General features: G+C 72.6%; 56 protein-coding genes (1 of these 56 running past the window's edge). 26 read left to right on the top strand and 30 right to left on the bottom strand.

Going from position 1 to position 55,898, the window contains the following annotated elements:
* On the top strand, positions 1-1,014 hold the 3' portion of the coding sequence (locus ACL02U_RS09145) for a PP2C family protein-serine/threonine phosphatase (protein ID WP_412790176.1). Its footprint begins 303 nt before the window's first position; the window shows 1,014 of its 1,317 coding nt (coding positions 304-1,317); its start codon lies off the left edge, out of view; its stop codon occupies positions 1,012-1,014.
* 109 nt (positions 1,015-1,123) lie between these two features.
* On the opposite strand, the gene ACL02U_RS09140 is transcribed toward ACL02U_RS09145, so the two are convergent.
* The 3 genes from ACL02U_RS09140 to ACL02U_RS09130 form a co-directional block, all read right to left on the bottom strand.
* Positions 1,124-1,465, bottom strand: a complete 342-nt coding sequence (locus ACL02U_RS09140; protein ID WP_412790252.1) for a DUF2516 family protein — start codon at positions 1,463-1,465, stop codon at positions 1,124-1,126.
* A gap of 96 nt (positions 1,466-1,561) precedes the next feature.
* Positions 1,562-2,170: a hypothetical protein gene (locus tag ACL02U_RS09135; RefSeq protein ID WP_412790175.1), complete on the bottom strand. Its 609-nt coding sequence runs from the start codon at positions 2,168-2,170 to the stop codon at positions 1,562-1,564.
* 79 nt (positions 2,171-2,249) lie between these two features.
* Positions 2,250-2,738: a helix-turn-helix domain-containing protein gene (locus ACL02U_RS09130; protein WP_412790174.1), complete on the bottom strand. Its 489-nt coding sequence runs from the start codon at positions 2,736-2,738 to the stop codon at positions 2,250-2,252.
* 388 nt (positions 2,739-3,126) lie between these two features.
* Between ACL02U_RS09130 and ACL02U_RS09125 the strand changes: the two genes are divergently transcribed.
* Complete coding sequence (locus ACL02U_RS09125) at positions 3,127-3,597, top strand: DIP1984 family protein (RefSeq protein ID WP_412790251.1); 471 nt, start codon at positions 3,127-3,129, stop codon at positions 3,595-3,597.
* 277 nt (positions 3,598-3,874) lie between these two features.
* Positions 3,875-4,288: a DUF5958 family protein gene (locus tag ACL02U_RS09120; protein ID WP_412790173.1), complete on the top strand. Its 414-nt coding sequence runs from the start codon at positions 3,875-3,877 to the stop codon at positions 4,286-4,288.
* A gap of 18 nt (positions 4,289-4,306) precedes the next feature.
* Here ACL02U_RS09120 and ACL02U_RS09115 read toward each other — a convergent pair whose 3' ends face one another.
* A complete protein-coding gene (locus tag ACL02U_RS09115) occupies positions 4,307-4,771 on the bottom strand; it encodes a DUF4240 domain-containing protein (protein ID WP_412790172.1) in 465 nt (154 codons plus the stop codon).
* 534 nt (positions 4,772-5,305) lie between these two features.
* Between ACL02U_RS09115 and ACL02U_RS09110 the strand changes: the two genes are divergently transcribed.
* Positions 5,306-7,027, top strand: a complete 1,722-nt coding sequence (locus ACL02U_RS09110; RefSeq protein ID WP_412790171.1) for a HEAT repeat domain-containing protein — start codon at positions 5,306-5,308, stop codon at positions 7,025-7,027.
* A gap of 111 nt (positions 7,028-7,138) precedes the next feature.
* Here the strand turns inward: ACL02U_RS09110 and ACL02U_RS09105 are convergent, their stop codons facing one another.
* Positions 7,139-7,654, bottom strand: a complete 516-nt coding sequence (locus ACL02U_RS09105) for a hypothetical protein (protein WP_412790170.1) — start codon at positions 7,652-7,654, stop codon at positions 7,139-7,141.
* Between the two features lie 33 nt (positions 7,655-7,687).
* Between ACL02U_RS09105 and ACL02U_RS09100 the strand changes: the two genes are divergently transcribed.
* The 3 genes from ACL02U_RS09100 (at position 7,688) to ACL02U_RS09090 (ending at position 9,979) form a co-directional block, all read left to right on the top strand.
* On the top strand, positions 7,688-8,209 hold the full coding sequence (locus ACL02U_RS09100; protein WP_412790169.1) for a hypothetical protein: 522 nt from the start codon (positions 7,688-7,690) through the stop codon (positions 8,207-8,209).
* A gap of 404 nt (positions 8,210-8,613) precedes the next feature.
* On the top strand, positions 8,614-9,498 hold the full coding sequence (locus ACL02U_RS09095) for an aminoglycoside phosphotransferase family protein (protein ID WP_412790168.1): 885 nt from the start codon (positions 8,614-8,616) through the stop codon (positions 9,496-9,498).
* 256 nt (positions 9,499-9,754) lie between these two features.
* Entirely contained in the window at positions 9,755-9,979 is a 225-nt protein-coding gene (locus ACL02U_RS09090) for a hypothetical protein (protein WP_412790167.1), read from the top strand.
* A 161-nt stretch (positions 9,980-10,140) separates the two neighbouring features.
* Here ACL02U_RS09090 and ACL02U_RS09085 read toward each other — a convergent pair whose 3' ends face one another.
* The gene (locus ACL02U_RS09085) at positions 10,141-11,259 is read right to left on the bottom strand and encodes an FAD-dependent oxidoreductase (RefSeq protein ID WP_412790166.1); all 1,119 of its coding nucleotides are present in this window, start codon (positions 11,257-11,259) and stop codon (positions 10,141-10,143) included.
* Positions 11,260-11,312: 53 nt separating this feature from the next.
* Between ACL02U_RS09085 and ACL02U_RS09080 the strand changes: the two genes are divergently transcribed.
* The 3 genes from ACL02U_RS09080 to ACL02U_RS09070 all read left to right on the top strand — a co-directional run bounded on the left by ACL02U_RS09080 (position 11,313) and on the right by ACL02U_RS09070 (position 14,048).
* Positions 11,313-12,005 (top strand): TetR/AcrR family transcriptional regulator, encoded by a 693-nt coding sequence (locus tag ACL02U_RS09080; protein WP_412790165.1) that lies wholly within the window; start codon positions 11,313-11,315, stop codon positions 12,003-12,005.
* 285 nt (positions 12,006-12,290) lie between these two features.
* Entirely contained in the window at positions 12,291-12,479 is a 189-nt protein-coding gene (locus ACL02U_RS09075) for a hypothetical protein (RefSeq protein ID WP_412790164.1), read from the top strand.
* Between the two features lie 486 nt (positions 12,480-12,965).
* On the top strand, positions 12,966-14,048 hold the full coding sequence (locus ACL02U_RS09070; RefSeq protein WP_412790163.1) for a MerR family transcriptional regulator: 1,083 nt from the start codon (positions 12,966-12,968) through the stop codon (positions 14,046-14,048).
* Positions 14,049-14,484: 436 nt separating this feature from the next.
* On the opposite strand, the gene ACL02U_RS09065 is transcribed toward ACL02U_RS09070, so the two are convergent.
* Positions 14,485-15,414 carry a helix-turn-helix transcriptional regulator gene (locus ACL02U_RS09065; RefSeq protein ID WP_412790162.1) on the bottom strand — a complete coding sequence of 310 codons (930 nt, stop codon included), beginning with the start codon at positions 15,412-15,414 and terminating at the stop codon, positions 14,485-14,487.
* A gap of 255 nt (positions 15,415-15,669) precedes the next feature.
* Positions 15,670-16,956, bottom strand: coding sequence for an MFS transporter (locus ACL02U_RS09060; protein ID WP_412790161.1), 1,287 nt, complete (start codon positions 16,954-16,956; stop codon positions 15,670-15,672).
* A gap of 234 nt (positions 16,957-17,190) precedes the next feature.
* Between ACL02U_RS09060 and ACL02U_RS09055 the strand changes: the two genes are divergently transcribed.
* The 3 genes from ACL02U_RS09055 (at position 17,191) to ACL02U_RS09045 (ending at position 19,271) form a co-directional block, all read left to right on the top strand.
* A complete protein-coding gene (locus ACL02U_RS09055; protein ID WP_412790160.1) occupies positions 17,191-17,532 on the top strand; it encodes a hypothetical protein in 342 nt (113 codons plus the stop codon).
* A gap of 174 nt (positions 17,533-17,706) precedes the next feature.
* Positions 17,707-18,300 (top strand): GNAT family N-acetyltransferase, encoded by a 594-nt coding sequence (locus ACL02U_RS09050; RefSeq protein ID WP_412790159.1) that lies wholly within the window; start codon positions 17,707-17,709, stop codon positions 18,298-18,300.
* Between the two features lie 113 nt (positions 18,301-18,413).
* A complete protein-coding gene (locus ACL02U_RS09045) occupies positions 18,414-19,271 on the top strand; it encodes an SMI1/KNR4 family protein (protein WP_412790158.1) in 858 nt (285 codons plus the stop codon).
* A gap of 309 nt (positions 19,272-19,580) precedes the next feature.
* Here ACL02U_RS09045 and ACL02U_RS09040 read toward each other — a convergent pair whose 3' ends face one another.
* The 3 genes from ACL02U_RS09040 to ACL02U_RS09030 all read right to left on the bottom strand — a co-directional run bounded on the left by ACL02U_RS09040 (position 19,581) and on the right by ACL02U_RS09030 (position 22,838).
* Positions 19,581-20,483, bottom strand: coding sequence for a GntR family transcriptional regulator (locus tag ACL02U_RS09040; protein WP_412790250.1), 903 nt, complete (start codon positions 20,481-20,483; stop codon positions 19,581-19,583).
* Between the two features lie 63 nt (positions 20,484-20,546).
* Complete coding sequence (locus tag ACL02U_RS09035) at positions 20,547-21,803, bottom strand: GNAT family N-acetyltransferase (protein WP_412790157.1); 1,257 nt, start codon at positions 21,801-21,803, stop codon at positions 20,547-20,549.
* A gap of 417 nt (positions 21,804-22,220) precedes the next feature.
* Positions 22,221-22,838 carry an aerial mycelium formation protein gene (locus ACL02U_RS09030; protein ID WP_412790156.1) on the bottom strand — a complete coding sequence of 206 codons (618 nt, stop codon included), beginning with the start codon at positions 22,836-22,838 and terminating at the stop codon, positions 22,221-22,223.
* 168 nt (positions 22,839-23,006) lie between these two features.
* Between ACL02U_RS09030 and dtd the strand changes: the two genes are divergently transcribed.
* Complete coding sequence (gene dtd / locus ACL02U_RS09025; protein ID WP_412790155.1) at positions 23,007-23,432, top strand: D-aminoacyl-tRNA deacylase; 426 nt, start codon at positions 23,007-23,009, stop codon at positions 23,430-23,432.
* 69 nt (positions 23,433-23,501) lie between these two features.
* On the opposite strand, the gene ACL02U_RS09020 is transcribed toward dtd, so the two are convergent.
* From ACL02U_RS09020 to ACL02U_RS08995, 6 genes are all read right to left on the bottom strand, one after another.
* On the bottom strand, positions 23,502-24,467 hold the full coding sequence (locus ACL02U_RS09020) for a YgfZ/GcvT domain-containing protein (RefSeq protein WP_412790154.1): 966 nt from the start codon (positions 24,465-24,467) through the stop codon (positions 23,502-23,504).
* 10 nt (positions 24,468-24,477) lie between these two features.
* Complete coding sequence (locus ACL02U_RS09015) at positions 24,478-24,915, bottom strand: Fur family transcriptional regulator (RefSeq protein ID WP_412790153.1); 438 nt, start codon at positions 24,913-24,915, stop codon at positions 24,478-24,480.
* 25 nt (positions 24,916-24,940) lie between these two features.
* Entirely contained in the window at positions 24,941-25,516 is a 576-nt protein-coding gene (locus ACL02U_RS09010) for an FABP family protein (RefSeq protein ID WP_412790152.1), read from the bottom strand.
* A 218-nt stretch (positions 25,517-25,734) separates the two neighbouring features.
* Positions 25,735-26,616 (bottom strand): hypothetical protein, encoded by an 882-nt coding sequence (locus ACL02U_RS09005; protein ID WP_412790249.1) that lies wholly within the window; start codon positions 26,614-26,616, stop codon positions 25,735-25,737.
* 305 nt (positions 26,617-26,921) lie between these two features.
* A complete protein-coding gene (locus ACL02U_RS09000) occupies positions 26,922-27,956 on the bottom strand; it encodes a hypothetical protein (RefSeq protein ID WP_412790151.1) in 1,035 nt (344 codons plus the stop codon).
* Positions 27,953-28,990, bottom strand: a complete 1,038-nt coding sequence (locus ACL02U_RS08995) for a hypothetical protein (RefSeq protein WP_412790150.1) — start codon at positions 28,988-28,990, stop codon at positions 27,953-27,955. The genes ACL02U_RS09000 and ACL02U_RS08995 overlap by 4 nt, the downstream gene beginning before the upstream one ends.
* A gap of 145 nt (positions 28,991-29,135) precedes the next feature.
* Between ACL02U_RS08995 and ACL02U_RS08990 the strand changes: the two genes are divergently transcribed.
* Entirely contained in the window at positions 29,136-29,498 is a 363-nt protein-coding gene (locus ACL02U_RS08990) for a DsrE family protein (RefSeq protein WP_412790149.1), read from the top strand.
* Between the two features lie 136 nt (positions 29,499-29,634).
* On the opposite strand, the gene ACL02U_RS08985 is transcribed toward ACL02U_RS08990, so the two are convergent.
* The 9 genes from ACL02U_RS08985 to ACL02U_RS08945 form a co-directional block, all read right to left on the bottom strand.
* Positions 29,635-29,895: a DUF3099 domain-containing protein gene (locus ACL02U_RS08985; protein ID WP_412790148.1), complete on the bottom strand. Its 261-nt coding sequence runs from the start codon at positions 29,893-29,895 to the stop codon at positions 29,635-29,637.
* A 112-nt stretch (positions 29,896-30,007) separates the two neighbouring features.
* Entirely contained in the window at positions 30,008-30,295 is a 288-nt protein-coding gene (locus ACL02U_RS08980; RefSeq protein WP_412790147.1) for a DUF1416 domain-containing protein, read from the bottom strand.
* Between the two features lie 50 nt (positions 30,296-30,345).
* Complete coding sequence (locus ACL02U_RS08975; protein WP_412790146.1) at positions 30,346-31,191, bottom strand: sulfurtransferase; 846 nt, start codon at positions 31,189-31,191, stop codon at positions 30,346-30,348.
* A gap of 121 nt (positions 31,192-31,312) precedes the next feature.
* Positions 31,313-31,393 carry an Ms5788A family Cys-rich leader peptide gene (locus tag ACL02U_RS08970; protein ID WP_351055874.1) on the bottom strand — a complete coding sequence of 27 codons (81 nt, stop codon included), beginning with the start codon at positions 31,391-31,393 and terminating at the stop codon, positions 31,313-31,315.
* A gap of 294 nt (positions 31,394-31,687) precedes the next feature.
* Positions 31,688-32,425 carry a DUF2993 domain-containing protein gene (locus ACL02U_RS08965; protein ID WP_412790145.1) on the bottom strand — a complete coding sequence of 246 codons (738 nt, stop codon included), beginning with the start codon at positions 32,423-32,425 and terminating at the stop codon, positions 31,688-31,690.
* A gap of 225 nt (positions 32,426-32,650) precedes the next feature.
* The gene (locus ACL02U_RS08960; protein ID WP_412790144.1) at positions 32,651-33,385 is read right to left on the bottom strand and encodes a D-Ala-D-Ala carboxypeptidase family metallohydrolase; all 735 of its coding nucleotides are present in this window, start codon (positions 33,383-33,385) and stop codon (positions 32,651-32,653) included.
* Between the two features lie 282 nt (positions 33,386-33,667).
* On the bottom strand, positions 33,668-35,344 hold the full coding sequence (locus tag ACL02U_RS08955) for a hypothetical protein (RefSeq protein ID WP_412790143.1): 1,677 nt from the start codon (positions 35,342-35,344) through the stop codon (positions 33,668-33,670).
* Positions 35,345-35,352: 8 nt separating this feature from the next.
* A complete protein-coding gene (locus ACL02U_RS08950) occupies positions 35,353-35,607 on the bottom strand; it encodes a MoaD/ThiS family protein (protein ID WP_412790142.1) in 255 nt (84 codons plus the stop codon).
* A 40-nt stretch (positions 35,608-35,647) separates the two neighbouring features.
* Entirely contained in the window at positions 35,648-36,700 is a 1,053-nt protein-coding gene (locus tag ACL02U_RS08945) for an alpha/beta hydrolase (protein WP_412790141.1), read from the bottom strand.
* A gap of 380 nt (positions 36,701-37,080) precedes the next feature.
* Between ACL02U_RS08945 and ACL02U_RS08940 the strand changes: the two genes are divergently transcribed.
* The 6 genes from ACL02U_RS08940 (at position 37,081) to ACL02U_RS08915 (ending at position 43,252) form a co-directional block, all read left to right on the top strand.
* On the top strand, positions 37,081-37,869 hold the full coding sequence (locus ACL02U_RS08940) for a response regulator transcription factor (protein ID WP_412790140.1): 789 nt from the start codon (positions 37,081-37,083) through the stop codon (positions 37,867-37,869).
* 108 nt (positions 37,870-37,977) lie between these two features.
* Positions 37,978-39,000 (top strand): LacI family DNA-binding transcriptional regulator, encoded by a 1,023-nt coding sequence (locus ACL02U_RS08935; protein WP_412790139.1) that lies wholly within the window; start codon positions 37,978-37,980, stop codon positions 38,998-39,000.
* Positions 39,001-39,142: 142 nt separating this feature from the next.
* Positions 39,143-40,405, top strand: a complete 1,263-nt coding sequence (locus ACL02U_RS08930; protein WP_412790138.1) for a trypsin-like peptidase domain-containing protein — start codon at positions 39,143-39,145, stop codon at positions 40,403-40,405.
* 33 nt (positions 40,406-40,438) lie between these two features.
* Complete coding sequence (locus tag ACL02U_RS08925) at positions 40,439-40,822, top strand: hypothetical protein (RefSeq protein WP_412790137.1); 384 nt, start codon at positions 40,439-40,441, stop codon at positions 40,820-40,822.
* Between the two features lie 145 nt (positions 40,823-40,967).
* Positions 40,968-41,702 (top strand): response regulator transcription factor, encoded by a 735-nt coding sequence (locus tag ACL02U_RS08920; protein WP_412790136.1) that lies wholly within the window; start codon positions 40,968-40,970, stop codon positions 41,700-41,702.
* Positions 41,699-43,252: an ATP-binding protein gene (locus ACL02U_RS08915; RefSeq protein WP_412790135.1), complete on the top strand. Its 1,554-nt coding sequence runs from the start codon at positions 41,699-41,701 to the stop codon at positions 43,250-43,252. The genes ACL02U_RS08920 and ACL02U_RS08915 overlap by 4 nt, the downstream gene beginning before the upstream one ends.
* 276 nt (positions 43,253-43,528) lie before the next feature.
* Here ACL02U_RS08915 and tgmC read toward each other — a convergent pair whose 3' ends face one another.
* From tgmC to ACL02U_RS08895, 4 genes are all read right to left on the bottom strand, one after another.
* Complete coding sequence (gene tgmC / locus ACL02U_RS08910) at positions 43,529-44,650, bottom strand: ATP-grasp peptide maturase system methyltransferase (RefSeq protein WP_412790134.1); 1,122 nt, start codon at positions 44,648-44,650, stop codon at positions 43,529-43,531.
* 290 nt (positions 44,651-44,940) lie between these two features.
* Positions 44,941-45,426 carry a recombinase family protein gene (locus ACL02U_RS08905; protein WP_412790133.1) on the bottom strand — a complete coding sequence of 162 codons (486 nt, stop codon included), beginning with the start codon at positions 45,424-45,426 and terminating at the stop codon, positions 44,941-44,943.
* Positions 45,427-45,520: 94 nt separating this feature from the next.
* Positions 45,521-46,732, bottom strand: a complete 1,212-nt coding sequence (locus tag ACL02U_RS08900) for a helix-turn-helix domain-containing protein (protein ID WP_412790248.1) — start codon at positions 46,730-46,732, stop codon at positions 45,521-45,523.
* A gap of 307 nt (positions 46,733-47,039) precedes the next feature.
* Positions 47,040-48,857: a bifunctional metallophosphatase/5'-nucleotidase gene (locus ACL02U_RS08895; RefSeq protein WP_412790132.1), complete on the bottom strand. Its 1,818-nt coding sequence runs from the start codon at positions 48,855-48,857 to the stop codon at positions 47,040-47,042.
* A gap of 185 nt (positions 48,858-49,042) precedes the next feature.
* Between ACL02U_RS08895 and mshD the strand changes: the two genes are divergently transcribed.
* The 5 genes from mshD (at position 49,043) to pstS (ending at position 55,878) form a co-directional block, all read left to right on the top strand.
* Positions 49,043-49,984 carry a mycothiol synthase gene (gene mshD, locus ACL02U_RS08890; protein WP_412790131.1) on the top strand — a complete coding sequence of 314 codons (942 nt, stop codon included), beginning with the start codon at positions 49,043-49,045 and terminating at the stop codon, positions 49,982-49,984.
* Positions 49,985-50,477: 493 nt separating this feature from the next.
* Positions 50,478-52,835 (top strand): RNA degradosome polyphosphate kinase, encoded by a 2,358-nt coding sequence (locus ACL02U_RS08885; protein WP_412790130.1) that lies wholly within the window; start codon positions 50,478-50,480, stop codon positions 52,833-52,835.
* A complete protein-coding gene (locus tag ACL02U_RS08880; RefSeq protein ID WP_412790129.1) occupies positions 52,816-53,892 on the top strand; it encodes a CHAD domain-containing protein in 1,077 nt (358 codons plus the stop codon). The genes ACL02U_RS08885 and ACL02U_RS08880 overlap by 20 nt, the downstream gene beginning before the upstream one ends.
* Before the next feature lie 200 nt (positions 53,893-54,092).
* The gene (locus ACL02U_RS08875) at positions 54,093-54,515 is read left to right on the top strand and encodes an NUDIX hydrolase (RefSeq protein WP_412790128.1); all 423 of its coding nucleotides are present in this window, start codon (positions 54,093-54,095) and stop codon (positions 54,513-54,515) included.
* Between the two features lie 223 nt (positions 54,516-54,738).
* On the top strand, positions 54,739-55,878 hold the full coding sequence (gene pstS / locus ACL02U_RS08870) for a phosphate ABC transporter substrate-binding protein PstS (RefSeq protein ID WP_412790127.1): 1,140 nt from the start codon (positions 54,739-54,741) through the stop codon (positions 55,876-55,878).
* Positions 55,879-55,898 lie beyond the last annotated feature (20 nt).

Genomic DNA, 55,898 nt, shown 5'->3' with positions numbered 1-55,898 from the left:
CTGTCCGCGTCCGGCCCGGCCGCCGGCGCCGCCGACTCCGGTGACGAGCTGGCCGTGCTCCGGCACGTGCTGCGGCTCGCACCCCGGCACGCCGTGCTCGCGCTCACCGCCTCCGGTGACGCCGAGCGCGGCGCCGAGGCCGTACGGGTGGGCGCCCAGGACTACCTGTTCCGGGACGAACTGGACGGGCGGCTGCTGAGCCGGGCGATCCGCTACGCGGTCGAGCGGAAACGTTCCGACACGGCCGAGCGGAAGCTCGCCGAGGGCAGGCTGCGCGCCCAGGAGAACCGGCGACTGGAGCGCGGTCTGCTGCCCACCCCCCTGCTGGACGGCTCCTCGCTGCGGTTCGCCGCCCGCTACCGGCCCGGCCGGTCCAGGGCCCTGCTCGGCGGCGACTTCTACGACACCGTCCGCACACCCGACGGCACCGTGCACGCGATGATCGGCGATGTGTGCGGGCACGGGCCGGACGAGGCCGCACTCGGCGTGGAGCTGCGCATCGCCTGGCGGGCGCTGACGCTGGCCGGCCTGTGCGGCGACGAGCTGCTCGGCACGCTGCAGCAGGTACTGGAGCACGAACGCGGCGACGACGAGATCTTCGCCACCCTCTGCACGGTCGACATCGCCCCCGACGGCCGCCGCGCCGGCCTGTGCCTGGCCGGCCACCCCGCCCCGCTGATCGCCCGGCCGGGCCGGCGGCCGCAACTGCTGCCCCACGACAACAACGGCCCCGCCCTCGGACTGCTGCCGGGCGCCCGCTGGCCGCGCACGCAGGTGGAGCTGGGCGCCCGGTGGAGCCTGATGCTCTACACCGACGGGCTGATCGAGGGCCGCGTCGGCGAGGGCCGGGAGCGGCTCGGCCAGGACGGCATGCTGGAGATGGTCGACCGGCAGCTCACGCAGGGGCTGCGCGGCGAGACGCTGCTGCAGGCCGCGGTGAGCGAGGTCCGGGAGATGAACGGCGGCGAGCTGACGGACGACGTGGCGGTGCTCCTGCTGGACCGGCTCGGCTGAACCCGCCGCAACGCCGGTCCGAAACCCCGCCGGAACGGGCGAGCGGGTCGGCCGAGCGGGTCGGCCGAGCGGGCCGGAAGCGGCCCTCCGCCCGCCGGGGGCGCAGCGGTCAGCGGCCGCCGTTCCAGGGACCGTACGGGCCGTCGCTGCTGGATCCGCGGCGGCCCCAGCCGCTGCCGCCGCTGACCTGCCGGAGCGCCGGGCGGACGTCGACGATGTAGACGATGCTCGCGATGACGCCGATGACGGGCAGGAACGAGAAGATCGAGAAGAAGAAGCTCACCGCGAGCGCCAGGGCGAGGACGATCAGCCAGAAGACCTTGTTCTGCTTGTCGGCCGCGCGGAACGCGTCCTCACGCCGGAACGCGGCGTCGAACAGCCCGAACGCGGCCAGGCCCATCAGAAGGATCTTCAAGAGCCCCAGGAACCCCGCGAAGCCCATCATCAGCATGCCGTCCACCGCCCGATCTCTCCGACTCCTGAGCTGCCACCGTACCCACTGAACGGACCGGACACCCGAAGAGTGCCCGGCCCGTCGCGCGCCTGCCTACTCGGCGGGCGGAGCGGTCTTCTTCGCGGTGCTCTTGCGCGCGGCCGGCGCCTTCTTGGCCGCGGGCTTCTTCGGGGCGGCCGCGGACCCGGTCCGCCCCGGCTTGGCCGCCGGCTCCTCCTCCGCCGCTGCCGGCTCGGCCTTCGGCTGGGCGTCCGGCTCTACGGCCACGGCGAGGTCCTCGATCTCCTCGGCCGCCTCGCCGCGCCAGGAGCGCACCGCCTGCTCGCCGTGCTCGGCGACCTTCTCGTAGGTCTCCCGGGCCTTCACCGCGTACTCGGCGGCGACGCCGACCCCGCGCAGCGCGAAGTCCTGGGCGCTCTCGCCGATCTTCTTCAGGTCGCCGTCGAGGTAGGCGACGAACTCGGTGACCCTGGTCTGGAAGGTCTCCTGCGCTTCCCTGGCACGGGTGGCGGCCCGCTCCTGGACCGCCTTCGGGTCGGTGCCGCGTACGGCCTCGAACCGGGCCGGGGCCTCCGTGCGCAACTGCTCCACGAGACCGGGCACCTTCCTGGCCTGCTGGTACGCGAGGTCGGCGGTGCCGGCGGCGAAGTAGAACGGAGTCGGGTCGCTGAGGGTCTTGCGCAGATCGTCGGTGATGGTCATGGTGATGGTCCTCCCGGGTCTCGTTTCTCGGATGAGGGTTGTGGTCGGTCCGCAGCCGACGGCCGGTCCCCTGGTCCGGTCAGCCGGCCGTCTGCTGCGGATCGCTGTCGTTCCCGCCGACCGTGCGGGTGCCCGCCGCGGCGCCGCTGCCGCCGCCGGCCACGCCGTCCGGTGCGGCACCGTCGCCGCCGTCCCGCGCGTCCGCCGCGCCACCGTCCCCGAAGCCGTTCTCCTTGCGGAACGAGTCGTACACCTGGAGCAGCACCTGCTTCTGCCGCTCGTTCAGAGCGGGATCGGCGAGGATGACCGCACGGGTCTCGATCTCCTCCCGGCCGCGCTCGGCCTCGAGGATGCCGGCGCGCACGTACAGGGTCTCCGCGGAGATGCTCAGCGCCTTGGCGACCTGCTGGAGCACCTCCGCGCTGGGCCTGCGCAGCCCGCGCTCGATCTGGCTCAGGTACGGGTTGGACACCCCGGCGGCATCGGCGAGCTGCCGCAGCGACAACTGCGCGTTGCGCCGCTGCTCGCGCAGGTACTCACCGAGGTTGCCGACGTTCAGCGATGCCATACCTCCACCATGCCGCAGCCCGCTAACTATTGCAAGCACCTGCTTGCAATAGTGCGCCGCCTGGTGTGACCGAGGTGTGACTGCTCTCGACAGTTGGTGTCCGTTCTCAGTAGATGTGGCGCGTCCCAGCGCTTCTGGCGAACGACTTGGCGGAGTCCTGGTGGAGTCCTGGCGAAGCTGGCCAGCCCGTTGTCCCGCCTCGCTGAAACCGGCGGATTCCCACTCATTCTCGTTCGCACTGTCGGGTTCTCTTTGCGTAGCGCTCTGAGCGGCTGTCCTCTCTCGTTCCAGCGGCTGGTCAGAGCCCCTGTGGATCAAAATCAAAGTGCGTATGAGCTGGTTCGCACTCGTATACTCGTGCGAGCTCATGGAGGGGGAGATGGAGACAGTGAAGCTTGCTGAGGCACTGGCAGAACGTGCGGAAGCGACGCGCCGTGTAGAACAGTTGCGAGCGCGCGTCGTCAGCAGTGCGCGGTACCAGGAGGGGGAGACGCCCGCCGAGGATGCCGCCCAGTTGCTGGCTGAGGCCGGTGAGGTGCTGAGCGCTCTGGAAACGTTGATCCGGCGGATCAACCGAACCAATGCCACCGTGGAGATGGGTTCGGACGGCACGCTCACCGATGCCCTCGCACGCCGGGATGTCCTGCGGTTGCGTCACTCCGTGGTCACCGCGGCGGCGGACGCGGCGGCGGGTAGCGGCGAGCGGGGATACGGCCGACAGCTTCGGTCCGAGCTGATGATGCTTTCCGCGCTTCCGGTGGCGGAACTGCGCGGTCAGGCGGATGTTCTCGCGCGGGAGATCCGCGAGGTCGATATACGGATCCAGCGTACGAACTGGGAGGCGCATCTGCTGGACTGAGTAGTCCAGCAGGCGGGGACGATGTGGAGCAGGTAGCAGCTTCGGAGGCGTGCACACACCGAGGGCCGGCGGTTTTCCAGCCCACTCCTGGCGCGTGAAGAGCAACGCGGGGGTTCGACTCCCCATCAACAGTGCAGCTCAGCACGGCGTACAGGTAAAGGTGCACATCGCACAGCACATCACCACGTGCAGATCCGAAGCCGTGAGGGCGGGTTCGGGGCTTTCCACATCGCAGCACCATGGACAACGGCGATCTGAGCGCAACGGGGGTGCACGAATGGCTGATCCGTACATCATCCTGAACGAGCTCGCCCAAGAGCTTCGGTCGATGTCACAGGGCATCGAGTGGTTCGAGGGCCTCTCGACTGAGGAGCAGTCCAACACCCTGCGCCTCCTGTCACATTTCTGCATTCAGGCCCGCGCCACCGCCGAGGACGGCCCGGAAAGTATCCGACGCGCCGGACTTCGCACCACGCACACACCGGCAGTTCTGATCACACTAGGGCGGATCGACCAGCAACTCGGAAAGATCGCCAGTCTCACCCCGCACGACGAGCGCCTCAAGTCATTCCGGCTACTGATCGCGGTGCTGGCCGTCGCCGACGAACGCCGACGAGAGCGCTTCTGCTTCGACGGTTGCGGCCACGCGTGGCATCGCCTGTCTGTCGACACCCCCGAAGCCTCGGCCTGATCCCTCGCGCTTTCGCGCCTACCGGACCAGTGGCCGGAGGGGAAACATCGCGCTCAGTCTCGGCAGTTTGCGCATCGCCTCGTCTTCGCATCGCACGTCCCACTGCTCGCCGCGCGGCCCTCGATTGCCGCCTACAGCGCCCTCCTCGGCTTCGACGGCTTCATAGAATGCGTCGCCGCAGTCGTCATCCGCGCGGGTGAGTAGTCCATACGCCTCCATGGCGACGTAGTCGAGAGACTCCCACTCCGGCCAGTCGTCGTTCCAGAGCTCCCGAGGGCGACCCACCAGGCACTGAACCTCTGGGGTGTCGGCCAGAGAGTCGGGATCGATCACTGCACGCACGAAGGCTTCCCGACCGATCCCCACCATCCACAGGCCGAAGTAGCAGAATCCGTCGTCCGAACACCAGCCGCCGAAGGCTGGTGACGACGCCGGACGACTACGACGCCCTACGGGATGAGTCCCACCAGAACTGAAAGACACCAGGCCACGGCCGTACCGTCCGACAGAACAAATGGGACCGTCTCAGCTCGCACTCAAGCAGGCGCAGCAGCGTCCAGATCCACTGGGCCGCCCGGCTTCCAACCCGTCCCAGCAGAACTGACAAGGCCCAGGTCAGAGACACCTCCTCGATCCAGATCTTTTGGGAACGGACAGTTGGCACTTCGCAGCCGTGGTCGGCACAGCGCGGCAGGCGTGAAGGTCGCTGCGGCCTCACTTGAGCTTCGTGGACAACACGGCGGTAGGGTCGCGCGCATGCGGGCGGGATTGGATGCGGTCGACTGGGCTGGACTGAAGCACAACTACGGGTCCGCCGAGGATGTACCCGATTTGCTCCGCCGATGCGCGGGTCCGGATCCGGACGATGCAGACGATGCCTCGTCCGAGCTGCTCAACCTGCTCTTCCATCAAGGCGGCTGGGTCTGTTCCGGCGCATCAGCCGCACTGCCCTTCGTACTGCGCCTGGCTGCGACACCACAGGTCCCGAGCCGCTGCGCGTTGCTGGAACTCGTGGCGATGCTGGCAGCGGAAGCCGGTCGAGTCGAAGCCCGGTTTCTTGATCCCGGCTGGGCACCAGCTTGGGAACAGGCCCTCCCCCAGTTGTTGGGCCTGCTCGGCGACCCAGAGCCGGAGATCCGGCGGGCCGCAGCCGACGTCCTCGGTGCCTGCGACAGCCCCGGTGAGCTGGTTCTGCCTGGGCTACTGCGGTGCTGGGAGGCCGAGGGCGATCTAGAAACTCGCCTTGAGCTGGTCCTTTCACTCGGCCAGGCGACCCTGCGCGCGCCAACCGGCGGACGTGGCACCGAGGTCGTCGGCCTGCTCCACGGTCTGCTCGGTGATCCACAGGCGCAGATACGTCTGGCAGCGGTGCACGCACTTGCCCCTACCGACCCTGGCCTGCCCGCCCGTCGGCTGGATCTCGTACTCGAATCGGTCCGGGACCCGAGCATCGAGCTGTGGCGCCACACCAGCTCGATACAAACCGGAGTACTGGGTGTCCACCATTGGACTGCGGGGCTGCTCACCGGCCCCTCCCCCGACTTCACGCTAGGCCTGCTGGCGGACCATCGCGACGACGAACAGCGGATCGCCGCCTTGGCCCAAGCCGGCAGGCTCCTGTCCCAGTGGAGCTCGCCGACCACTGCCCTCCTGCCACGTCTCGCGGCGCACCTGGACGATCCCGCCCCCGAAGCCCGATTCCGAGCGACCGAGCTGATGGCCTGCCTCGGCCCGGTGGCCACCGCCTACGCCGACGAGGTCGCCAACCTGCTCTCTGACACTGCTGCCCGCACCACACGCACACGGGAGACCGTCGGCGAGGCGGCTCTGTGGGCCCTGGCCCGCATGAACGATCCTCGCTGCCTGCCGGGCCTGATCGAACTGATCGCTGGCGCACGCTCCGGCTTCGCATCGGCTTCCGCCCACTACCCCGCCACCGACCTGCACCATGTCAGCCTCCCCGCGCTCGATGAGGTGCTGGGCTACCTCCCGGACCACGCCGAGCAACTCATTCCGTCGATCTGCGGCCGGCTCCACACCGCCGCCGACGACCGCGTACTCAACAGGCTCTGCGAGGTACTCGCGGACTGGGGGCCCACGGCAAAGGCAGCGGTTCCACAGCTCATCGGCCTGCTGGAGGACGACCGGACCTGGACTGCGGCGGCGAAGGCCCTGGCAGGAATCGGAAGGGCGGGGAACGGAGCACGAGACCTGCTCCTGTCCCGGACGCCTGCCGCAGGGCCACATACGGAACTCGCGGCTTGGGCGTACTGGAGAGTCGGCGGCGAACCGGAACCGGCCCTGGAAGCACTCGTCCGCGGCGCCGCCGAGCGAGGACGCCCCCATCCTGCCCTGCGCAAGCTGGCCGACCTCGGGCCGCATGCCGCCCCTTACGCGGACCGGCTCAGGGCGATGACCGCCGACAGCGACCCCTGGACTCGCGTGGAGGCGGCACACGCCCTGTGGGCTGCGACCGGCGATGCAGGGGCCGCTGTCCCCGTACTGACGACTGCCGTGCGGGATCTGGCTCAGGGCTCCTACCTGCCCGTCATGCTCCCCGCGCTGAACCACCTGGCCCGGCTCGGCCAGGCGGCCCGGCCCGCCGCCCTCCTCCTGCTCAACGTAGCCACACAGGACCAGCGGTTGCGTAGCAATGGCGGCTGGCGGGGCTTCGCCCAGGACGAGGACATCCGCACCGCCGTCGGCGAGCTACTCAGCGCGTCCGGTCTATCCGCGTGAGGCGGGTGGTCATGTCGGCGAGTTCCTGGACCTGCGCAGTGAAAGGCGCGATCTGGCGGATCTGGCTCGCAGGGATGTCTCCCAAGCAGTGAACGAGACCGTCGTTGGTCTTCAGCCCGAGCGCTGTCGCTGCGAACGTATAGGCGAGGCCGGGTGCCCCACCGGTATCGGCGACGTCGGTGTCGGTGCGAAAGCCGTCTCTGCGGGGACGTCCTCGTAGGGCGGCAGGCCCCGCCGCCTGAGTTCGGCATTGAGCGCCGCACCAACTTCACCCCATCCGTCCTCCGCGTCACCGAACCATTCCTCCGCGCCGACGCCCACCAGACAAACACCCATGTCGGGAAGGTATCGCGCGTATCTGACATCGATCAGTGAGCCGAAGGGCGCCCCGAGGGCCCGTGCCATCCGGGCGCCAGCCCGGTCGGCGAGGGCGAGACCCACCCGGGTCGACTCGCTCCCACAGTCCGGGCATGCCGCCCCGGCCGCCGTACTGCAGAGGTCGATGCGTATCGACTCGTAACTCACGTTGCGCGCATCAGGGAAAGCGAGCCAGAACCCGAGATTCGACAGCACCACCATGAGGGCGGCCGGGGCGGGCACCCAGCCCTGGCGTACGTTCGAACCCATGACGCGCACCCTGAGATCCCGGCTGGTGGCCCGGTGAGTGGCTGGTGGGTCTACCTGGAGGAGCGGACCCGCCGAGAGGTCGACGCCGACGTGCTGCGCGACCGCCGGCTGTCGGCGGTCAGATCCGTCTGGGAGGCGCTGCGCCCGCTGGGGGTTGGCCTGCACGAAGCCGAGCGGGTCGTCCACACGCGATACGAGGCCCTGGGCGACCGTGTGCAGCGCACGCCGCCTGATCCGCTGGACCTCCCCTCGCTCGCAGCCCGCGCCGCGGCGCTCCCAGGCCGTGTGGCAGCAGTGGAGGCGCTCTGGGACGGCGACACAGTGCACAACTGGTTCGTGCTCCTGGTCGCGGTGCTGGACGCCCCAGACGGGGAGGGCCACCTGGCGACCGTCTACCACCGATCCGACGGCCTTCCCCCTGGTGTTGCCGCCGCCGAGGCCGGCCGGACGCTGGCCTGCCACCTTCGCGTGCCCTTCCACTTCGCGTCTCCGGACGCCCCTGATGACGACGCCCCGCGTTGGAGGACGATCCAACGGTTGGCGGAAGGGCCGTGACCGGAGGGACGGGGCACGGCGACCCCGAGGAGGCCGGACGACATGGTGCCTCCCGTCATGAACATGGACTCTGGGCCGTGCCTCAGCGACCCGGAGGATCACGAGTTCTGCGACCTCGCCCGGACCTGACACCAGGCCTTAACCACCCCTGACACGTACGCCACCACCCCGGGTGGGCGGGCTGTGGCGTCCCGATCCGGGCGCCGATAGAGACCGGGATGCGGACGAGGGATGTCCTGGCCCGGACACTGTGGCCGCCACCACCGCCGCCGCACTCGGGGCCGCAGCCGGTGAGGGCCCCCTCCGCGGCCGGAGCCGGCCCGATGCAGGCAGGGGACGGAGAGCCGTCCCCTCCCGGAAATCGATGTCCCCGACGCCGGCCGCCTCGTTAGGGTCTCGGACCGATGATGCACGAGGATGAGATTCCGACCGACGCCGCGCTGGTGCGGCGACTGCTCACACACCAGTTCCCGCAATGGGCGGAGCTGCCCGTCAGCCCGGTGGACTCCGCAGGCACCGAGAACGCGATCTACCGGCTGGGTGACGAGTTGGCGGTCCGGTTGCCCCGGATGGCGGGCGCCGTCGGCCAAGTGGAGTTCGAGCGGGACTGCTTGCCGTGGCTGGCCGCGCTCCTGCCCACCGCCGTGCCCGAACCGGTGGCCGTCGGGCAGCCGGGACAGGGGTACCCCTTCCCGTGGGCGATCAACCGCTGGATCGACGGCTCGCACCCCACCACCGTGCCGGCCCGGGCCCCCGACGGCCACCGACTCGCGGGAGACCTCGGCGAGTTCGTCGCGGCGCTGCGCGGGGCCGACGCCACCGGGGCCCGCCCGGGCTACCGGAGCGTGCCGCTGCGCACCCGCGACGCCTCCGTACGGGAGTGGACCGCCAGGGCTGCGCACGACGTCGACGCCCCCGCTCTCCTCTCCGCCTGGGAACAGGCCCTCGATCAGCCGGAGTGGGACGGACCACCGATGTGGACCCACGGCGATCTCATCCCCGGCAACATCCTCGTCAACGGCGGTCGGCTCCACGCGGTGATCGACTTCGGCACTGCGGGCGTGGGCGACCCGGCCTGCGACGCCATCGCCGCCTGGACGCTGCTCAGCGCGGAGACCCGGAAGACCTTCCGCGCGGCAGCAGGATTCGACGACGCCGCCTGGGCCCGCGGACGGGGCTGGGCACTCACCTTCGTCAGCGGAATCGACTACTACCGCCGCACCAACCCCGCCATGGCCGAGTTGGGACGCCGCGCCGTCACCGAGGTCCTCGCGGAACCGGCCGGATGACACGCGCACCCGCGGTGAAGAGGAGTCTGCCGCACGGCCGGGGGACACCGGTCGGGTGGCACCCGACCCGGCCTGCCGCTCCGTCCGGGAGCCGGTGCAGCGGCCGGGGTTCCGGACCTCACCGTGCCGGTTGTCGGGTTCCGGACCTCACCGTGCCGGTTGTCGGGTTCCGGACCTGCGTTGTCCCGGTCGTCGGACGGGGGTCGGCGGTCACGGGACCGTCGGGGCGGATCGCGCCGTTTCCTACACTCGCGGGGTGAACAACTACACGTGCACCTACTGCGGCACCGTCGGCCTGATGGAGGGTTTCGTCGAGGACGCGGGTGAGAACTCGCGGGGCTACGCGCGCTGGATCGAGGGTGCCCTGGAGCGGGGGGTTTTCGGGGGTGCCAAGCGGATGGGCCGCCCCCGGCGGCGGATAGAGGCGTTCCGCTGCCCCAAATGCGGGCACCTCGAGTTGTTCGCCACCGAGGCGGTGTAGTCGCCCCTCGCGGCCGCCTCGGGGTCGGCCCTCCCGCGGCGGTTTCGCCGGGAGGGGCGGCGGTGCGGCTGCCGCCCCGCCGGGAGGGGCGGCGGTGCGACTGCGCCGTGCCCCGCGAAACCGTGGCAAGCCGGTGGTGCCGGTGGTGCCGGGCTCGGCGGTCAGGACGGCTGGACCCGATCGAAGAGGGCGAGGGCCTCGGCGGGGTCCGGGCTCACGAGGCGCTCCAGACCGGCCGTCGTGATCTCCGCCCATCTGCGGGCCCGCGCCCACATCCGTTCCTCGAAGGCGCGGACGGCCTGGTCCGGATCCCCGGGGCCGGTGGCGACGGCCTCGGCGAGTTCGGCGCCCTCCAGCATCGCGAGGTTCGCGCCCGCCCCCAGCGGGGGCATCAGGTGGGCGGCGTCGCCCAGCAGCGTCACCCCGGGGACATGGGCCCAGGTGTGGGACACGGGCAGGACGTAAAGGGGGCGGTGGACGAAAGCGGTGCTGTGGCGGAGGAGGTCGAGAACGGGGGCGGCCCAGCCGTCGAAGAGGGCCAGAAGGTTCGCCCGCAGGGCCCCGGCGTCGGCCGGGTCCAGGTGGGTGTGCCAGTCCAGCGGCGCGCGGAACTGGGCGTACACCTTGACGTGGCCCCCGCTGTTGCGCTGGGCGACGAGGGCGCGGTTCACGCCGTACACGGCCACGGAACCGTCGCCGACCAACCGGGCGAGGTCGGGGTGGTGGGTGTCGACGTCGTTCAGGGAGGTCTCGACCAGGGTGACGCCGGTGTACTGCGGTGTCACCGGCGAGACCGCGGGCCGGACCCGGGACCAGGCGCCGTCCGCACCGACCACGAGGTCGAAGGCCTCTTGCCGCCCGTCCGCGAAACGGACCAGTACGCCGTCCCCGGTCCCCGGCACCACCTGGGTCACGGCCTGCCCCCACCGGACCTCGAGTTCGCCGAGCAGCAGGTCACGGAGTTGACCGCGGTCGATCTCGGGATTGGCCCGGTCGTCCGGGCGGGGGCGCCAGTCGCGGAGTACGGTCCCGTCCGTGTCCAGGATGCGCATGGCCTGCCCCTCGGGGCGGGACAGCGCCTGGAACTCCGCCAGCAGCCCCGCCTTGTCCAGCGCGAGTTGGCCCAGTCCTTCGTGCAGGTCCAGCGTGCCGCCCTGGGGGCGCGTGTCGGGGGCGGGATCGCGTTCGAGGACGGCGGTGGGGAAGCCGTGGCGGTGCAGTACCCGGGCGAAGGCCAGGCCGGCGGGGCCGCCCCCGACCACGGCGATACGTTGTCTCATGTCGATACACTGTATTTCCTTCAGACGATGCCTCGCAGCAGAACGGTGTGGCCATGACTGTGTGGGACCGGCCGGAGCCGCCGCCTCGCCCCGTACCGCTCGACCGGGAGCGGATCGTCGCCGCCGCCGTCGCTCTGGCCGACGAGGGCGGGCTGGAGGCGGTGACGGTGCGCAAGGTCGCGGCCCGGCTGAACGCCGGCCCGATGCGGCTGTACGGGTACCTCTCCACCAAGGAGGAGTTGTTCGACCTCATGCTCGACGAGGTCCAGGCCGAGATCCTCCCCCGGGAGCCGCCCCGTGACTGGCGGGAGGCCCTGCGCGTCCTCGCCCACCGCACCCGGCAGGCCGCTCTCCGCCACGAATGGCTGGCCGACCTGCTCGGCGGCCGCCCGGCCCTGGGCCCGAACGGCCTCGCCGTGACCGAGGCCACGCTGGCCGCGCTCGACGGCCTCGCCGACGTCGACACCGTCATGCGCGCCGCGGAGACCGTCAGCGCCTACTCCATCGGCGCGATCAGGCGGGAGATCGCGCACCTGCGGGCCGAGCGCGCCACGGGCCTGTCCGAGCGCGACTGGCAGCGCGACCGCGGCCCGCATGTGACGAGCATGCTGGCCACGGGCCGCTTCCCGGCACTGTCCAGGGCCGTGCACGACGGCACGGACGTGGACGCCGGGACCTCCTTCGCCACCGGCCTGGACTGGGTCCTCGATGCCGTGGCGGCCCGGCTGACCCTGCCGGCGGAGTGACGCCCGGCTGCCGTTCGGTCCCGCCCCGGCAGCACGGACAGGGCCCGCCTCGAAGACACCTCACCGCGTGGAGGTCTCCGTCTTCCCGAGCGTGTCGGGCAGGGGCGCGCTGTCCCGGACGGCGGCCTCCCCCGGCCGGTTGGAGGAGCTTGACCGGATGCATGGGACGGCATAGCGTGACCGCCCGTTCGACACGGGGGGTACTCCCCCGCCCGGTCGGCGGGGGCCGCGGACGCGGAGATGCACGAGTGGGGCGGGCGACGGCGAGGGGCGAGGGGCGAGGGCTTGGACGCGACTGATGACGGACGGGGTTCCGAGAACTCCGCGCGTGCCGAGCGCGAGGCTGTGCTGGAGGCGGCCCGGCTCCTGGCCCGCTACCGCAGAACCGCCGCCCGGCGCAATCGCATCGCGCTGGTCTGCGTGGGCCTGGCGATGGGGCTGACCGTGTTCGCGGTCGCCTACGTGCTTCTCTAGGCTCCGCTCCGGGCTCCGCCCGAGTGAGGCGCCGGTGCGGCGACAGGAGATCCCCTCGAGGTGGCGGGGAACCCTTCGCGTCCGGTGAGAGCATGCCGGAACGCTCCGCTTCAAAAGGCATCGGAGAGCGACCCGGATCCCTCAACTCACCGCAGTGAGCGCCCGAGGAAGGGTCCGACGGGGGCGTCCCAGCGGGAACACGGGTGTCGCAGTCGCACCATGCGTGCCGGCCGGGCCCGAATCCCTTCTCGCCCGGCCGATCCGGGGCATCCCCCACCGCGATGCCCCCACCAGGACGCCCCCACCTCGATGCCCCCAGCGGGACGCCCCGGACCGGGAAGCATCCGGCCGCGGCTCGCGTCCGGAGTCCGGCAGGCCTGTCAGGAGACCTGCGGAGCGGGCGGGGAAGCCGGTTGACCTTCACCTTGGGGCAGGCCCCAGCATCGGTGGTGCCGGGCGACGGGCCCGGCATGAGGAGGAACAGGTATGGGGTTGCTGACCATCGGGGCGTTCGCGAAGGCGTCCCGGCTGTCACCGAAGGCACTGCGTCTCTACGACGAGCTCGGCCTGCTGCCCCCCGCACGTGTCGACCCGGTGACCGGCTACCGCCTCTACGCACCCGACCAACTGGAGCAGGCCCGGCTGGTCGCCTGGCTGCGCCGGCTGGGGATGCCGCTGGCCCGCATCCAGCACGTCTGCACGCTGGAGGCGGCGACGGCGGCCGGGGAGATCCGCGCCTTCTGGGCCCAGGTCGAGGCCGACACCGCCGCACGACGGGACCTGGCCTCCTTCCTCATCGACCACCTCTGCCGGAAGGACCCCGCCGTGTCGTCGACCGCCACCACACCCCTCGGAATCCGCTACGCCGCCCTGTCCGACGCGGGCCTCGTCCGCGAGAGCAACCAGGACACCGCCTACGCCGGGACCCGTCTGCTCGCCGTCGCCGACGGCTTCGGCAGCCGAGGAGCCCCCGCCAGCGCGGCGGCCGTCGAGGCGCTCAAGCACCTCGAGACCGACGGCATCCCGGCGGGCAACCTCCTGCACGTCCTCGAGGACGCGATCGAACAGGCCGAACAGGCCGTGCACGGCGTCGCCGGGACCGGTTCCCCGTCCGAAGAGGCCGGCACCACGCTCACCGCGATGCTCTGGACCGGCTCCCAACTCGCCCTCGTCCACATCGGCGACTCCCGCGTCCACCTGCTGCGCGACGGTGAGCTGTTCCAGATCACCCACGACCACACGATGGTGCAGTCGATGGTCGACGAGGGGCGCCTGAGCCCGGAGGAGGCCGCGTCCCATCCGCAGCGGTCGCTGCTGGTACGGGCCCTGGGCCGGGGTGCCGACGCCACGCCCGACCTGCGTCTGCACGACGCCCGGCCGTCGGACCGGTACCTGCTCTGCTCCGACGGCCTGTCAACCGTCGTGCCGGCCGGGGAGATCCACCGGGTGCTCTCCGAGATCCGGGAGCCCGAGCAGGCGGTCCGCGAACTGATCACCCTCGCCAACGGCGGCGGCGGCCCCGACAACGTCAGCTGCGTGGTGGCCGACGTCGTGGAACTCGAGCAGTAGGGGCGGGCGGTATGCACTTCACGTTGCCGCACATCCGCTCCGGGGAACTGATCCGCGACGCCGACGAGTACCGCCTCGCCCGACAGGCCGGGAGAGCCGGGCCGTCTCCCCGGTCCGTGCCGGACAGGGCGTCGCGACCGCCCCGGCGGCGCCTGCCGGCCCGGCTGCGCAGGTGGAACCCGTGCCGGATGCGCGACCGCCGGGGCGACAACCGTGCCGGATGCACGACGGACGGTAGCCACGCCGGATGCGCGACGGCCGGGGCGGTGGTCACGCCGGGTACGTGACCGCCGGGGCGGTGGTCACGCCCGGTACGTGACCGCCGGGGCGGCGGAACGCACACCAACCGATCCACCGGACGGGACGCCCCGCCCGGACCTCCGCGCCGGTACGGGTACGGCGTCCCGGAGAGCGCAACGCCGAGCGGTGCGGCCGTTCACGGCTCCGGGCGGGCCGCGCCCTCGACGTGGGCGCCCTCGGCGTGGGCGCCCTCGGCGTGGGCGCCCTCGGCGTGGGCGTCCTCCGTGGCCGCCCAGGCCGACAGCAGCCGGAGGGCGTCGTGTTCGGGGGTGTGGGGCGCCGCGCTGTAGGCGGTGAGGGTGAGGCCGGGCTGGGCGGGCAGTTCCATGGCGTCGAAGTCGAGTCGGAGTTCGCCGACCGCGGGGTGCCGGAACGGCTTGCTGCCGGTGTGGTGCAGCCGCACGTTGTGCCTGGCCCACGCGGTGCGGAACTCATCGCTCCGGGTGACGAGTTCACCGATGAGGCCGGTCAGTTCGCCGTCGTGGGGTGCGCGGCCGGCTTCGGTGCGCAGCAGCGAGACGGTGGTGTTGAGGGCTGCCTCCCAGTCGGGGAAGAAGTCGCGTCCGGCGGGGTCGAGGAACTGGAACCGGGCGATGTTGACCGGGCCCTGGCCGCCGCCCGTGAACAGCGGCGCGTACAGGGCCCGGCCGAGGCGGTTGGTGGCGAGGATGTCGAGTCGGCCGTTGCGGATGAAGGCGGGGCTCTCGGTCATGGAGTCCAGGACGCGCAGCACGCTGCCGGGCAGGGGACCGCGGGCGCGCCCGGCCCTGCGGGCGGGGCGCCTGGCGACGGCGCGGGCCAGGTCGTGGAGGTGGGCGCGCTCGGCGTCGTCGAGCTGGAGGGCGTTCGCGACGGCGTCGAGGACCTCCTCCGAGGCCCCGGCGAGGTTTCCCCGCTCCAGGCGGACGTAGTAGTCGACGCTGACCCCGGCGAGCAGGGCGACCTCCTCGCGGCGCAGCCCGGGCACCCGCCGGTTCCCGCCGAAGGCGGGCAGTCCGGCCTGCTGCGGAGTGATCTTCGCGCGGCGGGACGCGAGGAAGGCGCGGATGTCGCTCTTGGTGTCCACACGACCAGGCTAGGGCGCTTGCCGCGGACGTGGGGGGTCCTGTCGGTACCTGTGACGGCGGGACCTTCCGCGCCTGCTTGACCTGCGGTTTCCTCGGCGGCTCGGCTACCACCCGGACAGGGCCCCGGGGAACGGGCTGAGCGTCGAGGAGCTGTCCGAGGCGATCACCGAAGGACCCCTCCGCCCAGCCGTCGACCGGCGGTGCGGCAGGCGCACTGCGGCACCGTGCCGGCTGGGACCGCCCGGTACGCCGGCTCAGCCGGCCGCCTCGTCACCGACCCGGTGCTCCGCGCTCCCCGCGGAGGCTGCCGTTTCGGAAGGCGTCCCGGGGCCGGTGCGCAGGGTGCGTACCTGCGGCGAGAGCAGGGCGGCCGTGGTGGCCAGGACGACCAGGCCCGCGCAGCCGGCCAGGGCCGTACCGGTACCGACGGCGGCGGCGACGGGTCCGGCGACGAGCAGGCCGAGCGGGGCGAAGGCCAGGGAGCCGAACCAGTCGTAGGAGCTGACGCGGGACAGGGCCCGCTCGGGGATCTCCCGCTGGACGGTGGTGACCCACAGCACGCCGAAGACGTCGCCCGCGATCCCGGCACCGAACATGGCCGTGGCGGTCAGCCACACGGGAGCCGCGGCGCCCAGCAGGGCGATCGGTACGGCGGCCGGATAGGTGCACAGCACGGCCACCAGCACGGGACGTTTCACCCGCACCCGGGCGGCGAGTCCCGCACCGGCGACGGTGCCCACCGCCTGTGCCGCGACGATGACCGACCACGCCCGCGCCCCGCCGAGGTGCTGGTCGGCCGTCAGGGGGCCGAGCACTCCCACGTTGGCGTTGAGCGCCGCGACGACGACCGCGTACTGGGCGACGACCACCCACAGCCACTGCCGGGAGGCGAACTCCTGCCAGCCCTCCTTCAGTTCGGCCCATCCCGAGGCTCGCCCGCGCGGTCGCGCGGCCACCCGCAGCCGGGAGGTCAGCGCGGCGCTGACGGCGAAGGACGCCGCGTTGAGCGCGAGCGCCCACCCCGCCCCCACCAGCGCCACCGTGGCGCCGGACAGTGCCAGGCCCAGCAGCAGGGAGCCGTTGGTGCCGACCCGCAGCAGCCCGTTGGCCCGCTGCAGGCGTTCCGCGGGCACGATCAACGGCACGAGCCCGTCCAGCGCGGGGGCGAACAGCGCGGTCGCCGTTCCGGCCGCCACCGCCAGCAGGCACATCGCCGGCAGCGGCGCGTGACCGGTCAGCACCATGACGGCCAGACCCGTGTACGCCGCGGCCCCCAGCACGTCGGCCAGGACCATCAGCACCGACCGCGGGAAGCGGTCCGCGATCACTCCGCCCGCCAGGACGAACACCAGCTGGGGCAGGGCCTGGCAGGCCAGCACCAGCGACAGCCGTCCGGGGCCGGCTCCCGGCAGGGCGAGTACCGCGAACGCCAGCGCCACCCGTGCGAAGCCGTTGCCCAGGACCGAGACGACCCGTGCGCAGACGAGCAGGACGAACCGTCGGTCGCGCCACAGCGGCGCCCGGGACGAGGAACCTGTCACAGCCGGGCACCCTACTGCGGCCGAGCCCGGCGTACCGGGGGCGTCCCGGAAGAGCGCCGGCACGGGCGGGCTGCCGGGAAACCGGGTGACGCCGAGCCCGCGCCGGGCCTACCGTTCGGCTCGTGATCCTTCCGAACGGCGGCGGACGGGGTGAGCACTCCCCCGGCGGCGAAATCGACGTGCGCAGGCGAAACCGGTGGGTGCGCCCCGCTCCCGGGCGTCCCTGAACCGCGCATGGACCTCTCGGACGACGGCCCGGAACCGGCTCCCGAACTGCAGGACGCCGACAACAACTTGTGCGGCCACCTGCGGGGTCTCGGCGTCTCCGCGCTGGCCGAGCTCTTCGTCAGGGCCGGCTGGAGGTCACGGTCGTCGTCCTGGGACGCGTACGAAGTCGAGACGGCCCGGTGCCGGATCGAGTTGGACCCGGTCGCCGGGGACGGCATCCTGCTGAACGGGGTCATCGCCCCCGACAGGCTCGACGCCCTGGCGATGCTGATCTCGCGGTTCGGGGCGGGCGTCACCCTCGAGCTGTACGACGAGGACGGCACCCTGCACCGCCGGGTCGTCGTCTGACCGCCTGCGCCGATGCCCGGACACCACCACCGGGCCGGCGTGGTGCCCGCAAGGGGCGGGCCGGGGGCCGGCCGGGCGCGGCCGCGCCCGATCGACCCGGCCGGGCGCGGCCGGGTCGATCGGGGCCCGGATATCCGTTTGCCGCCGGCCGGTGCGGGCGGATAGGAAGCACGCATGCTCAGAGGCAGTGAAGTCGGGCTCAGGGCCCGGCACGAGGAGGACATCCCGATCCTGCGGGCCGAACTCTACGACGACGTGGTCAACTCCTCGCGATCCGAGGGCGGGCCCTGGCGGCCGATCACGCCCGGCTCGGCGGATCCCCGGCTCGTGGTGGACGACAAGGAGCAGGGCAGCGTCCAGTTCTCCGTGGTGGAGCTGGGCGGTGGCACGCTGGTCGGCACCGCGGTGCTGTGGGGCATCGACAACCACAACCGGTCCGCGCACATCGGGCTGGGGCTGCTGCCGTCCTGCCGCGGCAAGGGCTACGGCACCGACGTGGTCGCGGTGCTGTGCCACTACGGCTTCGCCGTGCGCGGGCTGCAGCGGCTGCAGATCGAGACGCTGTCGGACAACGCCGCGATGCTGCGCTCCGCCGAACACAACGGCTTCGTCCGCGAGGGCGTGCTGCGCTCCTCGGCCTGGGTGCTGGGCGAGTTCCTGGACGAGGTGCTGCTCGGACTGCTCGCCCGGGACTGGGAGCCGGACGCGCACCGGTCGGTCCGTGCGGGAGCCGGGGAGGTTCCCGCCGGGGAGCCGAGCGGCGCGTAGTCGGCCTCGCCCCCGAGCGGCGCCGGGCGGAGGCGCGCGCCGCGGAGGCGCGCGCCGCGGAGGCGGGGAACGGGCCGGCAGGAACGGCGCGACGGTGCTGTACGGTCTCCGCTGTGGTCAGTGCGTTCGATGTTGCCGCGGCCCTTCGAGGCGGGGCGGTCGACCGGCGGCGGGTCTGGGACTTCGTCCGGGATTTCGCGGCGGCCTGGTCGGCTCCGCTGGACGACGCCTCGGGCACTGCGGAGGAGGAGTTGGCGGGCGCCGAGGCGGCTCTCGGGCTGCGTCTGCCGGCAGCACTGCGGGAGGGCTACGCACTGCTCGGCACGGCACGGCGCGACCTCACGGGCAACCAGGATCCGCTGCGGCCGCCCGCCATGCTCCAGGTGTCCGAGGAGTGCGGTGGCGTGCTGGTCTTCCGCACCGAGAACCAGGGGTGCGCCGACTGGGGTGTGCGGCTGGGGGACCTGGACCAGGACGACCCACCGGTGTTCGTGCGCTCCGGGGACCGCTGGCTGCCGTTCCTGGAGCGGGTGTCCCTCGCCTGGGTGGAGCTCGTCCTGAGCGAGACGCTGCTGGGGCAGGGGCCGTTCCGGGACGCCCGCGCGCTGCCCACGGAGCTGATCCGCTCCCTGCCGGAGCGGTTCGCCCGCGTGGAACTCCCCGACCACCCGATGTGGACCGGCGGGGAGCAGTCGCCTGCGCGCTGGTTCTCCGCGCCGGGGAAGCTCCTGCGGTTGGAGGGGCAGGGCGACGGAAGCTGGCTGCACGTGCGGGGTCGGACGGCCGCCGACCTGGCCGCGATCCACACGGCCCTGCCCGGCTCCTGGAGGATCGGGCCCTCCGCCCCGCCGCGGCCCGGCACGGCCGGCCGAGCGCCCGCGGCGGACGAACCGGGCGGTGTACGGCCCGGCGCCGAGGCGGACGGCACGACCGTGCGACGCAGCAACCGCCGTCGGCACACACCCCGTTGAGGCGGTGCACCCGCCGCCGGCACACACCCCGTTGAGGCGGTGCACCCGCCGCCGGCACACACCCCGTTGAGGCGGTGCACCCGCCGCCGGCACACACCCCGTTGAGGCGGTGCACCCGCCGCCGGCGCACTCGCCGGTGAGGCGGTGCAGCACTCCCCGGCGGGCCGAGCCGGCGGACCCGGCGGCCGAGGCACCCAGGCGCGGCCGGGGTGGCGCACGGCGGAGGTCAGCCCGCGTCGGTGCCGTACAGGTGGGAGGCGGCCACCGCCTGTGCCGCGCCGCACGACCTGCTCTGCGCCGTATCGGGTGTCACGGGGAGAGGCTGAGGTCCGAGGTGATGGTTTCCCAGAGGGCGTCGAACCACTTCTGCGACTCGTCGACGAAGGCGGCGTCCCGGCCGCCGGAGCGGCGGTCGAAGAAGAACAGCAGCCACTGGCTGCCGAGCACGTCGAACATGTCCAGGGTCAGGCTCTGCCACTCCTCCTCGCGCCGGGTGACCAGGTAGTGCCCGAACAGCGCCTCCGCGCCGTTGAGCAGGTACAGCTTCATCGGCGGGGTGAAGGGCAGCGCCCGGAAGGCCACCCGCACGTCGATGCCGTGGGTCGCGCGCAGGGACAGCAGTTGGTGTTCGATGACCTGGCCCTGGGCGTTCCGCATCGCCAGCCAGCGCTGGTGGACCGGGTCGTCGCCGGTGGTGGTGGTGGTCTCCACCGGCACCGGGAAGGCGAGGTCGATGTCGTCGGAGGGCAGCAGGATCCGCAGGGCGACGGATCGGGGCCGGATGCTGCCCCGGTGGATCAGACGGAGCGGCTCGCCGAGGGCGACCATCAGGGTTTCGGCGGTGTGGCACACGACGTCGATCCGCACCCGTTCCGCCGTGAATGCCTCGGCGAGCCGGGGGGCGAGGCCGACCATGGTCGGCTGCGGCCGGTCGAGGGAGGGTGGTGCGGGCTCGGCGATCCTGGGTGGGCTGCCCTTGCTGACGTGCGTGAGCAGTCCGTCGTCCTGGAGCGCGCGCAGCGCCTGGCGGACCGCGCCGCGCTCGACACCGAACTCCCCGGCGATCTCGGCCTGATCCTGGTGATGCTGCTCGCCCAGTCCGGCTGACCCGGGGAACGGTCCGGCGGGCTTCCTTCCGGAGGGGAGCCGGGAGCCCGGCCGGCCCGTCACCGGCGCGCGGGGACGACCGCCGCGCAGGGACGACAACTCCACACCGAGCACCTCGGAGCGGTCCGCCACGGACGACGGACCGGTCCCCGGCGAAGGGAGCGGCAGTCAGAACATGTCCGGGCACCAAGGCCGCCTGGACGTACGCAGCAGGGCGTCGGCCGAACGGGCGGCGCCCGCTCGTTCCTCCTGCACCGTGCCCAGCGCCGCCAACCGCACCGCCGACTCGTCGCCGAGCCAGAGCCGTGCGAGCTGCCCCGCCTCCAGCACCAGGTCGGCGCTCCGCGTGGTCGGCGCGCAGGAGGCCCCGTCCGCCGACGCCCGCAGCAGATAGCGCCCCCCGGTGAACCCGCCCGGGTCCACGACGTCCAGCACCAGTTCCCCGTCGCCCGCGTACGTCCGCGCCTCCATGGCCCGTACGACGTCCAGCAGCCGCACCCACAGCCAGTCCGCCTGGCTGGTGATCTGCGCCGCCCGCGGGTCGGGCAGGTACAGCGGCAGCAGGTCGTCGGGGGCCCGCGAGCCGCTCCTGACCCGCACGATCCAGTCGATCGAGCACAGGTACCGCCACAGGGCGCGCTCGGCGTCCGGCGTCACCGCGATCAGCCAGTTCACCGTGGCCGTGTTCTGCGGCTGCTTGGCGTCGCCCCACCGGTCGTCGCACCGGTAGGACACCATCCCCTCGACCTGTCCGGCGGCCGAGCGGTACACGGCGAAGTACGGCTCCTTCCAGGACGTCTCGAACCGCACCGAGCCGGTGCTCAGCTGCCACCACAGATCGGACCGGCTGACCGCGCCCGGCTGGACGCGGCGCAGCCGCTCGTGCAGCTCGGGACCCGTCTTGCGCACCTCGGCGCCGTCCACCAGGTCGATCCGGGAGCCGTCCCCCGGGCCCGAACCGCGCGGGTCGAGCCCGGCGCGCGGCACGTCGACCGTCCACTCCGCCATGGCGGTCGCGGGCCCGAAACCGTACCGGCCGTAGATCGGGTACTCGGCGGCGATGAGCGTCGCGAGGACGTCCCCGCGCTCCTTCGCCTCCGCGAGGTCCCTGCCGATCATGCGGGTGAGCAGCCCGCGGCGGCGGTGGGTGGCCGTGACCGTGACGGAGGAGACGGCGTTCCCGGGGACGGGCGTGCCGCCGACGGCCGTGACCTCCTGGTCGAAGGAGCGGTACGTGGCGACGCAGCGGTCGCCGTCGAAGGCGCCCAGCAGGCGCACCGCGGCGAGCTGGCGGCGGCGCGCCTCGACGATCTCCGGCGGGTCGGTGGGGGCCCGCAGGAATCCGGTGTTCACGGCGCGCAGCCAGTCCGGGTACTCGGCTTCGGTGACCGGGCGGACGTCGATGTCGGCGGCAGGGCTGATCATGAAGTCACGGTAGGCCTCCCGCGCGGAGGGTGTCGCGGGGTTTTCCGCCGACCGCGCACGCCCGGTCCCGGCCCGCCCGTGGCCCCACAGCCCCGTAGCCCCGTAGCCCCGCGGCGACCGGTTCCGGCCCGCCCGGCCGCGTCGCCCGGTGGTCCGGCACCGCCGGGTCCCGACGCCGAAGGCTGGCGGGCCCCGACCGGGACCCGAGCCGGTTCGGAGCCGACCGAGGCGGTCCAGGAGAACCGGCCGAGGCGGTTCGGAAGCCGACCGAGGCTGTCCAGGGAAGCGGCCGAGCCGGTTCGGAGGCCGGCGGGGCCGGCGGGGGACGGCGGGGGACGGCGGGGGACGGCGGAGGACGGCGGAGGACGGCGGAGGACGGCGGAGGACGGTCCAGGAACCTCCCGGGCCTCCGGGGTGTCACACCAGCAGGTCGTCGACCTGCGCCTCTCCCTCACGGTAGCGGCGGGCGATCTCCGCGCTGCAGTCGTCCGCCGTCCGCTGCAACCGCTGGCGTCGCCGGGAGACCTGCTGCTCGAAGCGGACCAGGCGCGCCATGCCCGCGTGCAGCTCGGTGTCGGTGCGGGCGCCCAGGTCGGACAGGTCCACCTCGGCGAGCATGTCGGCGGCCAGCCTGCGGTACTCCTCGTTGTGCGGGGTGCCCACGGTGACGTGGCGGGCGGAGGAACGCTGCCGGGCCGGCGCGTCGGCGAGGATCTCCGACAGCCGCTCCACCACCGAGGGCTTCCCCACGGCCACCACGGCCGTCGGCCCGCGCCGAGCGAGTTCGGCGCGCAGGATGTCGATCCGGCCCTGGAGCAGCCGCCGCACGTAGCTGAGATCGGCCTCGTCGCGCTGCGCGTCCCGGCGCAGGGTGCGCAGTTCGGGCAGGCTCTGGGCGGTCAGGTCGTGCTCGGGCGGTTCGGCGGGCGGCGGGCTGCCGGTGCGCTGTGCGGGCGGCCGGGCGACGGCTGCCCGCTCGTCCCCGCGGGTCGGCGAGGCGGCCCCGGGCTGCCGCCCGGTACTCGGTGTGCTCATGTACTTCTACGTCCCCTCGACCTGTGTAGGGCAGCATCGTGCCACCCCGGGTGGCCGCTATGTGACCGAGTGCCCCCGAACGGCCCAGATGGGCGGGTTGAGGAGACGGGAACAGGCCTTCTGCGGGCCTGCCCCGGAGGTCTATCGGCCGCCCGGCATGATGGTCGTATGCGTGCAGTGGTGCAGAGGGTGGACGGCGCGAGCGTCGTCGTGGACGGCGAGACGGTCGGGGAGATCAAGGGCGAGGGCCTGTGCGTCCTGGTGGGGGTGACCCACGAGGACACCCCGGAGACGGCGGCCCGGCTCGCCCGCAAACTGTGGTCGGTGCGGATCCTCCAGGACGAGAGGTCGTGCAGCGACGTCGACGCCCCGCTCCTCGTCGTCAGCCAGTTCACCCTCTACGGAGACGCCCGCAAGGGCCGCCGCCCCACCTGGAACGCGGCCGCGCCCGGCGATGTCGCCGAGCCGCTGGTCGACGAGGTCGTGGCGCGGCTCCGGGCGCTGGGGGCCACGGTGGAGACGGGCCGGTTCGGCGCGCGGATGCGCGTGTCGCTGGCCAACGACGGCCCGTTCACCGTGCTGCTGGAGGTCTGAGGGGGACGCCTCGGAACGGGAGGGCCCGGGCGGGCGGGATCCTGCGGTTCCGCCCGGGCGGGCGGGACCCTACGGTTCCACGACGGTCTCCTGTGCCGCCGCCGTGCCGTCGGCCAGCAGCCGCGCGTCCACCGGAACGTTCCGCTTGACCAGTGCCAGGGCGACCGGGCCGAGTTCGTGGTGGCGGACGGAGGTGGTGACGAAGCCGACCTTGCGGCCCTCGGAACCCTCGTCGGCGAGGTGCAGTTCCGTGCCGTGCGCGGGCAGGTGCACCTCGCTCCCGTCGAGGTGGAGGAAGACCAGGCGGCGCGGCGGCTTGCCCAGGTTCTGCACCCGGGCGACCGTCTCCTGGCCGCGGTAGCAGCCCTTCTGCAGGTGCACCGCGGTGCCGATCCAGCCCAGCTCGTGCGGGATGGTGCGGTGGTCGGTCTCGAAGCCGAGGCGCGGGCGGTGCTGCTCCACCCGCAGCGCCTCGTGGGCGAGCAGCCCGGCGGGCGGGCCCGCCTGCTCGGCGAAGGACTCCAGCCGCTCGCGGGGGAGGAAGACGTCACGGCCGTACGCCGTCTCGCGGACGACGGCGTCCTCGGGTACCTCGGCGATGGAGCCGGCGGGCAGGTGCACCACCGCGAACGCGTCGGTGCGGTCGGCGACCTCCACCCGGTAGAAGAACTTCATCGACTCCAGGTACGCGATCAGCGCCTCCTGGGTCCCCGGCTCCACGTGTATCCAGACCGTCTCGCCGTCGTCGACCAGGTAGAGGGCGTGCTCGATGTGGCCGTTCGCGGAGAGGATCAGCGCCTCGGTGGCCTGACCCGCGGGCAGCTCGCTGACGTGCTGGGTGAGCAGCAGGTGCAGCCAGCTCAGGCGGTCCGGACCGGAGACCGTGACGACCCCGCGGTGGGAGAGGTCGACGAAACCGGTGCCGTCGGCGAGGGCGCGCTGTTCGCGGAAGAGGTCGCCGTAGTGGGCGGCGACGCCTTCGTCCGCGCCCTCGGCGGGGACGGCGCCGGGCAGGGACAGCAGAGGGCTCTTCATGGATCCCAGCCTACGACTCGGTACTTGAACGCTTGTGCGTGCAGTCCCGGCACCGGCCGAAGATCGCGAAGTGCTTCATGTCGGTGTCGAAGCCGAACTGCTCCCGGAGCTTCGCGGTGAAGTCCTCGGCGACCTGGAGGTCGGCCTCGATGACGTGGGTGCAGTCGCGGCACACCAGGTGGATGTGGTGGTGCCGGTCGGCGAGGTGGTACGTCGGGGCGCCGTGGCCGAGGTGCGCGTGCGAGACGAGGCCGAGCTCCTCCAGCAGCTCCAGCGTGCGGTAGACGGTGGAGATGTTGACCCCCGACGCCGTCTTCCTCACCTCGCCGAGGATGTCGTCGGGGGTCGCGTGCTCCAGGGTGTCCACTGCTTCGAGGACAAGCTGGCGCTGCGGCGTCAGCCGGTAGCCGCGCTGCCTGAGGTCGCTCTTCCAGTCGGTGCTCACCACACCGGAAGTCTAGAACCGCCGGCGGCTACTTGAAGAAGGCGATTCCGTCGTCCGGCAGGTCGTCCGGCAGCGCCTTGGCCCAGCGCTCCACGTCCTCCGGGCTGACGACCTTCTTCAGGTGCGCCGACATGTAGGGGCGCAGCTCGACCTCGGGCGTCTGCTTCTCGCCGACCCACATCAGATCGCTCTTGACGTAGCCGTACAGCCGCTTGCCGCCGGTGTACGGGTGGGAGGCGGCAGTCCGCGCCACCGCGTCGGTGACCAGGTCGATCTGCGGCTTCTTGTCGGCCATCTCGCCGTACCAGACCTCGACGACGCCGTCGTCGCGGACCATCGTCACCTCGACCTTGCGGCCGGAGTCGATCCGCCAGTAGCCCGACTCGGACTCCAGCGGCCGCACCTTGTTCCCGTCGTTGTCCAGGACCCAGGTGTGGGAGTGGTACTCGAGGAAGTCCCGGCCGTCGTGGCTGAAGGTGACCTCCTGTCCGAAATTGCACTTCTCCGAGCCGGGGAAGTCGTGCACGCCCGCGCCCGCCCAGTCGCCGAGCAGGAAGGCGAGGGGGACGAGGTCCTTGTGGAGGTCGGACGGGATCTCGATCATGAGCGGCAGTTCCTAGAGAGGGGTCAGCGCTGGCCCTGGTACAGCTTCTTCACGGTCAGTCCGGCGAAGGCCAGCACGCCGACGCAGACGAGGGCCAGCAGCGTTTCGAAGAAGATCTCCACGGGGTGCTCCTTGCTGAGCGAGGGCGGGTACACGAGGGCCGGGCCCCAGCTTACGCGGCCGGGGCCCGGCACTCTTGACGAGGTGGGCCTTCGGGGTCAGCCGAGCAGCTCGCTCTGCAGGGCGACCGTCTGCTGGAAGGGCACGGCGGGCGCCCCGCCCTTGCGGGACTGGACGATCACCGCGCAGACGTCGCCGGCACCCAGGTAGGCCTCGCGGTCCTGCTCGTCGCCGTACGGCGCGGGCTCGACGTACACCGAGTGGTCGATCCCCGAGACGCGGATCTCCGCCGGGAAGTCCTCGTCGGACTCGGCGGTCTCCGCGCCCCGCAGCGGGTAGACGGGGCTGGAGTACGGGAAGAGGGCGCTCATCAGGTCGGCGTCCACCACGGCCGCGGTGTCGAACTGCAGCAGGTAGATCCGGGTCCGGGTGCCGTCCCCGGTGGTCCAGCCGCGGGCCGCGATGTGCCGCAGTCCGTCGTCCACGAGCTTCTGCCGGAACGCGTCCCGGTCGCTCTCGTCGGCGTACTCCGCCAGGAAGTCACCGGTGTCGAGCCAGCCGTCGGCACCGCGCAGCGCCTTGTCCTCCTTCGCGCCCTTCGGGGCGGGCAGCAGCAGGGCGCGCAGGTCGGCGTAGTGGGCGCCGGCCGGGTTGGACTCGGCGAACGGCGCGGGGCTGCCGGACGGCAGCGGAGGCCTCGTCAGCAGCGGGTAGTCCCAGCGGCCGTCGGACCGCGTCGCCAGTCCCGGTACGTCGGTGCGGTCCATCTGCGTGATCTTGTACGCCGCGCCGGTGCCGACGGCGGCGCACACCACGACGGCCGCGGTCCAGCGCAGGACCGCCCGCAGCACCCGCCGGTCCTTCACCACGGTGGGAGCGGGGGGCTGCTCCGGCACGGCAGGGGGAGCCGGGGGCTGCTCCGGGCCCGGCACCGGGGCGGCGAAGGGCCCCGCGACCGGGGGTGCGGCAGGGGGCGCCACCGCAGGTTCCCCGGCGGTGGGTGCCGGGGCAGGTTCCCCGTCGGAGGGTGCCGCCGCCGGGGGCGGGGGTACCGGAAGGGCCGGTGGGGGCTCAGGCACGGGGGCGGCCTGCCCGGGTGCCGGCGGCGCGGCCGGGACGGCCGACTCGGCCGACTCGGCGGGCACGGCGGGGGCGACCGATTCGGCGGGCGCGGCAGGGGCGGCGGGCACGCCACGCTCCGCGTCGGCCTGGGCCTGGGCGGCCTGGGCCTGGGTCTCGACGGACTGGGCCTGCGGCTGCTCGGTGCGCTCGGGCTGCTGCTCGCTCACACCGCCACCCCCTGTTCCTTGATCCGGTTCAGCTGAGTGCCGAGCAGCGTGACGATGTCGTCGGTGCCGAGCGGCTTCACGCCATGCGCGGTGGCCGTGAGCAGGACGTCCCCGACGTACGCCGAGCACATCATCGTGTCCAGCTTGCCGTCGTCGGCGACCGGCAGCAGGTAGCACCGGGCGTTCTTGTGCCCCTCGATCGACGGGCCCTTGCGGAAGACGTCCAGCGCGTCGAGGAGCCGGGTCTGGGACGTCACGATCTCGCGGGCGGCGCCCTTGTCCCCCATCCGGGAGAGCGCGACGGTCACCGTGTAGCTGTCCGTCGCGTCGTAGTTGTAGTTGGTGGCCTCTTCGCTGACGTAGCTGCGCATCGCCATCCCGGTGACGTGCTCCCGGTCGACCTCCTTCTCCAGCAGCTTGCGCTGGGTGCGCGGGAGGCTCTGCAGGGACTTCTTGCGGTACGCCGTCGCCTCGGCGGCGCTGAGCCGGGCGTCCGCTCCGTAGGCTCCGATGTCGGGTCCGCGTTTCCAGCCGCTGGTTCCGTAGGGGACGAGCATCCCCGCCAGTCCCTTCGGGGAAGTCTTCCCGGCCTGGGCGGGCTTGCTGGTGGGGAGCTTCCACTGCGGCGCGCCGGCGTCCCGGTCGGCGCCCCGGACGGTGACGACCGTGTAGCCGACGCCGGCGACGACGGCCCCGGCCAGCAGCAGGCACCCGGCCGCGGCGGCGATGCGCCGCGCGCGGCGCGGCCTGCGCACGGGCGTGGAGGGCGCCTCGGGGTCGGAGAGGTGGGCCGCCGGTTCGGCGGGCGGAAGCGAGGCGGACGGTGCGTCCGCCGACCCTTCCGGCGGATCCGGGACGGCAGGATCGGCAGGGGTGGCGGGGGCAGCCGGGGGCTCCGGGGAGGCCGGGGGCTCCATGGCCGCCGGGACTGCCGGGACCGCCGGGGTCTCCGAGGTCTCCGAGGTGCCGGTCGGCTGGGAAGGCTCCGGCGGCTGGGGCGGCTGGGGCGGCCCGATGGGTGTCTCGCTCACAGCCGCTCCATCTGCCGCTTGGCCAGGTCCATGATCGTCTTCTTGCTGATCGGCTTGACGTCGTTCACCCAGATCTCGACCTGGATGTCACCCCGGTAGGCATCGGCCTCGGCGAAGTACACGGGCCGGTAGCCGGGTTCGGTGTGCGGTCGGCGGTGGACGTAGGCCATGCCGTCCCCCGTGCCGGGGATGCTCCAGCTGTCCGTGCCCTTCTGACTGTCGGCCCACATCTGGGCGTCCGCCGCACGGCTGGCGGCGGTCACGTCCTCCTCCTGGCGGAACTGGATCAGGTGGATGCGCACAAACGTCGTTCCGGACCGCCAACCGGTGACTGCCGCGCGCCGGTAGTCGGCGGCGATGAGATGACCGAAGACCACGTCGGGCTTGTCGTACATGTCGGCGTAGTCCGCGACATCCAACCAGCCGTCGGCGGAGACCAGGTCCGCGTCCTTCGCCCCGCTCGCCCCGCTCGGCTTCTTCAGCAGCAGCTTGCGCAGGTCGCCGTCGGTCCTGACCTTCCGGTCCTGCGACGCCGGCAGCGGCGCGGGCCCCTTGCCGTGGGACTGCCCGATCACGGGCTGGGACAGCGGCGGCAGCTTCGTCGGCTCCCGGGATGCCTGCACCAGGAAGCCGGTGCAGGTGCCGGCGACGAGCCCGAACGCGGCGGCGGCACAGAGCAGCAGCGTCGTGCGTCCGCGTCGCCGCCGGGGCCGGGCAGCGACCGCCGCCTCGGCGGGTGCGCCCACCGCCGCCTGCGCACCGCCCTCGGCGGCGCCTCCGCCCTCGGCGACTTCCGCGGTCTCGGTGACGTCCGCCCTCTTGGGGGCCTCCGCGGCCTGGGCGGCCCCTGCCCCCGCCGCGGTCCCCGCAGTCTCCGCGGTCCCCGCGGTCCCCGCGCTCGCGGCGGCCTCCCGGCTCTCACCGCTCTCGGCGCTCTCGGCGCTCCTCGCGGTCGCCGCGTCCGGCGCCTCCGGGTGCGCCTGCGTGTCGTTCGGAGGCTCCGGCACATCCGGCATACCCGACCTATTGGTCATGGGCACGTCATTCGGCGCGCCGGGCCTCTCCTCTGGTTCTTCCAAGACGTCCCCCACAGAACGTGAAGCGGGGATTCCGTACCCCCGCGTGACTGAGACTCTGATCAACAGCGGAAGTTGCAGGCAAGTTGATTACGATTCAGCCATGGCGAAAAAACTCGTGATCAAGGTGACCGCCGGGGCCGACGCGCCCGAGCGCTGCTCCCAGGCGTTCACGGTGGCGGGCGTGGCCCTCGCGAGCGGGGTGGACGTGTCGGTGTGGCTGACCGGGGAGTCCGCCTGGTTCGCCCTGCCGGGACGCGCCGCCGAGTTCGAGCTGCCGCATGCCGCGCCCCTGCCGGAGCTGGTCGACTCGATCCTGGCGGCCGGACGCCTGACCCTGTGCACGCAGTGCGCGGCCCGCCGCGACATCGGGGAGAAGGACGTCATCGAGGGTGTACGGATCGCCGGGGCGCAGGTCTTCGTGCAGGAGGCCCTCGCCGACGACACCCAGGCGCTCGTCTACTGACCCGCCCCGACCCGCGGAGTCCCGGCACACCGCGGCACCGCCGGTGCCGTCCGCTCCCGGCACCCCCGCCCCCCTCCGGCACGCCGGGCACCCGGGGCGCCCGGGGCGCCCGGGGCGCCCGGGGCGCCCGGCGGGCCTACCGGCGCTTCTTCTTGCCGTCCAGCTCGTCCCACCACTCGTCGGACTTCGGGTCGCCCGAGGGATCGTCCCACCAGCGGTCCTCCGGGCCGCGCCGGTTGGCCACGATCGCGGCCAGCGGCGGGATGACCATGGCCACGAGGGCCATGGCGACCGCGGCCGGGACCGACCAGAGGCGCACCACGCCCCAGGCCAGGATGAACAGGCCGAGGCAGGTGCCCATCATGGCGAAGTAGGTGCGCCGTCGCCGTTGGTACATCTCTTCAGCGTAGGACGGAGAACCGGTCCGGAACACGCCGAAGGGCCGTACCCCAGGCGTCCAACCCGTGGGGGTACGGCCCTCCAGCCGCTGACGTGCCGCGGTGCCCGCGTCAGACCGCGATGGCGACCTCGGCCAGGCCGCCCTGCTGGGCGACGACCTTGCGGTCGGCCGTGGCTCCGGGCACCAGGGCGCGGACGGTCCAGGTGCCTTCGGCCGCGTAGAAACGGAACTGTCCGGTGGCGGAGGTGGGCACCTCCGCGGTGAACTCGCCGGTCGAGTCGAGCAGGCGGACGTAGCCCTGCACCGGCTCGCCGTCGCGGGTCACCTGGCCCTGGATGGTGGTCTCACCGGGCTTGATCGTCGAGGCGTCCGGGCCGCCGGCCTTCGCTCCACACATGTCTTTCTCCAGAGGGGTCTCGGTCCGACCGGGAGGCCGGTCGGATCGGGTTACTTGTTGGCGCCGAGCTCGATCGGAACGCCGACGAGGGAGCCGTACTCGGTCCAGGAGCCGTCGTAGTTCTTGACGTTCTCCACACCGAGCAGCTCGTGCAGGACGAACCAGGTCAGCGCGGAGCGCTCACCGATGCGGCAGTAGGCGATGGTGTCCTTGGCGAGGTCGACGCTCTCCTCGGCGTAGAGGGCCTTGAGCTCCTCGTCCGACTTGAAGGTGCCGTCGTCCTTGGCGTTCTTCGACCAGGGGATGTTGCGGGCGGTCGGGACGTGACCGGGGCGCTGCGACTGCTCCTGCGGCAGGTGGGCCGGGGCGAGCAGCTTGCCGGAGAACTCGTCGGGCGAGCGCACGTCGACCAGGTTGTCGGAGCCGATGGCCGCCACCACGTCGTCGCGGAACGCTCGGATGGAGGCGTCCTGCGGCTGGGCCCGGTACTCGGTCCTGGTCCGCGCGGGCACATCGTCGCCGCCGACCAGCTCGCGGGCGTCCAGCTCCCACTTCTTGCGTCCGCCGTCGAGGAGCTTGACGCTCTGGTGGCCGTAGAGCTTGAAGTACCAGTAGGCGTAGGACGCGAACCAGTTGTTGTTGCCGCCGTAGAGGACGACCGTGTGGTCGTTGGCGATGCCCTTCTCCGACAGGAGCTTCTCGAAGCCCTCCTGGTCGACGAAGTCGCGGCGGACCGGGTCCTGGAGGTCCGTGGTCCAGTCGATGCGGATCGCGTTCCTGATGTGGTTCTTCTCGTAGGCGGACGTGTCCTCGTCCACCTCGACGATGGCGATGGTCGGGTCGTCCAGGTGTTCCTGGAGCCAGTCGGCATCGACCAGGACGTCGTTGCGGCTCATGCTCGATCTCCTCCGGGGCAGTCTCGGCAGGGGGTGTGCTGATCAGAAGGGCGTGCGCCATGACGGAACGGCGTACGGGAGGCCCGGGTACGGGCAGCGCGAGGCGGGAAGTGGCCTCCGCTCAGAACGGGCGACAGAGCATGGCGGCAACGCGGCACAGGTCTACTGCCCGCCGCTTCGTGAGATCCGCCTGTCGCCTCATGGCCTCGATCGTAGGGACGGACAGGTGGGCATGTCACCAGCGTGTCGGATATTGAGACGACATCGTCCGCAATGCGGGACCAGTGTCGGCCCGAAGCGGTTCCCGGACCGGGGCCGGCCCTCCCCGACCCGTAGCGTTTCTGCAGTACGGACGGCAGCGTCTCGCCTTTCGGACGGCGTCGCTCTCGACCGGCACTCGCCGGTCGGCCCGCGGCCGCCCGTCGGCCCGCGGCCGCGGCCGTCCGCTCCCCGACGACGCCCTGCCTCGCCGGGCGGCTCGCCGGTCGGTGGTGGCCTACCCGGCCAGGCGGACGTGGGAACCCTTCACCGAGATCTGCACGCCCTGCTTCGCCGCTTCCACCTTGTCGAGCCGGATCCCGCCGGGCAGTTCGTCGATCACCTGCTGGAAGTCGGTGATCGAACGGACGGTGTTCTCGGCGATCCGCGTCCCGGCGATGCTGGGCAGCGAGTCGGCGTGCACCCGGACGGTGTCGTGCTCGACCGTGACGGAACTCAGCACGGAGACCGGCTCGGGCAGCTTGCGGCCCAGGACGGTCGCCTCGACGGCCACCTTGATCTTGCCGTTCCCGCCGTCCGACAGGCCCACGACCCTCGCCCTGACGCCGGGCGCGACCTGCACGGGCTCGGGCTCGGCGGCCTTCAGCAGCTCCGCGTAGGAGATCGTGGCGGTGCCGGCGGCGCTGGCCGCGATGGCGGAGCTGTAGTCGCCGGAGAACTCGACGCCCTTCATGTGCGCCCTGAGGTCGTCGATGCGGATGGTCCGGCCGCCGGTTCCGCCGGCGGCCCGGTAGTCCTCGATGCGGACGTCGACGTCGTCCAGCTCGCCGGAGGCGAGCTGGGTGAGGAACGGGAAGCCGTTGATCGACACGTCCGGGGTGGCGGCGAGGTTCTCCGTCGTCCGCAGCTTGTCCGCGGCCTCCCCCTCGGCGAAGTGCGCGGCGACACGGTCCGCGGCCACGAAGAGCCCACCGAGGACGATGACGACGATCAGCAGTATGCGCAACGCTCGCATGTGGTTGTTCCCCCACCCGGACGGCCCGACGGTCAGTCCGCCCACCGTAACCGGGCCGCTCGGAGCCGCCGCCCGGAATCGTGACTCCGATTCCTCCCCGAAGGACACCGGGTTCCTCCCCGACCCGGAGGCCGGTGAGGAACCCGGTGACGAGCCCGGGGCGGCCGAGCGCTCGGTACCGCCGCGGAAGCGGCGGACGTCACCCGGGGGGTGCCGGGCGGGCGGTCAGATGCCGCACTGGGAGGCCGACCAGTAGCGCGAGCTCTGGTTGCCGAGGTGGGCGTGGGTGCTGTGACCGGGGTAGCCCGGGCCGAGGATCTCCCGGAAGCCGTGGTAGCGGGCCTCCTTGTCGATGCTGCAGAGGCTGGGCGTCCCGGTGATGTCCGCCGCACGGCCGTAGAGGTGGTTGCTGTTCGACGCACCGCCGACCGCGCTGTTGCAGGAGTAGGAGCGGAAACCGCTGCTGATGGTCAGCGGGTGGTCCCCCAGCGCGTGCCGCAGGGCCTCCAACTGCCACATGAGCCGGAGGGCGTTGGAGCGTGCCGTGGACGCACTCACCGCCCCGCCGGACCAGGAGCTGTTGCACCGGTTCAGCTCGGAGTAGGCGAAGTGCGCGGGCGTGCAGTCGGAGTCCTGGAGGGCGTAGATCTTGCTGTACGTCTGGGGGCCGGCGATGCCGTCCGCGGTGAGGCCGTAGGCCTTCTGGAAACGGACCACGGCGGCCTTGGTCGCGGGTCCGAACTGGCCGTCGATCGCGAGCACCGATCCGTAGCCCGGGTATCCGGAGACGCGTATCTGAAGCTGGCGGACGTCGCTGCCGCTCGTCCCCTGGCTGAGGGTGCGCCCCCAGGTGTAGCAGCTGTCGGCGTGGGCGGTACCGGCGGTAAGCGTGGCCCCGGCGAACAGGGCTGTTAAGAGCATGACAAATGCAAGAGCGGGTCGTACGGCACGTCTGATCACAGGAGCTCCTACGACGCGGGAATATGACCGGAACCAGGGTGCCCGAGCGGTGTGACGCGCGTCAACAGCCCCCTGAGCAGGGCGAATCAACTTCACGCAGCGGCCCTGCGCCGGACCCGGGCGCACGCGGCGCGGCCCCCGCACGGGCCGTCCCGCCGGACCGCGCGCAGCCTCCCGCAGCGGCGACCGGTGCGCGGCAAGCCCCGGGGACGGCTCACCCCGGGGCAGCACTCCGCGCGGCGCAGCGGATCGGGCGGGCTCGTCCCGGCACGTACCGGAGCGCTAGCCGAACACCCGCCCCAGCACGTACACCGCCGGCGCGGCCGCGCTCAGCGGCAGGGCGACGCCCGCCGTGAAGTGCACGAACCGGGAGGGGTAGTCGTACGCGGCCACCCGGTGGCCGATCAGGGCGCAGCCGCCCGCGGCCGCACCCAGCAGCGCCCCTGCGGCGCCCGTCCCGGTCATGCCGCCCACCGCGACGCCCGCGCCCGCCGCGGCCGACAGCGCCACGGCCACCGAGGCGGGAGCGGGCAGCGGCATCACCCTGGCCAGCACGGCGACGGCCACCGCCGCCGCTCCGACCGACACCGCGTCCGCATCGGCGGCGAGGTACCCGGCCGCGGTGACCGCCAGGGCGGACGCCGTGACGGTCGCCATCAGTCCGTACATCCGCTCGTCCGGGTCCGCGTGCGAACGCAGTTGCAGGACCAGGCAGAGCAGCACCCACACGCCGAGCGTGCCCAGGACCGCGGCCGGACCGTGGTCCCGGCCGGCCGCGAGCACCGCGGCGTCGGCGACCAGGGCGCCGAGGAAGGCGAGGGCGATGCCCTGCCGGGCCGGCCACATGCCGTTCAGCCGGAACCAGCCCGCCGCCGTGACCGCCTGCACCGCGACGAGGGGGACGAGCAGGGCGTAGGAGCCGACCGCCGCCGTGCCGGAGAGCAGCAGGCCGAGCAGCGCGGTGAGCGCGGCGGGCTGACCGCCCGGATCGATGATGGGCGAGCGGCCTTCCATCCGGGCGCGCTGCGCGTCCGTGACCCTGCTGTTGCCGGCGAGGGTGGCGGGACCGTAGGCAGGGCCGCCGGCGCCGTCCGGGCCGCCGTCCGCGACCGGGGGCGCGGAGGACGGTGCGCCCGGTACCGGCTGCGACGCGGACTGCACACCCGGGACGGGCTGCACGCCCGGGGTCTGGGGGCCGGGGAACGCCTGGGCGCCGGGGGCGGCCTGCACACCGTAGGCGGCCTGCACACCACCCGCGCCATGGGCTCCGCCCCCGTCGCTCTGCCCGGTGTACCCCGTGTGCCCGCTGTACCCGCTGTACCCGGCCTGCCCGTACGGGTCCGACGAGGCGGACGGGGCCGACGAGGCGGACGGGTCCGACGAGGCGGACGGGGTGGGCGAGGTCGGCGGGGTGTCCTGCCCGGGCCACGGATGCGGCGTACCTGCCGCCGGCGGAAGGTACGCCGTCTCGGTCCCGTCCGCCCCGCCCGCACCGGTGGCCGGCGGCTGCACCAGGGTCTCCCAGGTCTGCCCCTGCCACTGCTGGGTGGCCTGCGGGTCGTGGTGCGGCTGCCCGTAGCCCTGGTACTGCTGCTCGGGGGGAAGCGGGTAGGACTGCTGCCCGGAGGGCTCCGGCTGCTGCCAGGTCTGCTGCCCGGAGCGCGGGTCGAGCCCCTGGTAGGGCTGCTGCTGCGGCTGGTACTGCTGGGCCCCCGTCCCTCGCTCCTGCGACTGGAACTGCCGATGTCCCTCGTGGGGGGCCTGCTGCACCGCCGGCTCCGCGTACTGCTGCTGCTGGTACGACTGCGGCTGGTACGGCTGCGGCTGCGGCTGCTGGGCCCCGTACGGCGCGTAGGGCTCCTGCGACTGGTAGGGCTCCTGCGGCTGGTAGGGCTCCTGCGGCTGGTAGGGCTCCTGCGGCTGGTAGGGCTGCTGGGGCTCGTGCGGCTGGTTGCTCATCGGTGGCGTCACCCTCCTGCGAACGGCGGGAGCACCTCGACCGTGCCGCCCTCGGTCAGCCGTACCGTGTCGTGCCCGCGGGTGCCCACGGGGTCGCCGTCGACCAGGAACGAGCAGCGCAGCAGTACGCGCGTGAGTTCGCCGGGGTGCCGCTCGCGCACCGCGCCGAGCGCCTCGGCGAGCGTGGCCGCCTGGTACGGCTCCTCGGCGATGCCCGCCGCGGCCTTGGCGGCGGCCCAGTAGCGCACCGTGACCTTTGCCATCTCGTCCCTCGGGTGTGGTTCGGCAGTGGACACGGCAAGGCTAGCCCGCCCGCGCGACCGCCCAGCGCGCGATACGGCCCAGGAGATCGTCGCCGGCGGCGTTCTCGGCGTGGCCCATGCCCGGCTCCAGCCAGAGTTCGCCGTGCTCGCCGGCGGCCTCCGCGAGCATGCGCGGGTGGTCGAGGGGGAAGTACCCGTCCCGGTCGCCGTGCACGACGAGCAGCGGCGCGGGCGCGATGCGCGGGACGGCCTGCACCGGGGACAGCGGCACCGGGTCCCACTCCCGGTGGTGGATGCGGGTCCGGAACCCGTAGCGGCCCACCAGGCGGCCCTCGGGGCGGGTCACCAGCCAGTGCAGCCGCCGCATGGGGGCGGTGCCGCGGTAGTACCAGCGGGCCGGTGCACTGACCGAGACGACCACATCCGGCCCCGGATCGACCGCATCCAGCCCCGGATCGGCCACGGCGGGCCCCGGATCGGCCACGGCAGACCCCGGATCGACCGCGGCAGACCCCGGGTCGACCGCGGCGGGTCCCGCGCCGGCCGCTCCCGGGTCCGCGCCGGCCGCCGTGCCACCGCCGACGGCGGCGACGGCTTCACGGCCCCCGCCCGGCGCTTCCGGGCCCGGGACGGCGCGCGGCGCCGTGCGCGCCGCGCCGTCTGCACCCGTGCGCCCCTCCTGCTCCCGCCCCGCGGCGGACCCGTACAGGGCCGCGTGCCGCAGCACCACCGAGCCGCCCATCGAGAAGCCGACGGTCACCACCCAGGTGTGCCCGAGCTCGCGCGCCCACCGCACCGCGGCCGCCAGGTCGAGCACCTCGCGGTCCCCCACGGTCGACCGTCCGCCAGAGGCGCCGTGCCCCCGGAACGAGAACGTGACCACGGCTCCGTACTGCGCGAACGCCGCCGCCACCCGGCGCACGTGCGGGCGGTCCGCGTCCCCGGTGAAGCCGTGCGCGACGACGAACACCGGACCGACGGCGGCTGAACCCGGGGTGTCGCGTGCGGCGGCGCCCGGGTCGTATACGGCCGCGCCCGGGTCGTATACGGAATCGATCGCCACGCCGTCGGCGGTGTACAGGAACGTGCGCATAGGCACCCGTCTGCCCGTCTCACCCACCGGACGAACGGAGGATCGCGCCTCATGACCTGCCGGACTGGTGCTCATGTGGGCTATTCTGCTGGGCAGAGGATCCGGGCAGCGCAGCCCCCGGGTCCTTTCGTGCTTTCGGAAGCGTTGTATACGACGCGGGAAACCGCGGGTGTACGGAGCCCCCGAAGGCGGTCCGGCCCTCCGGGGCCACCGCGGGTCCCACAGGGCGCGGGATCCGCACCGTACGAAGCAGTGCCGCACTCCCCCACTCCCTCGCGGGCGTGGGAGGTACCCCCATTCGCAGGGACCGAGGAGGAACCAGACGTTATGGGCGAGCGAAAAGCGCACGAACACAGGGCGACCCGGGCAGGTGGGACGCGATGAGTTCTCTGCTGCTCCTGACCAACGCCCTCCAGCCGTCGACGGAGGTGCTCCCCGCCCTCGGTCTCCTGCTGCACAACGTGCGGGTGGCCCCGGCGGAGGGCCCGGCCCTCGTCGACACCCCCGGCGCCGACATCATCCTCGTCGACGGGCGGCGCGACCTGCCGCAGGTGCGCAGCCTGTGCCAGCTGCTGCGGTCCACCGGCCCCGGCTGCCCGCTCGTACTGGTCGTCACGGAGGGCGGGCTCGCCGCCGTGACCGCCGACTGGGGCATCGACGACGTCCTCCTGGACACGGCCGGCCCGGCCGAGGTGGAGGCCCGCCTCCGGCTGGCCATGGGACGCCAGCAGATCGTCAACGACGACTCCCCGATGGAGATCCGCAACGGCGACCTGTCCGTGGACGAGGCGACCTACAGCGCCAAGCTGAAGGGGCGCGTGCTGGACCTCACCTTCAAGGAGTTCGAGCTCCTGAAGTACCTCGCGCAGCACCCCGGGCGGGTCTTCACCCGCGCCCAGCTCCTCCAGGAGGTCTGGGGCTACGACTACTTCGGCGGCACCCGCACGGTCGACGTGCACGTGCGGCGGCTGCGCGCCAAGCTCGGCCCCGAGCACGAGTCGCTGATCGGCACCGTCCGAAACGTCGGTTACCGATTCGTGACGCCGGAGAAGGTGGAGCGCGCCGCCGAGGAGACGAAGACCAAGGCCGACCGCGCAAAAGCCGAAAAAACGGAAAAAGCAGACGGTAAAGCGCCCGCAAATGTGGCAGAGGTCTCCGCGGAGGCGTAGCCGCCGGGGCGGACAGCACCGGGCGGCGGGAGCGCGGGGCGTTGCACGCGCACATCCAAGCTGTGATACGCCCTGCCCAGGGCGGATCCATCCGCGTAGACTCCGCGCGTGGCCAAGGTGACTCGGGATGATGTGGCGCGGCTGGCGGGAACCTCCACCGCCGTCGTCAGCTACGTCATCAACAACGGACCCCGGCCGGTCGCCCCGGCCACGCGCGAGCGTGTCCTCGCCGCGATCAAGGAGCTGGGCTACCGGCCCGACCGGGTCGCCCAGGCGATGGCCTCCCGGCGCACCGACCTGATAGGCCTGATCATCCCGGACGCCCGCCAGCCCTTCTTCGGGGAGATGGCGCACGCGGTCGAGTGGGCCGCCGCCGAGCGCGGAAAGATGGTCCTGGTCGGCAACACCGACTACGTCGGGGAGCGCGAGGTCCACTACCTGCGCGCCTTCCTGGGCATGCGGGTCTCCGGGCTGATCCTGGTCAGCCACGCGCTCAACGACCTCGCCGCCGCGGAGATCGAGGCCTGGGACGCCCGGGTGGTGCTGCTGCACGAGCGGCCCGAGGCCATCGACGACGTCGCCGTGGTCACCGACGACCTCGGCGGCGCCCAGCTCGCCGTGCGGCACCTGCTGGAGCACGGCCACGACTACGTGGCCTGTATGGGCGGCACCGCCGACACCCCGGCGGTCGGCGACCCGGTCTCCGACCACGTGGAGGGCTGGCGGCGCGCGATGGCCGAGGCGGGCATACCCACCGAGGGACGGCTGTTCGAGGCACCGTACAACCGCTACGACGCCTACCGGGTGGCCCTGGACCTGCTGTCCGGGCCGCAGCGCCCGCCGGCGATCTTCTGCTCCACCGACGACCAGGCGATCGGCGTACTGCGGGCGGCCCGCGAACTGCGGATCGACGTGCCCGGGAAGCTCGCGGTGGCCGGCTTCGACGACATCCAGGAAGCCGCGCTGTCGGACCCGCCGCTGACCACGGTGGCCTCCGACCGGTCGGCGATGGCGCGGGCCGCCGTGGACCTCGTCCTGGACGACGGGCTGCGGGTGGCCGGGTCCCGGCGCGAGCGGTTGAAGGTCTTCCCGTCCCGGCTGCTGGTACGCAGCTCCTGCGGCTGCGGATGAGGTCCCGGCAGGCCGTATGAGGGCTCTCTGAGAAGAGCCGACGACAGGCGAGCAGGGCCCTTATATCGGGCATACGAGGTTCTGTCGGGCTTCTCAGGCTGGACTCAGAAGGCTCTCATGGTGCGCGGCGAAGCTCATGAGCATGACCGAGAGCATCCGCCGCAGCGGCGACTACGACGCCCCGTACCCCAGCGCCCCGCAGCACGCCTCCTCCCCGGTGAACCCCGAGTGGCCGCCCCCGCCGCCCCACCGGCCCGATGAGGCGCCCACGATGCAGCAGCCCGCGCAGCAGCCGTGCGCCGGTCGGCCCGACGTTCCCGCACGGCCGGCGTACGCCGGTCAGCCCGACGTTCCGGCGCAGCCGGCGTACGCGGGGCAGCAGGCGGGGTCCGGGGTGCCGCCGGTGAACGGCGAGCCCGGCGCGGCCGTCCAGGACCCTGCCCCGGCCGCCTGGCCCGGGCACGGTGGCGGCGGCCACGACGGCGGCACCACGCCGCTCGCCGCCGTACCCGCCGGTTCGCCCGCCCCGAGGAGGAAGCGCAACCGGGGCCCGGTCGCACTGCTCGCCGCCGTGGCGATCGCCGCCGCGGCCATCGGCGGCGGCACCGCGTACGCCATCCAGGAACTGACCGGTCAGGGCACGGTCGCGGCCGCGCCCAGCACCAGCGTGGTACCGGCCGGCAAGCGGGGCGACATCGCGGCCATCGCGGCGGCGGCCGGCCCCAGCATCGTGGAGGTCAAAGCCACGCTGGCCGACGGCTCCTCCACCGGATCCGGCGTCGTGATCACCTCGGACGGCGAGATCCTCACCAACAACCACGTCGTCTCCGGCGCCTCGTCGGTCAAGGTCAGGACCAGTGACGGCAAGGAGTACACGGCCCGCGTCGTCGGCACGGACAGCAAGAAGGACCTGGCGCTGATCAAACTGGAGGGCGCCTCGGGGCTCAAGGCCGCCTCGCTCGGCGACTCCGACAACGTCCAGGTCGGCGACACGGTCGTGGCGATCGGCTCCCCCGAGGGCCTGACCGGCACGGTCACCAGCGGGATCGTCTCCGCCCTGAACCGCGACGTGACGGTGCCCACCGAGGAGTCGTCCGGGCAGCAGCCCGGCGGCGGGCGGTGGCCCTTCGAGTTCGGCGGCCGGCAGTTCAACGGCGACCCGGGCTCGTCCACGACGACCTACAAGGCGATCCAGACCGATGCGTCGCTGAACCCGGGCAACTCGGGCGGCGCGCTGATCGACGCCAACGGCAACGTCATCGGCATCAACTCGGCGATGTACTCGGCGTCCGGTTCCGGCTCCTCGTCCTCGGCGGACGCAGGCAGCGTCGGCCTCGGCTTCGCCATCCCGATCAACACCGTCAAGGCCGACCTGGCGAACCTCCGGGCCGGCGGCACCGACTGAACCGGCACCCACCGCCGGAGCAGGGAGCACGACATGCAGCGCACCGAAGCCCCGCACGGCCGGACCGGCAAGGCCGGCCGGAACGACGGGACCGCCGCACGGAACGGTGAGAACGCCAGGAGCAACCCGAACACCGGGGACGGCACACGCACCGGGGACGGCACACGCACCGGCCACGGCGCCGCGGCCGCCGCGCCCGCCGGACGCGCTCCGATCGGCACCGTCCCGCACCCGGCCACCGGAACCGGCCCCGCCGGACTCGCCCTGGCCCTCGAAGTGGCGCGGCAGCTCCACGCCCCGGCACCGCCCCGGCCCGCGGAGGTCGCCGCCCCCCAGCCGGCGGGCCCGCACACCGGCACCGCCCGCCCGCACCGCCACCGCGTACCGCTGAAGCGGCTGACGACGATCCACGCGTGATCCGGCGCCTCCCCGAGCGGCACGTGCGAGGCTTGACGGCAGCCACCCCGTGGCGACCACCGCACCGCAGGCACCCCGCCGCGGATTCCGCTCCGCGGACACCGCACCCCGCCGCACCCCACCGCAACCGAGGAAACCGCGAGTGATGAGCCCCGCCGAAGGCGACCGTGACAACCAGCGCATCCTGATCGTCGACGACGAGCCGGCGGTGCGCGAAGCACTCCAGCGCAGCCTCGCCTTCGAGGGCTACGCCACCCGCGTCGCGGTCGACGGCGCCGACGCCCTGGAGAAGGCCCGGGCAGAGAAGCCGGACCTGATCGTCCTCGACATCCAGATGCCCCGCATGGACGGCCTGACCGCCGCCCGCCGCATCCGGGGCGCCGGCGACACCACCCCGATCCTCATGCTCACCGCCCGCGACACCGTCGGCGACCGGGTGACCGGCCTGGACGCCGGCGCCGACGACTACCTCGTCAAGCCGTTCGAGCTGGACGAGCTGTTCGCCCGGGTGCGGGCGCTGCTGCGGCGCAGCTCATACGCTGCCGCGGCCGCGGCCGGGACGGAGGAGGACGAGGTGATGTCCTTCGCCGACCTGCGCATGGACCTGGCGACGCGGGAGGTCAGGCGGGGCGGGCGGACCGTGGAGCTGACCCGCACCGAGTTCACCCTGCTGGAGATGTTCCTGGCGCACCCGCGCCAGGTGCTCACCCGGGAGCAGATCCTCAAGGCGGTCTGGGGCTTCGACTTCGAACCGTCCTCCAACTCGCTGGACGTGTACGTCATGTACCTGCGCCGCAAGACGGAGGCGGGCGGCGAACCCCGCCTGGTGCACACCGTCCGCGGCGTGGGCTACGTCCTCAGGCAGGGCGGCCCGGAGTGAAGAACGTGGTCCGCCGGGTCCGGGGGCTGCCGATCCGGACGCGGCTGTCGATGCTGGTGGCGGCGGCGGTGGCGTTCGCCGTCGCAGCGGTGTCGGTGACCTGCTGGTTCATCGTGCGCGGAAAGCTGTACGGCGAGCTGAACGAGGAGTTGCAGAAGCGGGCCAGGCCCCAGCAGTACTCCGCCGTCGTGGGGACCCTCACCACCTGTCCCCAGGCTCCTTCGGACAGCGCGGGCGGCGGCTTCCGGACCCGGGACACCGTCTACCTGCAACTGGTGAAGGCCGACGGAACGCCCTGCGTCTCGTCCAACTCCGAGGGCACCGTCAGGATCACCGGAGCCGACCGGCAGGTCGTCCGGAACGCCGAGAGCCGCAAGGGCGCCCTCCGCAACGGCACCGACCAGGACGGCAACGCCGTCCGGGTGCTCACCACCCCCCTGTACGTCGTACAGGGCATCGGATCCGAGCCGCGGCTCTACACGGGTGCCGCCCTGCAGATCGCGGTGCCGCTGAAGAGCACCCAGGCCACCCTCGACGACCTGGCCCTGCTGCTGCTGTTCGTCTCCGGGATCGGCGTACTCGGCGCCGGGGCCGCCGGCCTCGCCGTCGCCCGTGCCGGACTGCGCCCCGTGGACCGGCTCACGGAGGCCGTCGAACACATCGCCCGCACCGAGGACCTCACCGTCCACATCCCGGTGGAGGAGGACAGCGAGGACGAGGTCGCCCGCCTGTCCCGCTCCTTCAACTCCATGACCGCCGCCCTGGCCAGCTCCCGCGAGCTGCAGCAGCAGCTGATCGCGGACGCCGGCCACGAGCTGCGCACCCCGCTGACCTCGCTGCGCACCAACATCGAACTGCTGGCCCGCAGCGAGGAGACGGGCCGCCCGCTGCCGCCGGAGGACCGCAAGGCGCTGCTCGCCTCGGTGAAGGCGCAGATGACGGAGCTGGCCTCGCTCATCGGCGACCTGCAGGAGCTGTCCCGCTCCGACACCCAGCGCGGCGAGCGCCTCCAGACGGTGTCGCTGGAGGACGTGGTGGAGACGGCCCTGCGTCGCGCCCGCCTGCGCGGCCCCGAGCTGACCATCACCGCGTCCCTGGGCCCCTGGTACGTGCGCGCGGAACCGGCCGCGCTGGAGCGGGCGGTGGTCAACATCCTGGACAACGCGGTCAAGTTCAGCCCCGAGGGCGGCACTGTCGAGGTACGGCTCGCCGACGGCGTCCTGACGGTCCGCGACCACGGTCCCGGCATCCCCGCCGAGGAACTCCCCCACGTCTTCGACCGGTTCTGGCGCTCCCCGTCGGCGCGCGCGCTGCCCGGATCCGGACTCGGTCTGTCCATCGTGGCGCGGACGGTGCGGCAGGCCGGCGGCGAGGTCGCCCTGGCTCCCGCGGACGGCGGCGGCACGGTGGCGACCGTACGCCTCCCCGGCGCGCCGACACCCCCACCCGAGAACCCACCCCCCGGGCCCCCGCCGCCCGCAAACCCACCCACCGGGAACCCGCCACCCGGAAACCCACCCACCGGGAACCCGCCGGCCCCCACTGCCTGACCTCCCGGCACCCGACCGTCACGGTCCGGCCCTCCGGCACCCCGCCGAAGGCCGCCCCGTGCAGACCGAAGGCCCGCCCCGTACAAGGCGTACGGGACGGGCCGGCGGGCGGGGTGCACCCGGCCCGCCGAGCGGACCGGGTGCTCGGTGCGTACGTGGCTGGGCAGAAGCCCGAGCAGGCGCCGGAATGGTCCGCCCCAGGCACATGAGGAGCCCCGCCCATCCGCCACGGGGGAACGACGGACGGACGGGGCGGTCTGAGGTGTCGGCGTGCGGTCACGCCCAGGCGAGGTGTTGCCCGTCGGGGCCGACGTGCAGCCGCATACGGTCGGCGGCCGGGCGCCCGTCCGCCTGCCACTGCACGACACGTTCGGTGATCTCGTCCCAAAGCCGCGCCGTACCGCCCTGCCGGACCATCCACCGGCCGCCGTCCTGGAAGACGACCGCCCAACGCTCGGCGTCCACGTCGATCACGACGTGTTCCGTCCGGCCGTCCCGTTCCAGCGTGAGCCGCTGTGCGCGGGGCGCGGCGAACTGCGCGACGAACCGGGCGGTCCAGTCGTCGAGCACATCCGCGCCCAGTTCGGCGGGCACTGCGTCGCCCTCGCTCAGGTTCGGCAGGATGCCCAGCGGGGGCGGAAGGTGGGGGCGGGCCAGCATGAACGAGACCTGCCCGCCGAGTACCGGGCCGCTGGCCGTGCCGCCGTCGGCGACGGTGAGCCGTACGAGTTCGGATGCGTGCATCCATCCGCCGATCGTGACCAGGACCTCACCGCCGGGGCGTGTCTGCGCGAGCCAGTCAGTCGGCACGGTGCGCACGCCGCACGTGGCGATCACGCGGTCATAGGGGCTGCCCTCCTTGTAGCCCGCCAGTCCGTCACCGACCACGCGGGCAGGCCAGTACCCGGCGCCCGCGAGTGCGATCCCGGCACGGGCGGACACTTCGCCGTCGACCTCGACCGTGGTCACGTTGTCCTCGCCGACGACGTGGCACAGCAGCGCGGTTGAGTAGCCCGTCCCCGTGCCGATCTCCAGAACACGCGTCCCCTCGGTCGCCCGCAGGTCTTCGAGCATCCGCACGACCAGACTCGGCAGGGTGGACGACGACGAGGGGGCCGCCGCGATGCGCCCCTCGACCTGGTCGGGGAAGACACCCCCGGCCACCTGCGTCACGAGGGTGTCGTCCTCGTAGATCCGCGCGAGTCCTTCCGCGGAGTCCCCGGCCGCGGGCCGGTACCAGCCGCCCTCTTCGTACTCGAACCAGCCGCGCGAGAGGAACGCCTCGCGTGGTACGGACAACACGGCCGCTTCCCGTTCCGGGCTGCGCAATACGCCAGTCTTGGACAGGCGCCGCGCGAGGTCGGCGCGTAGGTCTTCCGACGGCAGGGGTTCACTCATGCCGACTCGCTCCGTTCTCCAACAGGTACCCTCGTTCGCATCCGCCAGTTCGGCCGGTTCCGCCGGGAGACGCATCACCGCGTAGTCACCGAAGTTCCGGCGGTAGCGCCGGTGCCCGGTCTCCTGCGTGTGCCTGCGCTGCCACTCCTCGACAGGCCCCGGGCCGCTGTGCCTACCGGACTCAGCCCCACACTCGGTCTCGTCACCGGACACGCACCGGGCCTCGTACTCCGGTTCTGCCGTCTGGTCCTGCTCAATAGTGAACGGGACGTAGTGGAACCTTCGGCGAGTCACCGCGCGACCCTTCGCTCACTGTGCGCCAAGTCCTTGACGTGCAGGAAGCCCCCCGCCTTCTCGATCTCGCGCGCCACCTCGTCGTACTCCTGCGGGACGGAGGAGATCATCGAGCGCCACGCCGTAAGCACTGCACCGGCCTCGCCGCTCTTGATGTGCCCGACGGTCCGTCCCAGCCCGTCGCGTCCATGCGGCGACAGCAGCCCCGCGCGTTCCTCGATCACGTCGGCGATCTCCCACCCGAACGCCTCGGCGTACTCGGTGCACTCCTGACGGGGTGCAGTGATGTCCGTGTTCGGGGCACCGCACAGGTAGATCACACAGCGGAACCGCTCGACCTTCGCGGCCTCGGCCAGCACGTCAGCCTCACCCGGCCTGATGCCCGCTGCCGCGTCCGCGAGTGCTTGACGCCGTCTCAGGCCGTCCTCGGTTCGACGGAACTTCGCCCGCCCCCGCCTCTGTCCGCTCTGAAAACTGACCATGCATCAATCGTGCCCACCCGATCACCCAGGGTGAAGAGACGAGGCGTACTACCAGGCACGATAGCCCGGCCCGAACTCGTACGCTCCGTAGGACTCAGGCGATCAAGGGCACGCCGATGAGTTCGCTGATGTTCCGCACTCGCGCTGTGGACACCTTCGCAAGACGCTTCCCGATGACGCCAGGCAACGCCTGATGCTTGACCCACTCCGGGGCGTCGAGGCCTACCTCGATCAGCGTGTCTCCCGCCTGGTCGTAGAGGCCGGCCGCGCACTGCGCGAGGGCGACATCAAGCTTGTATCGGTTGCGGGCCACCTTCGACATGGACTTGGGCAGCTTCTTCATGTCGGGATGACTGGCGAGCTTCAGCGCGCGCCCGTAGTTCTTCAGGGCGACATGGATTCCAACGGCCTCGGTTTTTGCTGCCGTTGGGCCGAAGCTTGTCCCGTACAACTTCTCGTCTCGTCCGAGCCTCGCCGCCGCGGCGTGCGCCTGCGAGATGTAGTCATCGGCCGCGCCCTCGTCCTCGCGCCTCGACCCCGCCACGGCCGCGGAGATCATCAGGCGCCCGTACGCGAGCAACTGCGGGCGGGACCCGTTGCTGAACGATGGCTCGATCGCCAGTGCCGCACGCTCGGCCACGGACACGGCGCGGGGCAAATTGGCGCCGCGCAGATAGATCCATGACAGCGTCGACTCGAGTAGCGCGGTCATCACGGGGTCGTCGACGTTCTTCGCGAGATGCTTCGCCGACGTGAGCGCACTCAAGGCAAGGTCGCGTTGCCCGAATCCGTTCGAGCATGATGCGGCTACGCGGTATGTGCTCGCCAGAATCGATCCCAGTTGCTCGCGCTCGCTGCCGGTAGCGCTGACATACCTGACCTGTCCTTCCAGCAGGACCTTCGAGGCGTAGCTACTCACCTTCGCCGTGTCGCTCGCCCAGTAGGAATCCCATGCGCGGTCGCGCGCCTCGCCCAGTTCCTCGACGGTGCTCGGGTCGTCGATGCCCTCCCACTCGCCGAGGGCGCTCTCGTGTACGGCATCGGACAGTTGACGCAGCGCGGCGCGGTCGCCCTGATCCATGCCTCGACGCGGTGCCTGTTGGCCCAGGATCACGGATACGTCCGTGTTCAGTGCGTGGGCAAGCTTGAGCAGAGAACCGACGGACAACTCGCCGCGGCCCTGCTCGGCCTTCTGCACCAGGGCGAGAGACAGCCCCGACGCATCGGCGAGCCCCTGCTGTGTCAGATCGGAGCCCCGTAGGTGCTTGATGCGCTTACCGTTCGACAGGTCGGCCCAGTTGCTCACGATCACCCCAGTGCGCTCGCTCAGGCTGCTGTACTCCGATGGTAGGTCCCGGCGCCCGGACGCCCTGGGCGATCGGAACAGACACAAGGCAAGAACACCCCCAGCCCAGCCTCAGATGAGTGCTCCCACCTCACGTCGGTCCGAACACAGCGCGGCTGCATCACCGGTCCGAGCGGGGCACGGCGAGGGCACATGACCCCAGAAGAACGCGAAGACCTGCGGCAACTACTGAAAGCAGTTGCCGCAGGTCAGGGCGCCGTTCTTGGCGTCTACGCAGGTCAGGCGGTCACGGCGGGAAGTTCGTGCCCTACCGCACGACCGTGACCCGGTCGGCCGCCGGGGGCGCGATCGGCGCGTCGGCGGAGGAACGGGCCGTCAGGTACTGCTCCAGCGCCGCCAGATCGTCCGTCCCGACCAGCTCGCCGGTGCCCTGCGCCAGGGTCGGGAAGCCGTCGCCGCCGCCCGCGAGGAAGCTGTTGGTCGCGACGCGGTAGGTGGCCGCCGGGTCGATCGGACGGCCGTCCAGGCGGATCGAGTCGGTGACCACGCGGTCGGCGCCGCTCCTGGTCAGGTCCAGGGTCCAGGTGAGGCCCGCGGACGGCTGCAGGATCCGCGGGGCCGCCTCGTTCGAGCCGCTCACCTGCTCCTTCAGCACCTGGATCAGCTGGGCACCGGTGAAGTCCTGGAGGTTCACGGTGTTGGAGAACGGCTGCACCGTGAAGCCCTCGGCATAGGTCACCACGCCGTCGCCCTCGGCGCCCTTGGCCGCATAGGTCAGCGGCGCCCGGATGCCGCCGGGGTTCATCAGCGCCAGGTCGGTGTCCGGGTCCAGGGACCGGCCGTAGGCGAGCTGCGCGTCCGCGATGAGGTCGCCCAGCGGGGACTCGGTTCCGGTGTTGCCGATGTCGGCGGAGATGTAGCCGATGGGCCGGTTGCCGACGGGTGCTGCCAGGGCGCCCCACTCGTCGATCAGCTCGGTCATGTCCGCCGCCCTGGGCACGTCCCGGGTGACCGCGTGGTTCTCCGACCGCACCGCCGTACGGACGATGTCGCCCGTCGCCCGGTCGTAGGTGAGGGTGGTGTCCGTGTAGAGGCGCCCGAACGAGGAGGCCGAGGTGACCAGTCGGGGCCGGCCCGCGGGGTCCGGGATCGTGCAGACGTAGGCCTGGTGGGTGTGGCCGGTGACCAGGGCGTCCACCGCCGGGCTGATCCGCCGGGCGATGTCGACGATCGGGCCGGAGATGCCGTCGCCGGCGCCGGGCGAGTCGCAGTCGTAGTTGTACGACGAGGAGGCCGGGTAACCGCCCTCGTGGATCAGCGCGACGATCGACTGCACGCCCTGCCGCTGCAGGATCCGGGCGTACTTGTTGATGGTGTCGGCCTCGTCCTTGAAGGTCAGGCCCTTGACACCGTCGGCGGAGACGATGTTCGGGGTGCCCTCCAGGGTGACCCCGATGAAGCCGATGCGGACACCCCGCTTCTTCCACACCCAGTACGGCTTGAGGATCGGCCGGCCGGTCTTGTCGTCGATGACGTTCGCCGCAAGGTAGGGGAAGTCGGCGCCGTCGAAGCCCTCGTCGCCGTAGCAGCCGTCCGTCGGGTGGCAGCCGCCGTTCTGCAGCCGGGCCAGCTCGCCCGCGCCCTCGTCGAACTCGTGGTTGCCGACCGACGTGACGTCGAGATCGAGCTTGTTCAGAGCATCGATGGTCGGCTCGTCGTGGAACAGCCCGGAGATCAGCGGGGAGGCGCCGACCATGTCCCCGGCGGCCGCGGTGATGGAGTACCGGTGGCCCTGCCGGGCCTGGCGCAGGTGCGTGGCCAGGTACTCCATCCCGCCGGCGTCGACCGTCCGGGTGGTGCCGTCCGGCTGGAGTTCGGTGACCCGACCGGAGGAACCGGCCGGGGGCTCCAGATTGCCGTGCAGGTCGTTGAAGGAGAGGAGTTGGACGTCCTGGAAGCGGCCGGACCGGTGGTGGCCACCGGTGTGCTGGTGCCGCTCACCGGCGCTGGCGGTGGCCGGCAGCGCGGCGGCCAGGGCTCCGGCGGTGACGAGTGCGGCGGCCGACGCGAACAGCCGGTGTGCACGGCGTCCGCGGCGCTGGTGCGGCCGGGTGATGGCTGGCATACGCCCCCCTGAGGGTCTGCTGGGACGGTGGGCTCCGTCCAGGGCGCAGCCTAGGGTCAACGCGCGTAGCCGCACAGGACGTTCGGGGTTACATCCCGGTTTACCGCCGCCGTCGCCGACCGGTCGCGCCTCCGCTTCCGGTCCGTAACCCCACTTCGGGGCGCCGTCCGCATACCCTCGTACGCATGACCAGCGACGACCCCGCACGTCTCCCCGGCACCCGCACCATCGAGACCCACGCCACGCTCTCCCGGGAGCAGGTCGAGTCCGTCCTCGACCTGCTCGCCGAGGCCGCCCGCACCGACGGGCAGCCGGCGGTGTCGGAGCAGGGGCGGCTCCAGTTGCGCGGCGGCGCGCGGGAAGGCGTCGCCCATCTGCTGCTGACCGCCGGCGGTGAACTCGTGGGCTACGCGCAGTTGGAGGACACCGACCCGATCGAGGCGCCCGCCGCGGAGCTCGTCGTACATCCCGCGCACCGCGGCCGCGGCCACGGCCGGGCGCTCGGCTCGGCGCTGCTCGCCGCCTCCGGAAAGCGGCTGCGGGTGTGGGCGCACGGCGGCCACCCGGCGGCACGCCACCTCGCCCAGGTGCTGGGCCTCACCCTCTTCCGCGAACTCCGACAGATGCGGCTGACGTTGACCGGACTGGAGCTGGCCGAACCGGTCCTCCCGGAGGGAGTGGCGGTCCGCGCCTTCGTCCCCGGGCAGGACGAGGAGGCCTGGCTCGGCGTCAACGCCGCCGCCTTCGCCCACCACCCCGAGCAGGGCTCGCTGACCGGGCGCGACCTCGCGGCGCGCGAGGCCGAACCGTGGTTCGACCCGGCCGGCTTCTTCCTCGCCGAGCGGGCGGCCGGCGACGGGGGGAGGGAGCTCGTCGGCTTCCACTGGACCAAGGTGCACGCCGAGGACCGGCTCGGCGAGGTGTACGTGCTCGGTGTCGCGCCGGGCGCGCAGGGCGGCGGGCTCGGCAAGGCCCTGACCACCATCGGCCTGCGGCATCTCGCGGCGCAGGGCCTGCCGACCGCGATGCTGTACGTCGACGCCGACAACAAGGCCGCGGTGTCCGTGTACGAGCGGCTGGGCTTCGTCACACACGAGACGGACCTGATGTACCGCACGGAGACCTGACCGCCTCGGAGACCTGACCGCCTCGGAGACCTGACCGCTTCGGAGACCTGACCGGCTCGGAGACCTGACCGCCGGGCCCGCCGACGCGACCGCGGGGCGGGCGCCGGCAGACGGGCGCCGGCAGACGGACGGGCGACGGCGAGCGGGCGAGCTGGCTGGCTGGCTGGCAGGCAGGCGGACGGACGGGCTGCGACGGAGCGGGGAACCGGACCGTACGGGTCCGGTACCCGGCGGCGGGACCGGTGCCCGGGGCGGCCTCCGGCCGGAGGATCGGCTCGGGGTCCCGCCTGCCGGTGCGCACGAGCCGGGAGGTCCCCCGTTCGGCCCCCTCGCCCCCTCTCCGCCCCCGGCCCCGCGGCCCCCGCACGGGCCCCTCCCGGCTCCCCCGCGGCCGGTGCGGGACCGGGTTCGCGGGCCGCCGGTCCGCTCCCCGCTAGCCCGCACGTCATGTCCTCGTAACCATCGATTCAGACAGCCTTGCGACGCTCGGCGAATGACGCCCGCCGTGCCTCAGCCTTCGCCGCCTCCCGAGGGAGCGCGCCCACCGGCGACTGCCGCCGGGCTGCCTCCCGCGCTCTCCGACGCGCCCGTGATGCTGTCGGCGCGGAAGAATGGGTTCATGAGCCAGCCAGACGCCCAGGCAAAGGTCCAGCACGCACAGCCCTCCGTGGGCTCCATCGCCGCCCACCGCCCGCATGTCGCCGCGGGGGCGGTCTCCGACCTGGAACCCGACATCGACGCCGACCTCGACGCGTACGAGGAGACGTCCGCCGACGGTGCGGAGCTGCCGCAGGGGCGCTTCCTCGACCGGGAGCGGAGCTGGCTCGCGTTCAACGAGCGGGTGCTGGAACTCGCCGAGGACCCCCAGACACCCCTGCTGGAGCGGGCCAACTTCCTCGCGATCTTCGCCAGCAACCTGGACGAGTTCTTCATGGTCCGGGTGGCCGGCCTGAAGCGCCGTATCGCGACCGGTGTCGCCACCCGCTCCGCCTCCGGCCTCCAGCCCCGCGAGGTGCTGGAGATGATCTGGGCACGCTCACGCGAGCTGATGGCCCGGCACGCCGCCTGCTTCCACGAGGACGTCGCGCCCGCCCTCGCCGAGGAGGGCATACACCTGGTCCGCTGGGGCGAGCTCACGGAGAAGGAGCAGGCACGGCTGTTCACGCTGTTCCGGCACCAGATCTTCCCGGTGCTCACCCCGCTGGCGGTCGACCCGGCGCACCCCTTCCCCTACATCTCGGGCCTCTCCCTGAACCTCGCCGTCGTGGTGCGCAACCCGGTCAGCGGGCAGCGGCACTTCGCGCGGGTGAAGGTGCCGCCGCTGCTGTCCCGCTTCCTGGAGGCCTCCGCGGGCCGGTACGTCCCCATCGAGGACGTGATAGCCGCCCACCTGGAGGAACTGTTCCCGGGCATGGAGGTGCTGGAGCACCACGCCTTCCGGCTCACCCGCAACGAGGACCTGGAGGTCGAGGAGGACGACGCGGAGAACCTGCTCCAGGCGCTGGAGAAGGAGCTCATGCGGCGCCGCTTCGGTCCTCCGGTACGGCTGGAGGTCGAGGAGTCCATCGACCGCGAGGTACTCGACCTGCTGGTCCGCGAGCTGAAGATCGGCGAGGCGGAGGTCTACCCGCTGCCGGGCCCGCTCGACCTCACCGGCCTCTTCCGCGTCCACAGCATCGACCGGCCCGAGCTGAAGTACCCCAAGTTCGTCGCGGGCACCCACCGCGACCTGGCCGAGGTGGAGTCCGCCTCCGCGCCCGACATCTTCGCGGCCCTGCGCAACCGGGACGTGCTGCTGCACCACCCGTACGACTCCTTCTCCACCTCCGTGCAGGCGTTCCTGGAGCAGGCGGCCGAGGACCCGGACGTCCTGGCGATCAAGCAGACCCTGTACCGGACCTCCGGCGACTCCCCGATAGTGAACGCGCTGATCGACGCCGCCGAGGCCGGCAAGCAGGTGCTGGTCCTGGTCGAGATCAAGGCGCGGTTCGACGAGCACGCCAACATCAAGTGGGCGCGCAAGCTGGAGGAGGCCGGCTGCCACGTGGTCTACGGCCTGGTCGGGCTGAAGACCCACTGCAAGCTGTCCCTGGTCGTCCGCCAGGAGGGCGAGACGCTGCGGCGCTACAGCCACGTCGGCACCGGCAACTACCACCCGAAGACGGCCCGCCTGTACGAGGACCTGGGGCTGCTGACGACCGACCCGCAGGTCGGCGCGGACCTGTCCGACCTGTTCAACCGGCTGTCCGGATACTCCCGCCGGGAGACCTACCGCCGCCTGCTGGTCGCCCCCAAGTCGCTGCGGGACGGTCTCGTCTCGCGGATCCACAAGGAGGTCCAGCACCACCGCGCGGGCCGCCCGGCCTTCATCCGCATCAAGGTCAACTCGATGGTCGACGAGGCCGTCATAGACGCGCTCTACCGCGCCTCCCAGGCAGGCGTGCCGGTGGACGTCTGGGTGCGCGGCATCTGCGCACTGCGCCCGGGGGTGGCGGGCCTGTCGGAGAACATCCGGGTGCGCTCCGTCCTCGGCCGCTTCCTCGAGCACTCGCGCGTCTTCGCCTTCGGCAACGGCGGCGAGCCCGAGGTGTGGATCGGCAGCGCCGACATGATGCACCGCAACCTCGACCGCCGGATCGAAGCCCTGGTCCGGGTGGTCGACCCGGCCCACCGGGCGGCCCTGAACCGGCTGCTGGAGACCGGCATGGCGGACACCACCGCCTCCTGGCACCTCGGCCCGGACGGCGACTGGACACGGCACGCGACCGACCCGGACGGCCAGTCCCTGCGCAACATCCAGGAGATGCTCATAGACGCGCGGAGGCGCCGGCGTGGCAACGCAACACCATGACCTCGCGGACGACCCGGAGGCGAGGCCGGTGACCGCGGGCGCCCTCGCGGACTACCTGCGGACGCAGGCCACGGAGTTCCTGCGCGCGCTGCGCAGGCACCGGGAGTCCGGCGGAGCGGCCGGCGCGGAGCCGGATTCCGTCGGCGCCGCCCGCGCGCTGCGCCGCGCGGCCCGCCGGATCAGCGGCAGCCTGCACACCTACCGGCCGCTGCTCGACTCCGACTGGTCCGAGGAGATGCGCCCGGAGCTGGCCTGGGTGTCCGGGACGCTGGCGCTCGAGCACGCCCACGAGGCCCGTCTGGAGCGGCTGCTGCTGGCTCTGCAGCGGCTGTCGGGGGCGGTGCCGGTGCCCGCGCAGGCGGTCGAGGGGCCCGCGCCCGGGCCCGCCCGCCGCCCCGGCGCGGCGGCGACCGCCGCCGAACGCGGGAACCTGACCGTCGGCGCGGCGAAGGCGGGCGCCCTGCTGGAACGCCAGCTCACCCTGGCGCGGACCCGCGCCCACTCCACGGCCCTCCAGGCGCTCGGGAGCAGCCGCTTCCACGCGGTGACCGACCGGGTGGCGCTGCTGGCCAGCGACGTGCCGCTGGCCCCGGCCGCCGCCTCCGCCGACCTGCGCCCGCTGGCCGAGGCGGCGCGGGAGCGGCTCGCCGACGGGGTGGCGGCGCTGCCGCTGGTCACCGCGGGCAGCCCGTACAACGCCGAGGCCCTGGTGCACGGCCTGTCCCCGGACCCCGCCCCGCACCCGCAGGACGCGCCCTGGCACCAGGTCCGCCTGCTGCTGCGGCTGCACCGGTACGCCCGCGAGGTGGTGCACGGCGGCCGGGAGGGGGCGGCTCCCGGGGACGTGCGGCTGTTCCAGGCCGGTCAGGCCCTCGACCGGCACCGGGACGCCTCCGAGGCGGCCGCGGCGGCCGCGCAGGCGGCCCGGACCTCTCGTATCGCGCCGGCGACGGCGTACGCACTGGGCGTGCTCCACGCCGACCAGCGGCACGAGGTGGAGGCCGCACGGTTCGCGTTCCAGCGCTGCTGGCAGCGGGAAGCGGTGAGTGCCGGCTGACCTCGCGCGGCCCCGCCCCGGGACGGCGGCCGACGGCGCACGGCCCGGCGTACCGGGCGGCCCGGGACGGTGGACGGCCCAGGCCGGTGGACGGCGACGGGCGGCCGGGGCGGTGGGGCGGCGCCGGGCGGCCGGTGACGGACGGCCGGGTCCGGTGCACGGCGTGGCGAAACGGACGACCGGAGGAGGCGGCGAGCACCGTGGACACCCCCGAAGACACCGTCGTGCAGGCGGCCGGATGCGTTCTGTGGCGCCGCTCCCCCGTCCACGGCGGGCTGGAGATCTGCCTCGTGCACAGGCCGAAGTACGACGATTGGTCGCATCCAAAGGGCAAGCTGAAGCGCGGCGAGGACGCGCTCGCCGGCGCGCTGCGGGAGGTGGAGGAGGAGACCGGCCACCGGGCCGTGCCGGGCGCCGAGCTTCCCGCCCAGCGGTACCTGGCCAACGGGCGGCCGAAGCGGGTCCGGTACTGGGCGGCCGAGGCCGTCTCCGGTGCCTTCGCCCCGAACGACGAGGTCGACCGGCTGCTGTGGCTGCCGCCGGGGGCCGCCCGTCTGCGGCTCACCCAGCCGAGGGACCGCACGCTGGTCGCAGCCCTCCTGGACCGTCTCCGCCTGGCATAGTCCGGGACCGCACCGTGTCCTTGACGTAAGCCTTCCGTGACCTAACCACACCGTCTCCAGGGGTTCACCCCTCGTTCATTTTCGCCCATAGGCGGCTTCACCTGATCTGCCTAATTTCGGCCTTACCCGGTGCGGAGCACGCCCTCTGGACGCGCCCGCCACGACACACGTTTCGCGCACGCCGCCGCATTCAGGACGGCGGCTCCAGGAAGGAATTCCTCAAGTGAAGCTTCAGCGCATGAACCGGCGGGCCCTCGCCCTCGGCGCACTCGCCGTCTCCGGCGCCCTGGCCCTCACGGCGTGCGGCTCGGACGACAACAGCAGCAGCTCCGACAGCGGCAGCAGCGCCGGTGCCACGACGGCGGCCAACAGCTCCGTCAAGTGCGACGACGCCAAGGGCCAGCTGCTGGCCTCCGGTTCCACCGCGCAGCAGAACGCCATGGGTCAGTGGGCCAAGGACTTCATGGCCGCCTGCTCCGGCGTCCAGGTCAACTACAAGGGCGTCGGCTCCGGCGCGGGCATCCAGGAGTTCCTGCAGGGCAACACGGCGTTCGCCGGCTCTGACTCGGCCCTGAAGCCCGAGGAGATGGACCAGTCCAAGAAGGTCTGCAGCGGCGGCAAGGCGATCGACCTGCCGATGGTCGGCGGCCCGATCGCGATCATCTACAACCTGCCCGGCGTGGACGGCCTCACCCTGGACGCCTCCACCACCGCCAAGATCTTCGACTCGAAGATCACCAAGTGGAACGACCCGGCCATCGCCAAGCTGAACCCGGGCGCCAAGCTCCCGGACAAGGCGATCCAGCCCTACCACCGCACCGAGGACTCGGGCACCACCGACAACTTCACCAAGTACCTCAAGGCCGCCGCGCCGAGCGACTGGTCCTACAGCGGCGGCAAGGCCTGGCAGGCCAAGGGCGGCCAGTCCGCCAAGGGCTCGTCCGGTGTCGCCGCGGGCGTGAAGCAGACCGAGGGCGCCATCGGCTACGACGAGCTGTCGTACGCCACCGAGGGCAAGATCCAGATGGCCAAGCTGGACACCGGCTCCGGCACCCCGGTCGAGCTGACCACGGACTCCGCGTCCAAGGCGATCGGCGCCGCGAAGGTCGTCGGCACCGACGGCGACCTGTCCCTCCAGCTCGACTACGCCACCAAGGAGGCCGGCGCCTGGCCGATCGTCCTGGTCACCTACGAGATCGTCTGCGACAAGGGCAACAAGGCCGACACCCTGCCGGCCACCAAGGCCTTCCTCAACTACATCGCCGGCGCGGACGCCCAGGCCAAGCTCGCCGACATGAGCTACGCTCCGCTGCCGGACGAGATCGCCACCAAGGTCCGTTCCGCCATCACCAGCATCTCCTGACGCCCCGGGCAGCCGTCCGG

It is taken from the genome of Streptomyces sp. MS06, assembly GCF_047200655.1.
Lineage (GTDB): Bacteria > Actinomycetota > Actinomycetes > Streptomycetales > Streptomycetaceae > Streptomyces.
Note: the sequence above shows the minus strand (reverse complement) of the source record. Positions and strands in the feature narration are given on the sequence as shown.

Bases quoted from the DNA above. Each gene is read 5' to 3' on its own strand.
- ACL02U_RS09140 (WP_412790252.1), bottom strand. From the start codon at position 1,465: ATGCTGATGATGGGCTTCGCGGGGTTCCTGGGGCTCTTGAAGATCCTT.
- ACL02U_RS09135 (WP_412790175.1), bottom strand. From the start codon at position 2,170: ATGACCATCACCGACGATCTGCGCAAGACCCTCAGCGACCCGACTCCG.
- ACL02U_RS09130 (WP_412790174.1), bottom strand. From the start codon at position 2,738: ATGGCATCGCTGAACGTCGGCAACCTCGGTGAGTACCTGCGCGAGCAG.
- ACL02U_RS09120 (WP_412790173.1), top strand. From the start codon at position 3,875: ATGGCTGATCCGTACATCATCCTGAACGAGCTCGCCCAAGAGCTTCGG.
- ACL02U_RS09110 (WP_412790171.1), top strand. From the start codon at position 5,306: ATGCTGGCAGCGGAAGCCGGTCGAGTCGAAGCCCGGTTTCTTGATCCC.
- ACL02U_RS09105 (WP_412790170.1), bottom strand. From the start codon at position 7,654: ATGGGTTCGAACGTACGCCAGGGCTGGGTGCCCGCCCCGGCCGCCCTC.
- ACL02U_RS09095 (WP_412790168.1), top strand. From the start codon at position 8,614: ATGATGCACGAGGATGAGATTCCGACCGACGCCGCGCTGGTGCGGCGA.
- ACL02U_RS09085 (WP_412790166.1), bottom strand. From the start codon at position 11,259: ATGAGACAACGTATCGCCGTGGTCGGGGGCGGCCCCGCCGGCCTGGCC.
- ACL02U_RS09080 (WP_412790165.1), top strand. From the start codon at position 11,313: ATGACTGTGTGGGACCGGCCGGAGCCGCCGCCTCGCCCCGTACCGCTC.
- ACL02U_RS09070 (WP_412790163.1), top strand. From the start codon at position 12,966: ATGGGGTTGCTGACCATCGGGGCGTTCGCGAAGGCGTCCCGGCTGTCA.
- ACL02U_RS09055 (WP_412790160.1), top strand. From the start codon at position 17,191: ATGGACCTCTCGGACGACGGCCCGGAACCGGCTCCCGAACTGCAGGAC.
- ACL02U_RS09050 (WP_412790159.1), top strand. From the start codon at position 17,707: ATGCTCAGAGGCAGTGAAGTCGGGCTCAGGGCCCGGCACGAGGAGGAC.
- ACL02U_RS09035 (WP_412790157.1), bottom strand. From the start codon at position 21,803: ATGATCAGCCCTGCCGCCGACATCGACGTCCGCCCGGTCACCGAAGCC.
- ACL02U_RS09030 (WP_412790156.1), bottom strand. From the start codon at position 22,838: ATGAGCACACCGAGTACCGGGCGGCAGCCCGGGGCCGCCTCGCCGACC.
- dtd (WP_412790155.1), top strand. From the start codon at position 23,007: ATGCGTGCAGTGGTGCAGAGGGTGGACGGCGCGAGCGTCGTCGTGGAC.
- ACL02U_RS09020 (WP_412790154.1), bottom strand. From the start codon at position 24,467: ATGAAGAGCCCTCTGCTGTCCCTGCCCGGCGCCGTCCCCGCCGAGGGC.
- ACL02U_RS09010 (WP_412790152.1), bottom strand. From the start codon at position 25,516: ATGATCGAGATCCCGTCCGACCTCCACAAGGACCTCGTCCCCCTCGCC.
- ACL02U_RS08995 (WP_412790150.1), bottom strand. From the start codon at position 28,990: ATGACCAATAGGTCGGGTATGCCGGATGTGCCGGAGCCTCCGAACGAC.
- ACL02U_RS08990 (WP_412790149.1), top strand. From the start codon at position 29,136: ATGGCGAAAAAACTCGTGATCAAGGTGACCGCCGGGGCCGACGCGCCC.
- ACL02U_RS08985 (WP_412790148.1), bottom strand. From the start codon at position 29,895: ATGTACCAACGGCGACGGCGCACCTACTTCGCCATGATGGGCACCTGC.
- ACL02U_RS08980 (WP_412790147.1), bottom strand. From the start codon at position 30,295: ATGTGTGGAGCGAAGGCCGGCGGCCCGGACGCCTCGACGATCAAGCCC.
- ACL02U_RS08975 (WP_412790146.1), bottom strand. From the start codon at position 31,191: ATGAGCCGCAACGACGTCCTGGTCGATGCCGACTGGCTCCAGGAACAC.
- ACL02U_RS08970 (WP_351055874.1), bottom strand. From the start codon at position 31,393: ATGAGGCGACAGGCGGATCTCACGAAGCGGCGGGCAGTAGACCTGTGC.
- ACL02U_RS08965 (WP_412790145.1), bottom strand. From the start codon at position 32,425: ATGCGAGCGTTGCGCATACTGCTGATCGTCGTCATCGTCCTCGGTGGG.
- ACL02U_RS08955 (WP_412790143.1), bottom strand. From the start codon at position 35,344: ATGAGCAACCAGCCGCACGAGCCCCAGCAGCCCTACCAGCCGCAGGAG.
- ACL02U_RS08950 (WP_412790142.1), bottom strand. From the start codon at position 35,607: ATGGCAAAGGTCACGGTGCGCTACTGGGCCGCCGCCAAGGCCGCGGCG.
- ACL02U_RS08945 (WP_412790141.1), bottom strand. From the start codon at position 36,700: ATGCGCACGTTCCTGTACACCGCCGACGGCGTGGCGATCGATTCCGTA.
- ACL02U_RS08940 (WP_412790140.1), top strand. From the start codon at position 37,081: ATGAGTTCTCTGCTGCTCCTGACCAACGCCCTCCAGCCGTCGACGGAG.
- ACL02U_RS08930 (WP_412790138.1), top strand. From the start codon at position 39,143: ATGACCGAGAGCATCCGCCGCAGCGGCGACTACGACGCCCCGTACCCC.
- ACL02U_RS08925 (WP_412790137.1), top strand. From the start codon at position 40,439: ATGCAGCGCACCGAAGCCCCGCACGGCCGGACCGGCAAGGCCGGCCGG.
- ACL02U_RS08920 (WP_412790136.1), top strand. From the start codon at position 40,968: ATGAGCCCCGCCGAAGGCGACCGTGACAACCAGCGCATCCTGATCGTC.
- tgmC (WP_412790134.1), bottom strand. From the start codon at position 44,650: ATGAGTGAACCCCTGCCGTCGGAAGACCTACGCGCCGACCTCGCGCGG.
- ACL02U_RS08905 (WP_412790133.1), bottom strand. From the start codon at position 45,426: ATGGTCAGTTTTCAGAGCGGACAGAGGCGGGGGCGGGCGAAGTTCCGT.
- ACL02U_RS08895 (WP_412790132.1), bottom strand. From the start codon at position 48,857: ATGCCAGCCATCACCCGGCCGCACCAGCGCCGCGGACGCCGTGCACAC.
- mshD (WP_412790131.1), top strand. From the start codon at position 49,043: ATGACCAGCGACGACCCCGCACGTCTCCCCGGCACCCGCACCATCGAG.
- ACL02U_RS08885 (WP_412790130.1), top strand. From the start codon at position 50,478: ATGACGCCCGCCGTGCCTCAGCCTTCGCCGCCTCCCGAGGGAGCGCGC.